Below are 57671 nucleotides of genomic sequence, written 5' to 3'. Positions count from 1 at the left end.
TCCGGTACGTTCATACTGGTCATTATCTCTAAATGTAATTGTATATACTTCTCAAATTTTTTTGCATTACCTTCAACTAAAATCCAATCGGACAAAATATTCAGTTCTCTTGCCGTTGCATTGTTTGATAAATATTTAACAATAAGTTCTTCTTCCTCTGATTCCGACATTAGATTCAATCTTTAAAGTAATGACATAGCAAATTTGCAATACCCTAACTTTTTATGTATTTTTTTTTCATATTTGCAATAATTGAGCATTCAAAATACTTATAATCAATTTTAATGATATGGACAATGAAGATTATACCTTTCTTTTAAAGCGTTTGAAGAAAGGTGATCAAAAGGCCTTTGTTTTCTTAATAGATAAATTTAACGGGCGTCTATTTGGGTATGCACTGAGTTTAACCCACGACCACGCGCAAGCTGAAGATATTCTTCAAAATGTATTTCTAAAGACTTGGGAAAAAAGAAAAAAATTAGGAATCCATTCCTCTCTACAGAACTTTTTATTTAAATCAGTTTATAACGAATTTATCAACCTTTACAAGAAAAATCGTTCCACTATGATTTTGGAACAAAAGTATTTTGAGAGTCTGGAAAAGGCTGTTCATATACATAATGACCAGTCCTTTGAGGTTATTATTGCCCAAATTACCAAAGAGATACAAAACCTGCCTCCAAAATGCCAGCAAATCTTTGTTTTGAGTAAAAAAGAAGGCCTAACCAATATTGAAATATCCGAATATTTAAATGTTTCGATAAAAACAGTAGAAGCACAAATCACAAAGGCTTTTGGCATTCTGAGGAAAAAGCTAAGCAACAGATTTGACCTTATAATGTTCCTAATCTTCCTATCGAAAACGAAAAGATTGGCCAAATAATCAACTATCTCCGTTATAATATTAGTTATGTTAATATAAAGGACAGGTATTTTTTTTTAGCACATAAGCCTTCACTAACTCTTTTTGCTGGATAATGAACAAAAATTATTGCATTAAATCCTTCCGCGAATCAAAATCATTATGCGCCCTAATTCGATTTTATTTAACGTCTATCTACCCGAATCTTATAAAATCGAATTAGTATCCATGCACAGTTAAGTTATGGTAAGTATTCTATGCATTTTCCAAATAAATTTTCATTATTTTTTTATTGGTCGATTATTTCCACCTTAATACACCCCATCCTTTTTGTGGTGGGCGATATTGAGGGGAAATAATTTTTAGGAGGTGTATTTCCAATAAGGTCAACGTATGGAGTGTTCCGATTTATGACGGCAAATACCCTGAAATTTTTCTTAATCCATTTTTTGTTTTACTCCTCTTAAGTGCCTAGCGGCACTACGAATTAGAAAACAAAAAATCCGATCACTTTCGTGATCGGATTTTCTTGGTCGGGGCGGCAGACCTAACTACCTACACCCAAAAAACTGTTTTACAGTTGTTTATAAAATTTCATTTCGTTTTGCACACCTATTTGTACACTACAAACCAAGTTAGAACTCTAAAGATATTATTTGCTGTTCTTTAGTACTATAAAAGTACAAATAAAATGACTCATGTACAGGATATGTACTTTTTTCTATTGTATGCTCAATTATGAATATTGTTTCCACTTTGAACTTTATTGACATATTGGAAAATTAGGCAGTTCTAATTATTGGAACCTCATATCTCTGGTTTAACAATTAGCACTAATAACCTATTTTGTATAAGTTGGCATATGGCTAGTTATGATTATTCCTATTCGGCAGTTCAAAATCAACATTACTGCGTAAGAAACACTCTAATCTGCAAAACCTCCGTAATATTGACCATCACTGGGGACCGTTTCCCGAAACCATCTATATATTGTTGTAAAGGAAGAAATTTAAAAATTCTCATATCACTGGTCATCTTTAAACTCTTATTGATATAATAACACCATAGTATGGGCTTAACTTGTTATTTCTCTATCATTCTAAAAAAAGGAATTCATTTATAAGTTTATCCAACCAACAGAAGATGAAGTTATTTTAAAATAACTTATTTTCAATTTCTTCCAACGACTGTCCCTTTGATTCTGGAACGGTGAAGTAAATAAACAGAAAGCATATAATGCAACTTACGGCAAAAACAAAAAACACCTGCTCCATAAGCACCGAAAGCATAAGAGGAAAGAATTGTGCTACCAAAAAGTTACCGCCCCATAAAAAAATTACCGAGATGGTCATAGCCCTTCCCCTCACACGATTTGGGAAAATTTCGGATACAACTACCCAATATATACCACCCATGCCTAAAGAGAAAAAGGATACATAACTTAATGTATAGAAAAGTAATAATGCCCCCCCCTCTTCTGCATATGGGAAAGCCAGGCCAAGTAAAACTAAGGAAATCCCCATTCCAAAAGAGGCAATCAACAATAATGGTCTTCTCCCTATCCTGTCAACCAAAAACAAAGAAACCAGGGTAAAGACCAACATCACAAAACCAATAACTATAGAGTGGCCATAGGCATCCCCTACTTCTATTCCGGCAGTTAGAAAAATTCTGGGAGCATAATACATAATGACATTTATACCCGTAATTGCCTGAAAAAGTGCAAGTATTATTGCCATAATTGTAATGCGCCGCTTTTTGGACCGAAACAATTCTCCTATTTTCCCTTCTTCTTCCTTTAAATTTTTCAGGATTGCGGAATAGGTTGATTCTACAAGCTCAGAATCTGTTATTTTCTGGAGAACCAACTTTGCATTTTCCAATTTTTGGTTTTTTGCCAGCCATCTTGGACTCTCTACTATAAAATATAGTAATACCAGGTATAAAACGGCAGGTACCGTTTCCGTCGCAAACATCCATCTCCACCCCAAATTATTCATCCAAACTTCATCACCTAAGACTATAATATAATGATTAGCTGAATATGCTAATATCATTCCTACTATAATAGCCACTTGATTTATGGAGACTAATTTGCCACGAATGTTGGGAGGTGCTATTTCTGCAATATATATTGGTGTTGCCATAGACGCGACACCAACGCCGATACCACCGATCAATCTAGCCGTTATTAGAAACTCAAGGTTTATTGGAAAGGCACAACCTATTGCCGAGATCGTAAATAGAAATCCAGAAAAGAACATTCCTTTTTTACGCCCAAACGTATCTATAATCCATCCGGCCCCGGCCACGCCGAGGATACATCCAATTAATGCGCAGGATACAATCCATCCCAAAGTCTTGTCATCCAGTTTGAAGTGTGATTGCAATGCTTCGGTAGTGCCGGAAATTACAGCGGTATCATATCCGAACAATATACCTCCAATGGCAGCAATACTAGTGATTATATAAACATAATTGGTTTTTGACATTTGGTTTGGTATCTATTATATGGTTTGTTAAATGAGTTCTTTGGGAAGTTTAATACCTAACTTAATGCTCCATTGTTTGATTTGATTACATAAAGCTAGCTCTAAAGGGATTCCATTTTTTTTTCTTTCTTTTTCATTTCTATAATGATCATCTCCCGGAACCTCAATAGATATGTTAGAATCTTTTGTAGGCTGTTTTCGTGCCTCCTTTGCCATAAGTGATACGACTTCCGGAAAATTGACGCCGCCAAAGAAACGAGAGGGATCAATTGCTAAGACCAGAGATCCCAAATGTCTTTTCTTTGATAGGTCTCCGTACATTTCTGATATATTTGGCCCCCATGGCATTCCATTAAGAGGACCACAAAGGAGATCAATCATAAATGCCAAAGCATATCCTTTATGCTCGGCCATAGGTTTTAGGCACTCAACCAAATTGGGGTCATCGGTAGGATTTCCCTCGATGGTGTAAGCAACATCGAATGGGATTTTTCCGTTTTCATACCTCGCGTTCATAACCTTATTCCATGCAATAGCACTAGTAGCCATATCAAGACATAATGGTAGGCCATCCTTATTGGGTACACTTATACATATAGGGTTTGTTCCAATAAATTTCTGAAATCCGCCATGGGGCGCAACAAAAGCATCGGAATGTGTAAAGACTATTCCTATTAGCCCGGATTCTGCGATCATTCTTCCATAGACTCCAATGGCACCACAATGTGAAGACTCCCTTACTCCCACGATTCCGACCCCATTTTTTTTGGCCAGCGAAATTGCTTCCTTGGTAGCTGCATCGACTACCACAATGCCCAGTCCATGATCACCATCCATATTGGATGAACAAGGTCCCGTATTTTCTATTTTCAACTGTGGAGTAGGATTTAATGAGCCTGCATTGATTCGGTTTAAATAATGTGGTAAACGTGCGATTCCATGTGAATCGATGCCCCATAGGCTCGTTTGTACCAAACAATTCGTAACGACTGCGGCATCTATATCCGATAGCCCCATTTTTATTAAACAAGCTCTTCCCCATTTAGAAAAAGATTCAGAATTTACATATTTCATACTTTTCATTTGAGATATTAATAAAATTTACCCAATAAAGGCCTACACCAACCTCCGTCAACATCTATAAGATTTATTGGTGGAGCAATCAATTCATATTTTGATGCAGAAATATTCCGCAAACAGATATTTTCTAAAATAACCATCTCATTTCCCAATAGTTCTATATGGGCTGGAAATGTTGGCTCAGAAGGTGGATCTATAGTAAGATAATCTAGCCCTACCAGAATAATTCCATTTGACGTACACCATTTAGCCGCTGACTCTTCAATATAGATGAAATTTGGATCCCAAGGTTCTGTCCAATAATCAGAATTACTATTCTTAGTTTTGAACAATAACCTTTTAGCATCTTTGGGTATATTACATAGATCCAGTGAGGAGGCATCTATACATTTATCTAGATGAGTCAAATCCAAAACATAGGCCGGACCCATCCAATAATTCAAGGGAATTTCATGTAATTTTTTGCCATCGGGGATAAAGTGCCATGGCGCATCAACATGTGAACCGTGGTGAAGACCCCCATTATAGAACCCAACATTGGCGGGATTCCCTTTCTCATGACTCCAAAACGGCCATGTTAATTGTGGGCTTGGATCCCCAGGAAAAACAGTAATCGAAGATGATGACGGAATACTAATATCTATATATACCCCCATGTTATTCTTGCCAATATTTAGCCCCAGGCAAAGACCCATTCATTAAATATCCTCCATCAACGGTAATATCTTGACCGGTCATATAACCGGATTCATTACTGGCTAAAAATAAGGCAGCATTGGCAACCCAGTCGGCATGGGCAATTTCGCGAAGAGGGATTCTTTCATATAGGGATTTCTTTACCGAGTCGGTGTACATTGGTGTTGTCAATTCGGTATATGTTGCACCGGGTCGTATAAAATTGGCCGTAATTTTATACGGTGCAACTTCTGAGGCTACCGTTCTTATAAAAGCTTCAATGCCACCTTTTGAAGCGGTGTAATGGCTACATGAAGGTTCACTTAATTGTGCATGGATACTAGACAACGCAATGATTCTTCCCCCATCATTTTCCCTAATCATTTCTTGCAACGCCTTCTGTGTGCACAAAAACACGCTTTTAAGGTTCGTTCTAATGATAGCATCCCAATCCTTTTCTAACATGTCCACTATTAAGGATTGGCGAATAATTCCAGCATTATTGACTAAAACATTAAGTCCTCCCATTTTTTTGATGGCCCCTTTAAAAGCAATATCCACTTGATGAGAATCCCCAACGTCGCATTGTACTGCATAAGCAGCACCTCCATCTTTTAGTATTTCTTCTGCGACTAAGGAAGCCTTCACATAATCAATATCTAAAATTGATATTATTGCACCTTCCTTTGCAAAACACTTTGCAATAGCTTTACCAATACCATTTGCAGCACCGGTTATAATTACCTTTTTATTTGCTAATCTCATAGATACTTTATTGGTTATTATAATTTATAATGTTATAAGTTTTTTTCAAGGATTGGACAAGGAACTGAAGGCAATTAAGGGACAACTTACTGTTGTCATGTACATAGGGTTTTGAAGATTACCTGACGGATGGAAACACTCATAGGGAGCTCCAAATCCGGATCCTTTTCTAAAATCATTCTCCCTTAGATCATCAATAAATTCCTTTGCCAGTTTTTGTGCCGTTACGATATCGGTTTTAGCTATTGCAACGCACACCCATCCCGTTGGGGTTCCCCAATAGGCCCCGTTCTGATAGGTATTCTTAGATGCCATGGAAAACTCCCATGCTGTAGAGTTGTCAAAATCATCGGTAGTAAGGATATGTCTAATATTTCCTTTATAGGACAAATGGCCGTTATTGTATTCTCTGGCTAAAAATCGACTTGTTTTCTCACTGACTCCCTTACTCAAAATGTTTAAATATATTGCCAGGGAGGTGGACCAAACGTCCGCCTGGCTACCCTTGCCATTGGAAGCCTTTAACATACCCCTGTCATCCATGAAAACTGGAGGTATGGCTTCTTTTATTTTATAGGCAATAATTCTATATTTATCCGCTTTTATTTTATTATTCATTTTTTCAAACAGCTCCGATAATTGCAGGGATGCCCTATATTTTAATATGGAGGGATAGCAAAGGTCACCAGTTATGGCCTGAGCATCCCTAAAACCAAAATCTACACCTCTGAAGTCATCAGTTGTTGTCACAATATGATTATCTAAACTAGAAGGGGGCACATTAAAGGCTATTTCCAATCGATCTATCAGACGAATACCATTTATTTCCTGTTCTAAAAAAGAAATTTCACTTGTTGACTCTACATAGTAATGAGCCATATGTACAAAGAAAAATTGATCTCCATATGGTGGGGTCTTTCCCCATTCAGCCGTTCCTTGTTCCTCATAGCTATAGGTGCCGGGAAAGTAAATGGGCAAACTGTTGTCCATACGGATATGATCTGCTATGGCCCCGAACGGAATCATAGCGCCGTTTTTTGTAATCCAAGTTTGATCTGCCTGCGTGGATGCGGTAAGTAACAGCATATGTTTTTGTTCGTCCCTATTCACGAATCCGGTTTCCAACGACATGGCATAATCCCGTATCCAAAAGGCGGGGTAGCTTCCCCCTCCCCCTGGCTTTATCAAAACCGCCCCGGTATTGTTATTTCCCCATTGGTCCGCAATTTGTTGTCCGGGGTAGATACGAGAGCTATCCATGATAACCTTGGTAAGCGTTTTCAAGAATTGAAAATCTTTATTACTTAAAATGTCCTTTTTTAAAGTATTCTGAGATTGTGCATGCACCACTGCCAACATACTAAACGATAAAAACATTAATACATTTTTCTTCATATTTATCCTATACGTTAAAATTAGATTATAAAATTCTACTAGGGAATTCCTCAACGACAAAATCAAAAGTTTACTCCGTAAGAAATAAAATATAACATGTTAATAGTATTTCTTTCTAATAAACACCACTGAAAAGAACACATTTACAAACTTGTAGATCAACCACATTAGGAGCAGGTTATAAATGACCTGCTCCTTTTGAATCTAGATTATATTTACAATAATGGGTCGAATGTCCCAGAAGGCCAACCCTTGGTCTGTTCCAAGTTGGGATTTTGATCTAAATGTCTTTTGGGTATGGCATAAAAATAATACTCAGGCAGAACATTAAATTCCTGGGTCCCTACTTCTATCTCTTCCACATTAAAGACATCCAAATAATCATCTACATTATCTAACCCAGATGGTCCCGTGGTTCCTTCTTTCTGACTTATCTTTAATCCATGCTTTTGTAGTCCATTAAGTACAACATCCCATTTTCGTAATCTTCTAAGTTGATCGAGTCTTTTATTTTCAAGAGCAAACTCAATTAGATTTTCATTTTCAAATGCTAATCGTATTTCTTCTTTCGTATTTGCAGTAATTCCATATCTATTGTCATTTCCCGGGAGGATACCTGCCCTTTCTCTGATCTTGTAAAGGACTTGTAAGGCCTCCTCTGCTTTATCTGTTTCATTGGCAGTTTCTCCATAGGTCATTAAAACTTCGGCAAATCTTATCTCTGGCCAATCCATCCCTGCTGTATAGACTCCATCCAAAACAACATCTCTATCCATTGCCTTTACCCTATAAAAACTTGTACTTGTTGGAAGCGGCCCATCCATTGCTCCTTGTGAAATTGTTTTATAAGTCCATAAGTTGGAATTTTGATCAAACATATCTTTTAAGTAAGGTGCCGCTCCATTATAGCCGATGGTAGAATGAAATCTTTTGGACCTATGGCGGTGTAACGTATCATGGGACATCACCGTGGAATCCCATTGGGTTCCATCAACCAAAGGGAACTTATCCACCAATTCGAGGGTAGGTTGATCATGCCCTGTACAATTAAAAGAGTACAATAAAGGACGTGGGCAACCAATATAATATGTACTCCCTGGAAAATTGAATCGATTTACCATAATTACTTCCTTATTTAATTCATCGTTCCAAATACCGGCAAAATCATCATACAAACCTTTTCCTTGACTTTCACAAAACTCTTTGGCTTCCTTCGCAGCCTGATAGGCATTCTCCCAACGTGACCCCATGTTTTCTGGGTTAAATTGGGGACTTGCGTAAAACAACAATACTCGTGCCTTAAAAGCAAGAGCAGTAGATTTATCAATTCTTCCTGCGTCTGCATCAGACCAGGATTCGGGCAACATATCAAATGAAGCATCAAGATCTTGAATGATTTGATCCATGCATTCAGATGTAGGACTTCTTTTAAGTTGAATGGCCTCCACATCTTCATAACCTTGAACATCTAATATCAATGGGACGCCGCCATATGCCTTAACCATTCGAAAATAGGCCCAAGCCCTCCAAAAATGTCCTTGCCCTTTCAATTGGCTCTTTTCTGATTCGGATAAGGTTCCAGATTCTATTTCTTGTAACATCAAATTAATTGATCTTATCACCTCGTATTGCCAATCATCGTAATCATTGATGCCTGCAGTTCCATAACCAAACGGGTTCGAAAATAAGCCTGCATAATTAAGCCCTGCAGCTTCATCTGTATAAATTCCAGAACTAACAGGCATACCAGGCATTAATGCTCCATAAAATCCGTTAACATAGGCTTCTGCCAAAGCAAAGTCATTCCAAACATCACTGGCATTAATTGCCGTAAGATTTTCCTTGTCCAATACGTCATCACAACTCATTGTAAATAAGCACGCAATGGCTATTAACATAGTATTATATTTCATTCTCATATTAAGATTTTTAAAAAGTTAGATTTATACCAATATTAAACTTCCTCATATTTGGATAACTGGCCTGTGATCCAATTTCAGGGTCATACCATTTAAAAGGGGACAGATAAAAAAGATTAGTGCCATTTACATAAATTGTTGCTTTTTCCATTTTAATATCCGATAACCAATTTGCAGGTAGATCGTAACCAATAGATAAATTCTTCAGACGTACAAATCCTCCATTTTCATACCAAAAGTCTGATGCCATAGTACTGGGCGGTTGACCCGGTCCTGTTATTATGGGATAATTAGCGTTTGGAGTTTCCGGTGTCCAAGTATCCCCCCAATGTGCATAAAGTCGAGCATCTAAAGGAAATCCTCGGTTCCAGTGATCCGTATATAGCTTTTGATAACCAAAGAGAGATTGAAAGAAAGTATTTAAAGTTATCCCTTTCCATCTGAAATTAAGATTTAGCCCTGCTGAAAATGGTGCCGTGGCCTGACTAAAATCTGAAATTATCTGTCTATCAAATCCATCTATCCTATTGTCTGGTACACCCTCAGGTCCAGAGACATCTTCGTAGTTCAAATGCCCTAAAGTAGGTGGTGCACCCATAATGGTATACCCAATAGGCAGTGCGTCAAGTTCTTCCTGGGTTCGGATAATTCCTGTCGAAACGTATGTGGCAGTATAGCCTAAAGGTTTTCCATTGGGATTGTCAACATCTTGCGCATCAGCAGCTACATCCGCTTGTTTTACGTTGGTTGTTGCGTAAGAAAAGTTTGCCTGAGCATCAAAATTGAGTGCTCCAATGTCTGTATTATAAGCTAGGCCAATTTCGAACCCTTGAGAATCCATTATTCCGTAATTTTCATCTGGTAAGGTTCCGCCGAAAGTCGTTGGTAAATTAAGTATCCTTCGTCCTAAAATGTCATAACTATGCCTTTTCCAATAATCAAAATTCAATTCTAAATTTTGTTTAGTTAGAATATCAACTCCAACATTAAGGGACCTCGACTTTTCCCATGTTAAATCGCTATTTACTATTCCGCCATATCCAATTACATTTTCATTTGAATTTCCGAGATAGTATTGTCCTGCACTATAATAGGCCTCCTGCCATTGCCAACCTCCCACAGAATCATTGCCCGTATAACCATATGAGGCTCTAACTTTCAGCAAAGGAATATGAGAAGAGTGATTACTGAAAAATGACTCTCTAGAAACTATCCAGGCTACCGATGCCGATGGGAAATACCCCCACCTTTTATCTGGGGCAAATAGCATGGAACCATCCGCTCGAAATGCGCCTGAAAAAATATATTTATCATCAAATTCATAATTTACACGGCCAAGATATGATTTACGGCCGTTATAACTTTCGCTTCCATTTCCGCTAGAATCCTCCGCGTTATTACTAGTGGCAAAAAACTGATCCTTGGTTAAAAGAGGGAAGTCGTACCGCGCGAGTCCGAAATTGGCATTTCCACCATCATATTCTTCATAAATGGCAATGGCATTTACACTATGTTTTTCAAACCTACGTACATAGGAAATTTGAGCATTTAATTGATACGAATTAGACTTAGTGAAGTTATTACTTAATGATTCCCGTGAAGGAACAGGAGAATAAGTTTCACCAATCAAATTTTCGGTGTAAACCTTACCTGTAGAACCCGTTCGCTCATATTTATATAGCTTGTGCTTTTTAAAATAAGTTTTGCTAAAATCACTGATATAATTTTTACTGTAAGTTGTCTTTATGGATAATCCCTCCAAAAATGGAACTTCATATGTAATATCCAGCAATGCATCAATTCCAATTTCCTCATTTTTTTTATAGCCCCCATCCCTAATTAAACCTGGTATACTCATTTGCCATTCGGGATCCACTAAATTTCCTTCTATTTCTATCGGTATATAAAAAAAGAAAGTGTCCAAAGTTCCATACCAATCACTAAAATCAGTTCTGTTCGAATTAAACCTGGTCCCTTTTCCTACGTTGGAACTTAGGTTTAAGCCAATGGTTAGGTTATCGGTAATCTTGGCATTCACTTTTGCCCGTAGATTGTACTTGTTATAGTCCACATTAGGTAAATAAGCTTCGTTCTCGAAATAGGTACCTCCAATGTAAAATTTTACTTTTTCATTTCCTCCGGAGGCACTTAATGAAGTATTTTTGGTTGTAGGATTCCGGTAGAGGTAATCTAAATAGTTAAAACTATACCCTTTTTCTGCGAACATCTCTATTTCATCTTCACCAAACCAGTTCGCCCCAGCTTGTTTTTGCCAAAAAATATTATTTAAAAGATAACTGTCATGATCACTTAGGTATTTCGCTCGTGACGTAGGTTCTTCTACACTATAATTCATTGAAACATTAATATTCGTCTTACCAACATGCCCGTTTTTGGTAGTAACAAGTACAACTCCATTAGATGACCGAGAACCATAAATTGCAGCTGATGCAGCGTCTTTTAAGACTGAAATATTTTCAATTTCATTTACATCCATTCTATCGAAACTTGACTTATCCCTTATTACTCCATCAATTACATATAATGGAGGACTAGAATTCCATGAAGATTGAGATCTTATCCTAATACTTGATGAACTACCAGGTACTCCGGTGGACTGACCAACATATACGCCGCTCATCCTACCCGCCAACAGATTGGAAAGGTTAGATTCCGGAATTTGTGTGAGGTTATTCAATTCTGCGGTTGCCACGGATCCAGATATGGTTTCTTTTTTCTGAGTTCCATAACCAATAACGACTACTTCATCCAAACCGCTCATGTTCTCGACTAAAATTGCATCAATACTATTTCTACCATTTACAGCTATCTCTACAGTAGTAAAACCGAGATAAGAAAAGGCTAGTACACTATTTTGTGAGGTTACGGATATAGAAAAATTACCTTCAAAATCCGATTGAGTCCCATTTAGTGTACCTTTTTCTAAAATATTTGCGCCCGGCAACGGGTTACCATCGCTATCCTTTATAGTACCAATGACTGATAGTTGTTCTTCAATGTTTTCTACGCTTGATAAATTTTCATTATTTAAGGAATTAGTATGTGCTTCCATTCCTATGAAAGTAAGAATTGTAAAAACAGACATCCATGTAGTCTTTAAATGTCTACAATGTTTTTTCTGCCTTTTAATCTGTAATATTAATCGCTTTTCCTTCATTTTATTTATATTATTGATTAGGTTGCTTAGTGAAATTAGACCTGCAAATAACTGGTTATGGCATTTTTATTAGCCAAAAAAAAGATGAATGTATTTTCAAAATTTGGTTTAAGGCATAGGCAATCATTTTTTATTATTAATTTTGTACTGTTACATTAAAAGCGCCGCAATTTTAAAGTGTATACACTTTTGTGGAGCGCAATATAACAATAATCTTATAAAGTGTATACACTTGTGTGAAAATTTATGGATAAAAAAACAATAAAGCGTTCTGGGGATACATCCGATTTATTACTCCAAAGACTTTTGGAGGAAATTGTTAGTGGAACACTTCCTGCCGGAAAACCTATTCGTGAAACGCAATTGGCTCTAAAATGGGAAGTCAGTCGCACGCCGGTCAGGGAAGCTGTAAGAAGTGCTGCTGCCATGGGATTGATTGAGCTTAGGCCCAATCAACGTCCTCTGGTCAAAAATTATTCCCAAAAGGATCTGATTAACCTGACCGAGGTTAGGATAGCCCTTGAGCTCTTGGCCTTCGATAATTCTATTGATATCTTAATCGGTTCTATAAAAGTCAAAAAATTATTAGAGAAATCAGTTACGGTGCAAAATTCGAATTTAAGAAAGACATTAACCAAAAAGGCGCTTGAAGTGGACACCAATCTTCATAGATTATGGATAGATTCTTGTGAGAACCAGTTCATAGTATTTACATTCGAATCGTTATGGCCCTTTATACGAATCCTTCAACGTGTAGCTGCAAACGACACTAATAGGGCATCATTAGCTTTATCGGAACACATCTCAATTTTAAAAGCTATTTATGAAGATGAAAAAGAATTAGCTCGTCAACTTCTGGAAAACCATTTAAGATCCTCAACACCTCTCTTACAACAATTATTGAAAAAAAATAATGATAAACAATTGCGAGTCTGAACACCTCGGTCCGTGGGATAATTAAATGTTTGGCCCACTTTTAATGCAAACAATTTTCTCAAGTCAATTTAGAATCAATTATCTTGAAAGAAAGCTCTATGAAAGTGAGTTAACTAAAATAAGGGGGTAAATCGAGTAAGCAAAGGGGAATCCCCCTTAAACCTCTCACAACACCATACGTGACAGTCTCCCAAAATACGGTTTTTTTTGAACCAAGATCGTAATTATGGCTTTAACACGGGATATTGCCAATGGTAAAATGCATTGGTATATTTAGAGAATTAGCGAAATAGTAGGTAGTAAAAGGGTAAATGGCTGGCCAGGATCCACTAATTTAAAACATGAATTTTCATAATATCCGTTAAAAATCTGTTGAAATCATTAACCTTTTAACACCCGATTCAGGGAGGCCAATTCGGGGGTAGGCTGATTTTCCTTAAAATCAGGACATAATGAATTCTGGGACATCAATGTTACCAGGGTTATAGATGATGGAGATCCCGATAATAATAATAATAATAATAATAATAATAATAATAATGATGGTATTTTGACCCCATTGCCCACAGTATTTTAAGGAATTGGTTTGGTTAATCAAACAAGTGTTATTGATGAACACTCGACACCAGATAATAACAAACCCAACGGTACTTAGACTTTCAAGAAGCTTCATAACTGCCAACAATTACTTTTCAGCTAATAAAGACTGCAACCTACCCTGGTTGTATCGCAGCAATTTCAATTACGGCTAAAAATGTAACTTTCTATCAATGGCAAATGTTCAATGAGACCAGTTGGGTCGAATTGACAGATACAGGTGTTCACAGTAATACTTCAACGAATACTTTATCGACTCCCAATGCGGCCTTTGCCGCTAACGGTAACAATACAGGGTCATTATGACAAACATAGACTATGTATGTCGTAGACAGAATTGTCAAAACACAAAATCTCATTTACACTTGTTTATGAAATATTATTTCATTGTATACTCTTTAAGCCAATTAAGGGCACTAAAGATATCATTAGTAGTTCTTTTGAATTATAAACGTACAAATAATACCCATTAAAATTAAAATTTTCCTTGGCCTTAAAACCATACATAGAATTGTCAGCTATTATTAAAAACACCATTCATGATACTCATGTCCCAAAAATTATCTATCGGGCGATAGTACTTTTTTATAATGATTTGATACATGAACAAATCATTAAAATGGGTATAGACTTTTGTTCTCCCGAATGCCACTTAGGAATCCCTTGGAAAAGGTTATTTAGAACAATTCATCAAGCATTAAAGAGAGGAGTTATTACGGCACCTCTCCTTGATATTAGACTTGTCTCTAAGAAAATATCAAAGACCTGCCTGATATCCGCAGATCAAAGTGCTTATATTTCCTGAAATTAGAATAGTCTCGTAAATATATAATAACTTGGAACCGAGGTTCCCTTCTGTTTGAATACCCCCTAGTAACAATAAAGGTAATTAATCGTTTATTAAAGGTAGGGTTTAATCCGTAACAGTTGTTATATTAAAAACCTTAAAAAATTAAGTTATGAATGCGAATGACCCAAATTTATTGTTGAGTGCAAAAAACACCTTCCGTTTTATTGGTATCGGAGTTATCGGCCTACTTGGTCTGACAGGATGTACCAAGGATGACCCCATGGGCAAAAATGGACAATTGGCCATCAGTGCCAAAAGTAATTATGTAAGCCCTACAGGCAAAACGGCCACTACGGATAAGGCCTCCACAAATTCCGTAGTGTTAAGTGATTTCTTATTGAACCTAAAGGAGTTCGAGCTAGAACTGGACATTGACGACCAAGAAGATGACAACGAACAATGGGATGATGACGGTTATTTCGATTTTGAGGATGAAATTGAATTGGAAGGCCCTTTTGAACTTGATTTGTTGGCAGGCGAAATATCCTTTCTTACCGCATCTGTACCTATGGGCAAGTATGAGGAAATTGAGTTCAAATTTGACAAAAGTACCGATGAGACCAGTGAACTTTTTGAAAAGTCTATCTTGATAAAAGGTACAATAAACAATATTCCATTTGTCTTTTGGCATAATTTCGAGGATGAACTCGAACTTGATTTTGAGGATCCTCAATTCGATATAACCGTTTCAAGTGGTACTGAAAACCTATCTATAGAATTTGACCTAAGCCTGTTGTTCAACAGTGTGAATGGCGTCAACCTATCTCAGGCCGTGGATGGCAACAATAATGGTACAATAGAAATAAGTCCGGTGGACACCGATGGCAATAATGAAATTGCCCAAGAGCTAAGGGATAGGTTTAAGGATTTTATTGATTTATTGGATGATTAAAACGTTTTGGCGTAATTAATTATTTATGGCCAGTACCAATGCCCCAATAATCCTAATGGATATTTTGGACGTGGTTTTGGCCATATTTTTTTTAATAACATTATTATTTTTGGGTCATTATAGATTCCAACCAAATCTTTGTTAAGAGCCCAAACTTGAGACAGTAATCATAATTAAGATTAACCTAAGAGCTTTGAATAGCGTATAATTCGCCCCTAGCAGTTTGATCACAGTTAACAATTATTGAGAGTATTCCCCCGATATTAAGTTACCAATTAAAAGTGCTTTATATCATAAAACATTCTCTATGAAAAGTGTGTTTACAAAACTAAGGGGAATAGCAAGAGGGTAACACGCTAAAGCGGTGTTACTGTATATATTGTACTGACAATCAAGTATTTAATCCGAAAAAGTCTATGTTGATAATAGATTTTTACGGCAAAAGCTTCCGAAAGCCCCATTTTTAGGCAAATTTTTACGGCAAATAGAGAATTCAAGATGTGTCTTTGTTGCCACAAAGACGATCTTGCTTTGCGCCCGATGGTTGCAAAGAACTTATGATCTTTAATAAAAAAGAAAACCATAACCGGTTCCTTTTTAAATGAAAACGGATATGGTTATAAAATTCTATACTCTCTGTAAAAAAGGAAATCTATTTTTTGTTCAATAGCTTCTCTAAATAGAGATTCTTTTCTTTTTCAGCAGCTAACAATTTTTTATATAGTTCCTCAATCTTTTCAGATTGCTCTATAATTTTATCAATAGGATTGAATGTTGGATTGTATAAAACGCCATTCAAAACAGAATTATCATGAAAGGAATTTGAAATTATATTAAGTACAGATTCTTCCGAAAAATTTTTGATCGCTTCCGCAGTAACGCCCAAGGCTTTGGCAACCTTTTCCAGTTTTTCTTCCTCTATAGTTTCACTTTGCTCTAATAAAGAAACGCTTTGTTGGCTAATGCCCAACTCCATGGCCAAGGCTTCCTGCTTCATGCCGCGTAATTCCCTGATACGACCAATCTTTCTGCCGATATGGTTTGGTTTTGTTGCTGTGCTCATATATCAAATATAATAACTTATCCTATATGTTGTGTAGGTAAAGATAGTGGAAAATCCTCAAACATCATTGGTAAAATACCCAATCCACTTGGTAACATACCAATGGTTTTGGTTCGGTACCGCAAAACAGCATTGTTACTTTATGGCAAAGAATCAAGGTTAGTTCAAAAAATGAAAAGCACGGAAATAAAAGATTTGATAAACGGTCAGGAACCTATAGCCATAGTGAGATATTTTGAGTGGACCGTTATATCAAAAAACTATTGCCATCCCAGATATCTATTGCTTAAGCTGAACACTATATGCAAAGATATAGAAGAAGTGCATATCCCCGGAAACATGGTATCCTTTCTGGTATCAAAACTGGATAGCTTCCAAGAAGTATTTCGCAGGGATGACGGAACGGTATGGGAGCGAATGTCCTTTAGGGACAAAGTAAAAGAACATGTTCCCAGACCAAAGATCAATCATTTTATTAGAGAATCATAATCGCCAAAAAATCAAACCTATGAAGAACAATATTCACCTTCTAAAAAATTTTGAACTGTTAAAAAATGGTGACACATCCGCCTTTGCACAAATTCATGCTACATACTGCAGAAATATATTCTGGGTGGGCAAGCGATTTATAGATGATGAATTTGTAATAGAATCCTTGGTTCAAGATGCCTTTTTAAAGCTATGGATCCATAGGGACCATATAGAAAGCCCAAAGCATATCTTCTACTTTTTAAGGTTTGTCATGAAAAGAGAATGTATTTCATACTACAGCAAGCCAAAAAACAAGTTCTTTAGGAAAGTTAATTCCATAGAAGGCTACGATAATTACCAGGACTATATGTTGGGCTATGATCCGCTTAATGACAATGAACATTTACGAAATCAAGAGTCACAACAAAAAGCCTTCGACCAAATCAAAGTTGTACTGCCTTTATTAACCGCAGAAAGGAGACATCTGATCAACCTCTGTTTAAAATATGGCTTCCAATATAAAGCCATTGCCGAGGTAATGGGAACAAGCATTAGCAAGACCAGTCAAGATGTAAAAAAGGCTATTCAGGATATTAGAAAGATTATCCATTTTGGGAGCAGTCGTGTAAATGACCAAAAGTGTTCGGGAAATGAAGTAAAAGTCCCAAGAGTATTGACCGAGGAACAGGAAAGAGTATTGGAGTTGCGGTGCAACAAGAAGTATTCCTTTGCTTTTATTGCCGAAGTCCTGAACCTACCCCAAAAAGAAGTTCATAAAGAGTTTATAGCGGCATACAAGCTATCGAATGTCCGTCAGGAAGTAAAATTAGAATTGGCTTAATATGGGAAAATCAACTATTAAACTCACTAGAAGAATCCAGTTACTGATAGATCTGCCTACCAAAGAAGAGCGTAAGGAGAAACTGGACAAACTCTACCAGTATCAAAATCGGTGCTTTAGAGCGGCGAACATTATTGTCTCCCACATGTACGTACAGGAAATGATCAAAGACTTCTTTTATCTTTCCGAAGGGATCAAGTACAAACTGGCCGATGAAAGAAATGACGAAGACGGCATCCTGCAACGTTCCCGGATCAATACCACTTACCGAATGATATCCGATCGCTTTAAAGGAGAAATCCCTACCGATATTTTATCGAGCCTGAACAATAACCTTTTATCCACTTTTAATAAAAACAAATCGGAATATTGGCAGGGGCAGTGCTCCCTGCGGAATTTTAAAAGAGAAATGGCATTTCCGTTCCCTCCCAAAAGCATGAGCCGGATATCCTATAATCCGGATAAAAAAGCATTTTGTTTTCGCTTATTCTCCATTCCCTTTAAAACCTATTTGGGAAAGGATTTCACTGACAAACATAAACTCTTGGAGCGTCTGGTCAAAGGGGACATCAAGCTTTGCACTTCAAACATTAAACTCAAAGATGGAAAAACCTATTGGCTTGCAGTATTTGAAATTGAAAAAGAAAGGAACGGTCTAGATCCGGCGTTAATAGCGGAGGCTTCCCTGTCCCTGGAATACCCTATAATTGTAAAAGTCGGCAAAACAAAACTTACCATTGGTTCCAGGGAAGAGTTTTTGTACAGGAGGTTGGCGATACAGGCAGCATACAAACGAGCGCAAATTGGCGCGACCTATTCCAGATCGGGCAAAGGGCGTAAAAAAAAACTAAAAGCAGTGGACAGGCTTCGAAAATTGGAAAGTGATTATGTGCTCCATCGTATACACGTATACAGCCGAAAGTTAATTGATTTCTGCATTAAACATCGGGCAGGAACGCTCATTTTATTAAATCAGGATGATAAGATGAATATTGCTAAAAAGGAAGAATTTGTATTGAGAAACTGGAGCTATTACGAGCTCATGACCAAAATAAAATACAAGGCAGAAAAAGCGGGAATTGAACTAATTGTTGGTTGATAAATTTATTTGAGGGTGCTTGTACACTCGTAAGGTGAGGTCTATGACACTCACTAAATGTGAACAACATATACAACGGCGTGGGTTTTCTTATTTAAAAATCCCATTGAAGTACTAATTTTCCGTTCAAACCTAATCTGAACCCATATTTTTTTTGGGCTTAAAAAAGAATTTCCTTTCGATTCGTTCTTCATAAGGCGACGGGAGTGTATTGAAAGGAAATGGTTATTACGACATAATTTAAGCCAAAAACAGTCTCTCGTGAACAGAATTCCTATACCCCAATCTGGCAAGAAAATTAAAGTCTTGTAACCTTTTAAAATTATAGTACTAGAATTTTTTTCATGGCTTTTACCGTAAAAAACATTCTGCATTAAAGGATTCATAAAAGTTTTGCTGAATATTTAAGTGGAAATGAAGGGTAAGTATTCTGAACTTATTTTGTTTAAATTATAACAGTATTCTGTTTGTTTTCCTGTTGACGCGAGTACCAATTCTATCCTCCTACTTTGCAACCATCGAAGTCCTAAATTCCCAACCTTAAAAATCACAATATTTATGATTTCAATTGTGAGGTCATAAATTCATCATGTTTCTTAAATGATTGGTGTCCTTCCCTGTACAAGAAGATTTCCACAAAGAAGGCATAGTTTTGAATTAAGTGGATCAAGTTTAACAAATGTACATAAGCGACAAAAAAAATACTAAATTAGCCTATAATGGATATATAAGCACTAGTTACTATACAATTACGTTAGCAAAAATATGAAAGACAAAAAAATCGGAATACTACTTTTAGGGTTTGCTCTTGTTTTTGCATGTAGACGGAAAACGGAATCAAAAAATATTGAACTTGCGAAATCGGATTTCAAAATTGCTCAGGATTACAATGATTTTGCTTCAAAAATGCAAAACAATGACACACTACATCTAGGAGTTAATCTATCGATGTGTGGTTGGGAAGAATATGATGAAGTTGAATTTACCAAACGGGAGGATAGAGTTTATCTACAAATTAAGAAAAAAAGAATAGCCAGCGATACGACAATATACTTTCCAAAAGTACTATACGAATTGAAAAACGATACGTTGAGTATTGAAAAAATGATGGAGGGCTTTGACATAAATTATACGGAAAAGATTAGTAGCCCTTTCTTCGTAATATGCAACCCGAAAGAAAAAGACACCATCCTACTAAGAACAACTGGACTTAGTAATCGCGGTAGAAATATTCAAAAATACCATAACTTGATGCTTGAACTATACCCTAAAGAAATGGACTCGTATTATGTTGCGCTTTTTGGAGTAACTTATAAAGAATTTAATAAAGGAATAGTATCCGAGGAGTAAAATACTTTCAACAAAACCTCCTATAAACAATACGGGCTTCGGTCTTAACTGAAAGGTTTGTGTATTTTTATGAAGTCCGCAAAATCTTTTGGATATTGCTTTGGCCAAAAAAGAAAAAACAAAACCAAAAGATTTTGCTAGGTGAGTGACGGAGAGTAATTGCATATTTGCCCCTGTACTGCTCATACGAGCTAAACCGTTATCTAAAAGCTTAAAAAAACATATGGAAATCGATAAAGTAATAGAACAATTCAAACAACTCGACTTATCCAAATATCCTCATAGCGAAATAAAATACTTATTTAGCAAGGTTGGTCCAGTAGGTGCTGTAATTGTGACATTTCATAAAGGAAAATCGATTATGCGTGCGAGACCGAACGCAGAAAATGAACGGTTTGAAAAAAAAGCAGATTTGTCTTTTAAACCACAGGAATTTAATAAAACTTATCAAAGGGCAAGCACACCAAACCAGACTATGTTCTATGCAACTTCAGTTCCTGATAAATTAGAAGAAGGAGAATTGAATAATATGCGAATAATTGGAATAACTGAGACGATACCAATGCTAAGGGACAAAACCAAAAGTGGATTTCAAAAAGTATCTTTTGGTCGTTGGGTTGTTCAAGAAGATATTAATTTAATGGCTATTGTTCATCATGAATCTTATTATAATGAAAGTAATTACACTAGAGAATTAGTAAATGCATTTAAAGGCTTTATTGCCCAATATCCTCAAGAGGTAATAGACAAATCTCTCAAGTTTCAGGATTATTTAGCAAGCGAATTTGCAAAAGAAGATATTCAAAGTGATTATGACTACATCATTTCAGCAATTTTCACAGAGGAGATAACTAGCAAAGGACTGGACGGAATACTTTATCCAAGTGTAAGAACAGCAGGAAAAGGATTTAATATAGCGATTACACCGCAAGCAACTGAAAAACTTGCGTTGTATGTAGCTGGAGAATGTTCTATATATAAATCAAAAGACCAAGTAATTATAGGAAATGATGCTATAGTTGAACTTGATGGAAAACAAACTGAGTTTAAGTTAGTAGATAAAGAAAATCACGAAAAACTACTTCTTGAGCAAATTGGAGTTAAATCAATTGAAGAACTAAAAGGGAGTTGATATGATTAAAGTTTACTTTGACTGGAATGTATTATCTCAAATAAAAAATGGAGCACATTCTGAGTTAAAAGATATAATACTAAATAATCAAGATTTATTCATACCTTTTTCTAGCTCCCATATAACGGATATATCTTCAAGTTTTAGCGAAAATCAAAAACAAAAAGAATTAATTGACTCGGACTTAGAGTTCATTTCAGAACTAACAGAAAACTATTGTTTATATAATAATGGAAAGGGCATTGTTTGTGAACAGTACCCACCTAAAGATTTATTTGAACAGACAATTGAAAGTAAAGATTCATTTAAAGATTTAAGTATTGAAGGTTTAATGAAAACCTTCGAAGGAGATGAAGCAACGAGTAAGCTAGTTGAACCATTATTTGACTTACTTAAAAATCTACCATTAGATGATTCACTCAAACAAGCTTTCGAAAACCCCGAAAGTGCCGGAATTATGGAAAACATGTTTCCTGGACTAAAGGACAATCCTACAATGGGAGGTTTTTTCGAGAGTTTCTCTCAAATGAATGTAAATCTCAATGAAAATGATGGTTACAAAGAATTAAGGCAGACTATTCAAAATTGTATGGGTATTAACAAAGATAAGATTTTTGATAACGAAAACCCTTTTGATTTAATCGCCAAGAGTTATGATAAGCTTGGCATTACTACAGACCAATTCATAAATAATGGGGAGCATGCTCCGAAATGGTTTAATGATATCTCAAATGAATATCTAAAATTGGATATGCATGGTTATCAAGAAGATAAAGTTAATATTAAAAAAGGCAGAAAAGAAACCTTTAAGAATACGACAGAAGATGCATTTCACGCAGCATATGCCTCAACATGCAATATCTATGTTATCAATGATAAAAGGTCTTACAAGAAAACCCTTAAGGTTTTTGAGAAATTAAGCATAAATACAAGGGTTCAAAGACCAGAGGAATTTCTAGATTACCATAAAAATTATTTAAGTAATACTGACCCACAAATTGATTTGAACATTTTTCAAAACCTTTTAAAATCTGATGATTTTTATGAATCCGAAATTGATTCAGGAAATTATAGAACATATTACTTTCCATACTTTCTATTTGGTTTTTTTAATAAGTTAGTTAGGTTCTATCCTAATGACGAGTCTGAAGAACAGTCTGTATTTTTAAGTCAAGACAAGCCAACTAATTGGTTTATAATAGATAAAGAAGTAAGAGAATTAGTAAATCGGTTATTAAAAACTTTCGGTCCTGACCTCAATTGTGATGGTCTTTTTAAAATGAGTGAATTCGATGATGGAAGATGGCATGGTAGAAGGTGGAAAATGGGCGAAATTACTCTAAGATTAATCGCAGTTAATAATTACGTTCAATTATACTGGGATTTAGAAGCGGAAAAGCCAGCAGATAACAAAACCTCCTACGAAAAGCCTTAGTCCAGTTCCTAAAAGATCACCAATTTTTTACAAGAGTACAATGCGCCCTAATTCGATTTTACCTAACGCTTATCCGCCCGAACACTATAAAATCGAATCAGGATCCATGCGCAGTTAAGTTATGGTAAGATTTGGGGTCGATTATACTTGCCTCCAGTTCCCCATTTTTTTCTTTCTTTTCAATTGCACCATAATTCTCCCTTTCCTGGAACCTTAACAACAGATTCTCGATATCCTCACTTATCTTGGACTCCACTACCCTAGCATATATCTGTGTGGTGGATAATTTGGTATGGCCCAAAAGTTTTGAGACCGTTTCAATGGGTACTCCATTGGACAACATGACGGTCGTGGCAAAGGTATGTCGGGCCACATGGAAGGTTATATTCTTATGGACCCCGCATGCCCTTGATATTTCCTTGAGATAGGTATTAACCTTCTGGTTGGAACAAATGGGAAGCAATCCATTATGGGTAGGGTAATCCCTGTACTTTTCCAAAATCTCCCAAGCTTGGGGAAGAATAGGAATTTTGACCAGCTCGTCCGTTTTTTCCCGTTTGGTATAGATCCAATTCCGATCGTCTATTCCCTTGGTGATCTTGTCCCAAGTAAGTTCCTTTACATCCACATAGGATAGTCCGGTATAACACGAAAAGATAAAACAGTCCTTTACATGTTGCAATCTGTCCTGTTTGAACTCCGTTTCCTTTATAAGCCTTAATTCCCTTTGGGTCAGGAACACCCGGTCGAATTTGTTGAACTTCAATTGGAACCTATCAAAGGGGTTTTTATTTACCCATTCCAATTTCACGGCAAGGTTCACCATCTTCTTGAACCGTTCCAAATGTTTCATCACCCCATTATTGTTAAGGCACAGCTGTTTCTTTTTGTCCGTGCACTTCCTTAAATAATGTTCCAGGTCCAGTATAAAACGATAGTTGAGCTGCTTCAGGTGGATATCCTCCTGTTTGTACTTGCTCTTTAAAAACCGTTTTAGGTATTTTTCCGTGGTATAGTAGTTCTTCATGGTGCCAGGCTTCAGGACATGGACCATGTTCCCGTTGTGGTATTCGATAAGGTCCATCAAGGTCCTGCTTACCTTGTCTTCACCCAGAAAACGCATTTTTATGGCGTTGGAGGACACGATCTTGTCCTCTTGGACAAGTTGGCCGTGGCATTGAAGAAGTTTGGCCTGCACCTGGTCCAGATAGGCATTTAGGTTCCGGATCTCTTCCGACCTGCCCTTGCCCCTGCCCTTGACACAGTCCCATTGCCCTGCATCGATCTTTCGCTTTAAACTGATCTCCGCGCGTTTGCCCAAAATGGTGATACGCACATAAATGGATAGGAGGTTTTTTACGCTCCTGGATTTTCTTGTAAAAAAGATTACCGTAAAGGTCTGGTTTGTTTTCATTTGAAACGCTTTAGTTAGACAATGATCACTAAGGAAAAAAGTCAAATACTACCCTAAAGTTCTTTCAAGTTACTACAATTCCAGTGAACCGTTGCACACCGATTTGCACACCGAATTAGGTGTGCACAAATGATATCATTTGATATCAAAGAAAATGTATGAAAACAAAAAACACTGAAAATCAATTGATTAACAGTGTTTTTGCTACTACCTATTTCTAGGTTCGTCGGGGTGGCAGGATTCGAACCTGCGACCTCCGCGTCCCAAACGCGGCGCGATAACCGGGCTACGCTACACCCCGAAATGGTCATCTATAAAACGTTTTGCTCCTCTTTTCTTTATACCTCGCTCCAAAATTAAGGCTTCCGAGCGAGATAATACTTCCAATTGCAAAACTAATTTCCAAGGGGTCCCACTCTTGGTGGAAGGAACAATCCCGAGGTTATGTCTTTTCAATCTCTTGTCAATATCCGTAGTCTGACCTACGTAATACTTTGAACGTTTCTCGCTATATAAAATATAAACGAACTGATACTTTCCTAAAAAATAACTTTAAATAAAAAAATATAGCTGTTTTTTCGGACTGCAAATATAGCATAATCCTTCGAAATAAAAAGTTATGGCACATAAAAAAGGGCACTAATAATTTTAGTGCCCTTTTCATGGAAAAATACAGGTAATAATTTTGTTATCTATACAGGGTGAAATGTCCCATAAACTGTTGTTTATCTTCGTCATTGGCGTTCACCTCATACCAATAATCCCCAGAAGGTACGGCCTTACCATCGTAGTTACCGTCCCAGCCGGATACTTGGTCCAAAATCGCCACTACCCTACCATATCGGTCATAGATCTTAACTTCTATATTAGGGAAGTAATCCCTGTTGCCAGGATACCATTCATCATTCATGTTATCCCCATTTGGAGTAAAGAAATTGGGGATTACCAACATACCCGTAAATTTAAACGGAATGGTAATGGTAGCCTCGCAACCCATGCGATCCACTACCCTGACCGTAACATTGGCATCTTGGTTGGATAAAAATACATTCACTGCGCCATAAGAATCCCCTTGGAAGAAATATTCGTAATCACCAAAGCCTCCCGTAGCCGTTGCTGTAACCTCGTTTGGACCAGTTTTTATAGCAGTCAAGGTCAATGGTTCATATGCATCCACAGTAAAGTCCACCGAGGTGGCACATCCATTTTCATGATAAATATATACAGTATGATCGCCTGCCGCCAAATCTCCAAAAACAGTTTGGGTATTGGCCAAGGTCATATCATCCACATCAAGTGAAAATAGAAGTCTTGACATTAAGCTCGAATCGGTCATTTGAATCCTAACCGTACTGTTTGGGAAAATTCCTTCACATCCATATTCAACAATTGGCTCGGCACTTAGATCAACTCCTATCATGATCGGGACAATCGCGTTTGCCTCACAACCCATGGAATCACGTATGAACACTACATAAGTTTCACCACCCATTAAGTTATCGAAAAACAAGGCATCGTTTCTAACAAAAACTTCGTCCCCTACGGAATTAGGTCCAATAATCTTGGTTTCATAATATTCCACACCGCTTAGGGTATCTACAAAGGGTGTTCCTCCCATCATGGTCAGCTGTGCAGAACCGTCGGAAGCCATAATACAGGTTTCCGGGGTGGTATCCACGTTGGCCACTACCAATTCTTCGGGCTCCGTAATGGTGACTTCCTGTAAAATATTACATCCCAGCTCGTCCTGTACTATTATCTCGTAGGTACCAGGTGGTAAATCCGTAAAAGTGAAAGAATTTGGATTCAATGGATCTTCACCTTCAAAAAATTCACTTAAGGTATCTGAAATAGAGAATCTAATTTTTCCTGTACCGCCGCTGGCTTCAATTATAACCTGACCATTTACATCCCCATAACAACTAACAGGTACCATTTCCAAACGATCCAATATCAATGGGTCTTTCGGAGTTATCAAAATTTCCCCGGAAATAGCGGTACAGCCCAGACTAGTGGCATAAACATAATACGATCCCGGTGGCAAATCCCTAAATATACCAGAACTTTGAGCCCCCCTCACTATATCAGCAGCAACAGGGATTCTGGGAACACCAGGAGTTCCACTATCCAGAATATTGTTTACCAATGTATAAATATAATTTCCAACCCCTCCAAAGGCTTCAGATCGCACAATTCCAGTTGGTTGTCCGGCACATTTAATATTGGCATCTACCAGATCAAGGGCTATAACCAATGGTAAAGCTGGGTCAAGATTAATTTCATTCGACTTCTGTTCTGGACAACCATTGCCATTTTGCACATCAAATTGGTAAGGTCCCGGATTAAGATTTACATTGGGTATAATAATCTCAACCGTAATTACACCAATTCCTCCAAATGAAACGAATGGATCCGTGGTACCAGACCTGCGATAGAAATATTCCATTCCAGCAATTGGATTAGCAATAGTCAATTCCATACGTCCCTCATCCCCACAACCAGGTGCCAAAGTCTCCACTAGATCGGCATCCACCGGAAGTGGATCTTGGATAAAAACTGGTAATGTCGTAAAACTACATCCCCAGCCGTCATAGACAACTATGGTATAATTTCCTGTAGGCAGGTTAGGGAAAACAGGGGATTCCTGTAAACCACTTGTGTTTAAAATATTGCCAGAGGTATCCAACCTATTCAATTGGAACAGATACTCTTCACCATCCCCATTTATATCCTCTCCACCACTTACATTATAAGCTTCAATTATTCCATCATTTGATCCAGGACAGAGCAATGGCTGTACAATTCTTATATCGGCAGCAATGGGCACAGGTGGACTAATGATGAAATCTTCCATCACCACACAGCCTCCAGAGTCACGGATACCAACACGATAGGTGCCACTTATTAAATCACTGAATACATTATTGGTAGAAAAGGAAGTAACGATAAGGTATACCCCCGGAGCTGTCTCCAATTCCAATTGATACTCGTAGCCTCCCCAGCCACCATCACCTGAAACCGTTATTTCACCCCTACCAGGGATAAAACAGGTTACATCTGCGGTTTGAGCTGGTGTAGGATCCAAAGGTCTATCCGGCCCGTGTACCGTGGTTGTATTACTAACGGTATCACAAAATGGACTATCGACTGCCTCTACACGTACCAATAAGTTACCAGCAGGCACTCCTGCAATTATTTCAGGGGTATTAATTGGATTGGCCGTATCAAAACTACCGGTAACTCCTGTGCTCGTCTCCACACCTGAAGCATCACGGGAAAATACTTCATAATTATAAACACCTGTATAATTATTAAGCGCAATACTTATTTCCCCATCAGTTCCGTTAAAACAAGTCACTGGTTTCACCTCATTAACAACAGCCTCTATTAGGTTGTAATCAGGTACATTATACGTAGGAGTAACAAACAAACAGCCGCCATTGGCAATATCCCTCACAGCAAAAATATAGTCTCCAGGAGTATCCAAGTCCCAAATAAGCCTATCCGACCCACCGGTTAAACGTTCTGGCTGGGATCCTAACGGCAATATTTCAACTCCGTAGTTTCCAGGGCCTTGATCTATAATAATCTCAACGGTACTAGCCATTACACCAGATCCCGAAGCATCGCAGGTAATAGGGGTAAGTTCGTTAAAACTAAAGGTTAGTCCGGAGGGAGGAGCCAAATTTACCGTATCGGTAATTTCGCAACCATTATTATCCCTTATAGTAACAATTATGGTTTGAGGCCCACCATCATCAATAATCTCAAAGGTATTGCTACTCTGGAAATTGGTCCCATCGAATACAGCTGTTCCATCATTGATGCTATAGGTATATGGTCCTGTTCCTGTTAGGGTACCCGTACCATCTCCATTGTCATCCGCATATGCGGTTATTATTGTGGTATTAAAGGTATTGCTGGACGGATTACAGGTAAAGGGAGGAGCTGTTGCCGCCCCCATTAATGCTGTAGGTTCTATAATATTCGCAGGCACTAGTGCTGATTCACACCCTCTGCTGGACACTACCTCAACCTCATAGTTATCAGGAGTTAAATTATCGAAAATAGCATCGGCCTGACTCGTTACCAAAACACCGCCACTATCGTACAAATTATAAACAAAAGGACCGTCCGTAGCGGATGCCGCTACCAAATCCACCGAAATACTGCCGTCAGCACTTCCGAAACACGAAATATCTTCGGTTAGCACGGAATCTATTATTGGTTGATCCACCGTAATAATTTCCACAACCGCGGTATCCTCACATAATGGAGTAGTATTGGAACTCCTATCCGTTACGGTAATAGTGTAATTCCCTGGCACAAGTCCTGTAAAAACAGGATTATTAGCTTGAAAAGTAGTTGGATTTATACCATCGTCCAAGACATAATCAAAATCCCCACTACCTCCCGAAGTCACTACCGTAATGGTACCATCGGCATTATTACAAGAGGGTTCCACTGTTGCACTGGCGGTTATGGAAAAGAAATCAAACACCTCAAAAGTATTGGTAGCAGTACATCCGTTACCATCCCTTACCGTCATGGTATAAGTACCTGGATTGGGAACCGTGAAAAAAGGACTGTCCTGAAATCCACTACCCATATCGTATTGAAAAGTAGTCTCCGGGGCCGGCCCACTGTTTACCGGGCTCGTAACCTCCACATTATAGGAGGCCACCACAAAACATTGATTGGTAACATCAATGGTAGGTGCCGCAACTCCTGGATCCTCCAAAATGGTCACCGTAGTGAAAGAACTACAACCACTGGCATCCTGTACATATACATCATAATCTCCCGCAGGCAACTCATAGTCAGTAGTCCCTGAATAAACCCCAACCGGTGTTGTGGTGGGTACCACAGAATATTGGTATGGCCCAGTTCCCCCAACTCCCCGTATCACCAAATATCCGTTTGGATCATTACAATTGGCATTGGTATTACTATCAACGTTAATTGAGGGTATATCTTGGGCAATAATTGCCTGCGCACTAGTAGTACAGCCCGATGCTACATCTTCTACCAGCACACGATAGTTGCCAGGAGGCAAGTTTGTTATCTGACCTGTGTAAGGAGTACCCGCAACATAAGCTGGCACTACAATAGTTGTGGCGGGAGCCACAATAGCACCAGTTGTAACATTGATTACTATAATTTCCAATTGAGTACCGGTATATTCTTCAACTTCATAATTGAATATTCCGTTTCCTGAAACGTCACAGGAGGCTGAAGTCGCAGAAGCTGTTGCGATAAAAGTAAGCAATGGACCACTTACAGGCGGAATTTCCTGCTGATAGGTACAAAGCGTTACCCTATCATAAACTTCAACTGTATAAGCTACTCCGTAGATAATTCCATTTGTTGCATAACTAAAGGTATGGGAAGTAGCTCCAGATGCCATACTAAAAAAGCCTGACGGGTCGCCCAACACTCTTATATCATACTCTCCCGAACCACCAGCAATATTAACGGTATAGGTAAAGCCATCCCCAGCAGGATCACAACTTGCTGGCAATGGTGGTGGAACCGGGGTTATTGTTAGCCCTGTATGCCCCAAGGTAACGGCATCCCTATCTTCACAACCGGATGCATCCCTTGTAATTACGGTATATTCCCCTTCTGGTAAATTGGTAAAACTATGGGTGTCACTTGCCGTATTTACAACTGGACCGACCACGTTTCCGTTTACATCCAATAAAGTATAGGTATAAGGAGCTACACCATTGATATTGCCCGTAACATCGATGCTTCCCGTAACTACTCCCGCGGCACAGGTAGCATCATTGGGTACCACTGTGGCATCCACTCCCGGATCTGGAGGTCCTACCGTAAAATCAACATCTATATAACACCCTCTACTGTCCCTAACATAATAAGTGTAGTTTCCTGGCGCAAGGTTCCCATATACGGCCTGATTGGTATAGGTGGAACCATCTGTACTATATTCATATGGTGCAACCCCCACAGTAGTATCCGGTAAAAGCCGTACTACCCCTGTATTGGGATCATCACAACGTGGCTCCGTAACATCAGCCGATGCTGCTATTACATCAGTAGGGCTTATGGTAACCACATTGGTTTCCACCACACATCCATTGCCGTCAGTAATCTGGAACTGGTAAGTACCTGGGCTTGGGGTTGTATATACAAAACTACTTCCTGCAATAGGAGTAGTGAGGCCATATCCCCCTCCATTAATGTTCACCGCATAATTGGCATAGGGTGGATTACCATTACCAATATTTACCCTAATATCCGCATCACCTGCACCGGGTACAAGGCTACAGGTAAGTTCCTTTTGTATACTTACAGTAGAGGTGGTCTGCGGCCTAATATTTCTAACAACATCATCCATACAGTTATTTCCATCCCTAACCTGAACGGTATGGTTGCCAGGGGTAAGACCACCAAAACTTGCACTGGCACCACCGGCCACCCAAGGCCCATTATCTATTCGGTACTCGTAATTCCCATCTCCACCACTTGCATTGACCACCATGGTTGTGGCATTGGAACTATCAAAACAAAAATCCGAAGCTCCAGTATCCTCCACCAAAGTAGGTGCCGTTAGCTGAGTAAAAGTATAACTTGCGGAAGCAGTACAACCACCTCCATCTTCAACAGTTATTGTGTATGGTCCGGAATCATCGGTTAAACCAGTAAAATTAGGATTGCTCCTTGGACCAACACTAGTACCGTTTGGTCTTGTAAGGGTATACTGAAATCCGCCCCATCCTCCGGAAGCATTTCCATTAACCGCACCCCTATTGTTGTTCTGGCAACTCATATCTGTCCATATAGGAGATATAGCCAAAGGGGTTGTTGGTTCAGCAATAGTCAGGGTTGCCGTATCAACGCAATTGGTATCTTCATCCGTAACCGTTATGGTATAGGAACCAGCACTTAGTCCACCTACAGAAACTATACTGGAAGTCTGCCCGGTTACAACAGGATTTGCATCTATTTGATACCTATAAGTACCGTTAAATCCGTCCACTATAAAGCGGCCGGCCCCATCGCTATCCCCAAAACAGGTTACATTGGTCAACAACTGACTAGCAACCCCAATAGAACTAATATCGGTTATGGCAAAACTTTCTGTATAATTACAACCGGCAGAATCGGTTACCCTAAAGGTATAACTACCAAGACCTAAGCCGGTGAAGGTATTGGATCCACCATTATTTACACTGGTTGGGGCTATAATTTCATAGGTACTTATGGCCGCACCTCCTGTTACCGCTAAGGAAACGGATGCTGTACCAGTGGCACAATCTATACTGGATACCGTAAAATCGATATCTGTAGGTTTATTCAACGGACTAAAAACAATGGCAGGTAAGGTAGAAACACAACCATTGGCATCCCGTATCTGAGGGGAATAAGTACCTGCGGAAATTCCATTAAAGACCGTATTGTTGAGGATGAAGCCAGATCCAATACTATATTCATATGGTCCTACACCTCCACTAACTCCCGAAAAGGTAATCTGCCCCCCACTTTCATTTAAACAAGTTGGGGTTTGGGTAGCATTGGCATTTCCTAAAATCGTAGAAGGAGTACCGATGGTTCTACTAACCGCTGGAGTGGTACATGAAAAAGTATCTTGTTGATACCTTATTACTACGTTATAATTCCCAGGTGCCAAATTGGAAAAAACATTACTGTTCTGGAAGGTACCTCCATTATTAATACTGTACTCTAGATTATAACCATTACTATTGGTGACATTTACGGTAATGCTTCCGTTGTTGGACCCCCCGCAATTGGCATCCACAGAACTGATATTGTAGACTGGGGGTGGAATATTCTCCACATCTACCGCCGCATTTTTGGTACATCCATTGGCATCCCTTACCACTATATTATAGGTACCGGGACTACTCACCGTATGTGTGGTGGAATTTGCGAAACTCCCCCCGAAGGCACCTCCATTTACGTTATATTGATATGGTCCAGTACCCCCGCTTGCATCAATGGTGATATCTACGGATGTGGCACCACAACCAAAACTATCGGTCGCAAATGCAGTAGCATCTACAGGAACAAGTCCTGCACCTATGGTAATTGGATTACCATTAATAGTACTAATGGTTTGGGTACAACTGCTGCCTGCCTGAACAGATACCGAATAGGTACCGGCCCCAAGATTATTAAAGGTATGTGTGTTGGACCCATTAGGACCAAAGGTGTTCATAGTAACACCGTTTCTAATTAACCTATAGCTGTAAAATCCGGGTACTCCCGAAATGTTGATACTTATGCTACCCTTATCACCACTACAGATGATATCTACCATGGAAACCGCCACACTCATGTCCACTGCACTAATGGTTACGGTTTGGGATGGGAAAACACAGGCACTTGGGGAAGCATTCTTTAACCTCGTATACACCTGATAATCACCAGGAGTAAATATATCGAAATATGGATTGTCCTGATAAGGACCTGCTGCAGAATTAAGACTGTATTCGTAGCCAGCAGGTACATTGGTAACCTCTACCCTGCCCGGATTACCACAAATAATATTCTGGGTACTAAGTTGGGGGTTCAATGGGTTTGAAGAAACCCTAAAGTAATAAAAGGCCCCTGACCCCACCCTAACGCGATATTCCCCCGCAACGGAGGGATCACTGGCATCAAGGAAATAAGTTGCACTTGTTACTGCTGGCCCATAACAACTATTATCCTTTACGGGACAGGTGTCGGTTCCTACAAAAACACAGCTAGACGAAAGCTTCTGCCAAGTAATGGTGCCAGATCCGCTTACTGAAATAGTTCTATCATCTCCGGTTCCACATAGGAAAAATTTGGCCAGGGTACTACCATCGTTGGTACAGGTCACCTGTTCATTGGCACCGTTGATGATGGTTGCAAACATCATTGGACTGGAAGTAACATCAATTGCAACCTCTTCGTTGGTATTAATTATGGAACTCGCCAGAAAGTCATTCTCCTGGGCTTGTTCAAGAGCAATCTCTGCCGCATTTATATTTTCGACCGCAGATGAAACATCCGCTATAAGCTCATAAACTATTGAGTTTGCCTTCGAGGCACTAAACACAATGCTTAGCGCTAGCAGAAGTAGGGCATAATAAATATACCGTGGTTTTTTCGGGAGCATAGGTTAAGTAGGTTTTACAAAATATAATTGGACTTGGGGAGGTCTAAGTATATTTTTGGTGTAATAGTTTTGCTTATATTTTATATTTATCTTTAGCGTTCTAAGCTACATTAATAATTATTTAACGTTGAATTATGAAAAATAGTATCTCAATTATATTCATCGCCATAATGTCTTTGAATTTATCTTGCGCACAACAAACTGAAAATGAGGTTAATAACATAGAAAACCCACCATTCACCGCAGAGCTAATAATCGATGAACTACAAATACCTTGGGGATTTACCTTTCTTCCCGATGGCAGTATGCTCATCACGGAAAAGACAGGTCAATTGATCCATTATAAGGATGGCAAAAAAATAGAAGTAAGTAATTCACCAACAGTTTACAACAGAGGTCAAGGCGGTCTTTTAGATATTGTCCTGCATCCGGATTACGCCAATAATGGATGGATCTATATATCCTATGCATCCGAAGAAGGTGATGATAAGGGTGGAAACACAGCTATTATCAGAGCAAAGTTGAATAACAACAGCCTTACGGACACCCAATTATTATACAAGGCCACTCCCAACACCACCAAAGGTCAGCATTTTGGCTCAAGAATCGCCTTTGATGATAACGGTTATCTATTCTTTTCCATTGGAGAACGTGGAGACCGGGACGTTAATCCCCAGGATATTACCAGGGATGGCGGCAAAATATATCGTTTAAACGCGGACGGAAGTATTCCCTCAGACAATCCTTTTGTAAACACCGAAGGGGCAAAAACTGCTATATATAGTTATGGACATAGAAATCCGCAAGGCTTGGTTAAAAACCCAATGACCGGTGAAATCTGGGATAACGAACATGGACCACAGGGCGGGGATGAAATAAACATTATTGAAAAAGGAAAGAATTATGGTTGGCCGGTAATTACCTACGGTATCAATTACAGCGGTACCCCCATTACGGACAAGACCGAAATGGAAGGTATGGAACAACCAATACATTACTGGGTTCCTTCCATTGCTCCAAGTGGAATGGCATTTGTAACTTCGGACAAATACCCGGAATGGAAGGGTAATTTATTAATAGGCTCTTTGAAATTTCAATATTTGGAAAGACTGGAACTAAAGGGCAACAAGGTTGTTTATAGGGAGAAATTAATTCCAGACTTGGGACGTGTGCGAGACGTAAGACAAGCCCCGGACGGTTTTATTTATGTGGCAGTGGAAGGCAAGGGAATCTATAAACTGGTACCCAAGAAATAAAACTCCTTAAAATACGTATCACCATCTTAAAAAATAATATATGAAGCTCCTGCTTTTAACCTATATATCATCCATTGTATTATTGACCTTATTTTTGTTCCAGGACAAGGAATTGGAAGAAAGTATCAATAGAGGTGCTGATATTTATTCGGACTTCTGCATAAACTGCCACATGGCGAATGGGGAGGGCGTTGAAAAAACGTTCCCTCCATTGGCCAATTCAGATTTTTTATTGAACAAAAGAGAGGAAAGCATAAGGGGCGTAAAATATGGCCAACAGGGCTATATTTTGGTCAACGGGGTGGCCTATAACAACATTATGCCCCCTATGGGATTGGAAGATGAGGAAATTGCAGATGTAATGAACTATATCCTAAACTCCTGGGGCAATAAAAGCGACTCCATAGTAACCCCGGAAGAGGTTTCTATGAATGTCAATAAATAGTTTAGCCCTTAGTGGCATCTATGGCATTCTTTACAGAACCGTATTTCTTTAATAATTTTTCGGCCTCGGTATAATCAATTTTTAACTCCTCCACTAAATATCGGGTTCCGCGATCTACCAACTTTTCGTTGGTAAGCTGCATATTTACCATTTTATTGCCCTTCACCCTACCAATCCTGATCATTAAGGCCGTGGAAATCATATTGAGCACCAGTTTTTGTGATGTTCCACTTTTCATTCGTGTACTTCCCGTAAGAAATTCCGGCCCCACATTTACTGCAATAGGAATCTCCACGGCTTGGGTCAAGGGAGAACCCGGATTATTGGTAATACATGCCGTCAACAATCCATGCGCCGCCGCCTCCTTTACCCCGCCAATAACATATGGTGTAGTGCCCGATGCCGCTATCCCAACCACAGTATCGTTCTTTGTTATTTCAAAAGCTTCCAAATCCTTCCAAGCCTGAACGGTATCATCCTCGGCATTTTCAACAGCCTTTCTAATCGCTGTATCCCCACCTGCGATCAATCCAATGACATGATCGTGGGACAACCCAAAAGTGGGAGGAATTTCCGAGGCATCCAAAATACCCAATCGGCCGCTGGTTCCCGCGCCTATATAAAATAGCCTGCCCCCTTTGTCGAATCTTTCTTTCAGGGCATCCACCAATTTGGTCACTTCCGGGATAACCAAGGCTACTGCATCGGCAATCAACTGGTCCTCCTTATTCATATTAGTAAGGATTGTTGCGGTATCCATCAATTCCAGGTCATTATATCTTGATGGCAATTCGGTTATCTTTTTATAATCTTGCATATTTTATGGTTGGTATTTAATTTAAATAGAATTTTATATGGATTAGGTTAAGAGATTCCACTAAATAGGATTCGTTATGTCAGCTATTTCAAAAATCAAGCTTTTACTTCTATTATTCTTATGGAAATATTTTATTAATTGAACCAATATCTGTTTTACAAATCAAAGTATACTACTGGAATAATGGCAAACTTAGGAAATTTTAGTTTTTCACATTGTCCTAATCCAGCAGCGGTTATTAAAAAAGTAGAGTCAATTTAAAAAATTACACTGTAGTAACATATAAATAGCGCTATAGCAAGTTTATTTTAACTTCCCTAAAATCCTTTAATTTATCATCCTCTGGTTCCAGTTCGGTAATTAAAACATCTATAGTGTCCAAATCACATATTTTAAACCGCTGTGTGGAATATAATTTCTCGGAAATTGACGGGGCCACAATTTTTTTGGAAGCATTTATCATCGCTTTTTTTATTTGTACAATATCCCAATCAAAGTCGGTTACTCCATTTTTCACATCGATGGAGTTGATGCCTAAAAAGCAGATATCCACCTTTATGTCATTTAACATGTTTATGGCACAACCCCCAATGGCAATTTGGGAGTCCTTGGATAATTTTCCACCTACCAATATCACTTCTACATCCGATTTGGCCATTAATTGAACAGCAACCGGCAAACTAGGTGTAAAACAGGTAATTTTTAAATTGGGTGGAATCATCCGGGCAATTTCCATATTGGTGGTTCCTCCACTTAATAGTATAACCTGTCCACTCTTTATCAAGGTTATTGCCTTTCTGGCAATCTGGGACTTATTCTCAAGAGCGTAGATCTCCTGATTTTCCACATGGTAATTGTTGAACCCTAAAGAAATGGCACCGCCATGCACCTTCTTTAATTTTTTGGCAGCACTGAGCTCCTTGATATCACGGCGTATGGTGTCTACCGAAACACTCAAAAGTTCGGCAACATCCGTATACAAGACCCTATTATGGATTCTAACCTCGTTTAAGATTACTTGTTGTCTCTCGGCTTTCAACATAAAATCATCATATTAACAGAATATGGTCAATATTAGCAAAAAACGGCAAACAATCCGCATTCAGCTAATTATTATAATAATTAATGCAATATATTGCAAATTATTGCAAATGTTGCAGTTTTTTGCATATTTTTGAAAACATCAATTATTCAATTTCTAATTTAATTTACTAAAAATTAACTCTAAAAGCCGATGAAAAAATTTCAAACAATTAGGGGAAAGTTACCAAGCCATTTATTCTTATGGCTACTGCTGGTAATGAGTACAAACGTATTTGGGCAACAGTCCCCAATTACAATCAGCGGAAACATTACTGAAAGTGGTTCCGGAATTCCCGTAGCTGGGGCTTCTGTATTTATTGCAAATACCTCTTTTGGTGCTGTTTCGGATTTCGATGGAAACTACAGCTTTAAAGCTGCCCTGGAAAACGGGGAATACGTCCTTACCGCAAGCTATCTTGGATTTAGCACTCAAAAAATATCCTTCACTGCTTCGGGCGGAGATATCACACAGGATATTGTTCTTGCGGAAGACCTTCTAAGCCTGGACGAAGTGGTGGTCACCGGTACAGGGACAGGAGCCAATAAAAGATCCTTAGGAAACGCCATATCCTCTGTAAAATCGGAAGATTTGACCAATAACGGTGCTACCCAGGTAGACCAGGCCATTGCCGGGAAAGTTTCTGGCGCCTTAGTATCACAAAATTCTGGAGATCCTGCAGGTGGTATCAGCATAAGACTTAGAGGTCCTAGCACTATTGCCGGTAGTTCTGACCCACTTTATATTGTAGATGGGATCATTATTAGCAACTCTAGTAACGAACTGATAGATTTGGGTGGTAACTCCCAGAACAGGCTGGCCGACCTAAACCCCAACGATATTGAAAAAATAGAAATAATAAAAGGTGCAGCGGCAGCGGCAATCTACGGATCCAGGGCCAGTAACGGGGTTGTTCAAATTTTCACAAAAAAGGGAAAGAGTGGAGAACCCAAGTTTACCTTTATGACGAATACCAAGCTTAACGAGCTTAGAAAAAAAATCGATTACAATACAGTTCCCCTAGCTTGGGAAGTAGCCACTGACAGAAACAATTTGGCTACCGTTGCAGCAGAGCGATATGATTTACAGGATGTTATATTCGACACCGGTTTCGGCTTGGAGAATTACTTTTCGGTAAATGGAGGAAATGAGAAGACTTCCTATTTCCTTTCGGCCTCACATTTGGATAATGAAGGTATTGTAAAGAATACCGACTTTAAACGTTATGGATTTAAAGCCAATATTACCCAAAAGGCATTTGATTGGTTGGATATTACAGGAGGCTTCAACTACGTGAGAAGTATAAGTAACGACGTTCCCAATGGAGGGATCAATTCTGCTTATGGATCCATTACAGGGTTCTTGTTCAGCGATAATTCTATAGATCCCACCCCTGATGCTTCAGGAGTTTACCCAGTAACCTCTCCTTTAGTAGCTAGGACCAACCCTTTAGAGGCTGTAGACCGATTTGATTTTGGACAAAAAACCAATCGTTTCATCACCAGCATTGCCTTGGATGGAAAATTTAACGAACACCTTTCGGCAAAATATACCTTGGGAATGGATTATTACAACCAATCCGCATTTGCTTTTATCCCTATTAATAACACCTCTACACTTCCTGACGGATTTGCCAGAAGATCTGATTTAAACAGTTTTCAATACAATAGCGATCTTAATATAACCTATAGGACCGATATTTCAGATAGTGTAAACTCCATTACAACAGCAGGAGGTTCTTGGCAATACGAAGAGAGGGATAGGGTTGGAATAAGTGCAACCGGACTTCCTCCCGTAGTGCAAACTGCCACAGGAGGTAGTTTATTGGAGCAAGGCGAGACTAGATCCCAAATATCATATTGGGGAGCCTTTCTACAACAGTCCTTTTCCTTTATGGACAAATTTTATATAAATGGAGCAGTAAGAATGGACGGAGCTTCAACCTTTGGCAAGGATGAACGCAATCAACTTTATTTCAAGGCCAGTGCCTCCTATGTTCTATCCGATGAGGATTTTTGGAAAGATGCCTTTTCAGACACTTTTAACTCCTTCAAATTAAGGACCTCATGGGGACAGGCCGGTAACCTTACAGCATTGGGTGCCTTTGATAGATTTTCTGTATATTCTCCTTCTGCCATTGGTGGTGCGGTAAGCCTTATACCATCTACCGCTCAAGGAAATGAAAACCTAAAACCAGAAAGACAGGATGAAATTGAATTAGGTTTTGACGCCGGTTTTATCAACAACAGGTTAGGCTTGGAATTCTCATACTACCATCAAAAGGTAACAGATCTATTGCTACCAAGGGTATTGGCCCCATCAACCGGTTTCAGCTCTAGATTCGAAAACGTAGGAAACCTGGAGAATAAAGGGATTGAAATACTGCTTAGGGCCGCACCTATAAAAAATGAAAACTTTTCATGGGACGTAACCGCCTCTTTCTCCAAAAACAAGAATGAGGTTACCAATGTCGCCGGAGGTGGCCGACTAACCCTAGATGGAAGTTTCTCTACCAACTATGTTATAGAAGGTGAATCGTTAGGTGTCTTTTACAGAGAATTTTATGCTAGAAACGAAGATGGCAGCATCGCCTTGGACGCAGATGGATATCCATACAGGGGAACTACAGAGGATGGTGAATCATCCAAAGTATTGGGAGACCCAAATCCAGATTGGTTCGGATCCTTGATCAACGAAGTTTCCTATAAGAATTTCTCTTTAAGAGTACAATTTGATGCGGTTCAGGGTTACGAAGTATTCAACTGGAACCGTAGGCTATTGGACAATGTTTTATTTGGCGGTGGATATAATGTAGGTCAAGAATTGTTGGGGAACCTTCCCAAGGGTTACGGAGGAGCACAGGCGAATATATTTGAAGAGTTTGTGGAAGATGGATCTTTCGTTAAATTAAGGGAAGTAAGCCTTAGCTATAACTTTGCACCTAAATGGGATTTTATAGACAACGTAGCATTGAGTTTGGTAGGTAGAAACCTGGTTTCATGGGACAATTATTCCGGATGGGATCCTGAAGTAAGTGCCGCTGGGCAAAGCAATGGGGTAAGAGGATTTGATTTTGCTACAGTTCCAATCCCAAAAACCTATCAATTTGGAATAAATGTTAGTTTCTAAACTTAAAAATAACAACGATGAAAAAATATCTAAATTTTAATATAAAGGCTATTGCACTATTGATGACCGTCTTGGCGGTATCATCTTGCGAAACCGATTTTGACAATCCTAATGCCGCTACGGACGCCCAGGTTTTTTCTTCCAGGGAAGGCATATTGGCAGCAACCATAGGTATGCAACAATTGTATTCCACTACCGGTCTGAGGTGGATCGTAGAAACACCAGCGGTTACCACGAGAGAGGCTGGTATTACCACTACCTTTCAGAATATGATAGATCTTGAGGACGGTGGGGACATTCCAAACTCTACCTCCAATATAGTCGGACTCTGGTCTACTATGCTTCGGGTAATGTCGATTTCAGAAGATATTGCAAAAAATGCGCCTGACCTGAACATCAATGACGGAACCAAAAGTGGACTGGTTGCCTACGCCAATTTATTCAAGGCAATGGCCATAGGAAGTATGGCACAGAACTACGAACAAGTAATTGTTGCAATCAGCCAAGATGGGGATGCAGCCTTCGTATCCAGAACAGAGGCATACAATACCGCAGTTGCCCTGCTCAATGAGGCTCAAAACTTAATTTCGGCAAACCCAATATCGGACGAGTTCAGTTCAGAGATTTTGAGAGGAAACATAGATTTGGAAAACACCCTACAAGCAATGTCGGCCAGATACAATTTATTTGCCGGGAATTATGATGCTGCAATTTCAGCGGCGGGCTCGGTAGACCAATCTTCTACTTCCGTCTTCACCTATGATTCTCAGAATTTAAATCCAGTCTGGAGCAGGGTTTTTCAAAATGGGGTTCCCAATTTCAAACCTAGGGACAATTTTGGCTTGCCAGCTTCATTTTCAATAGACCCCGCAGATGGTCGTATTGATTTCTATTTGGTTCCTTTGGACGAACTGAACATAAATCAGTTACCAATAGAGGACCTTGCCGGATTCTTTGATGAGGAAAGCGGCACGGAATCCATTCCTGTTTATCTACCGGACGAAATGAACCTGATTATTGCCGAGGCCAATCTTAGAAAAACTTCAGTTGATATTACAGCTGCAGTAACGGCCATAAACAACGTTAGAACGGATAATGATGATGCCTTTGGCCTAAATGCCAATATTTCGGCTTATTCCGGTGACACCTCAGTTGACGCTTTGTTGGACGAGGTATACCTTAACCGCAGGTTGGAGCTGTTCTTAACAGGAACCAGTTTGGAGGACAGTAGAAGGTTTGAACGACCTGAGCCCAGCACAAGTGCCAAGGTATTTACAGATGAAAGAAATAGAAACTTTTATCCTTATCCAAACACTGAAAGGGACAACAACAGCAATACTCCCGCCGACCCATCAATTTAAAGGAAATATTGTTTTAGATTACAAAAGGCCTACATTTATGTTTAAATGCTAGGCCTTTTATTTCAACACTCAATTTTGCATATGTTCAAAAGAATTGCCGTTTTATTCGCATTGGCACTTACCTCCTGCTCGGTATTCAAGCCCGCCATACCAACACCGAAACATGAATTTAGAGGAGTCTGGATAGCCACCGTAGTCAATATAGACTGGCCTAAAAGCGGCCTCGATGATATTGAAAAACAGAAACAGGACTATCTGAAAATCCTTGATTTTTATAATGATTTAAATTTTAATGCCGTAATTGTACAGATTAGGGCCGCTGGGGATGCCTTTTATCCATCCCAGTACGCACCCTGGTCAAGATTTTTGACCGGTAATGAGGGCGTTGCCCCAGAACCCTATTACGACCCATTACAGTGGATGATACAGGAAGCTCACGCCAGAGGAATGGAGTTTCACGCATGGCTTAACCCCTACCGGGCCACGTTTGACGAAAAACTGGAAATCTTAAGTAAGGACCATGATTACAACCTACATCCAGATTGGATGCTGAAATACGGAAAAAAATACTATTACAATCCAGGATTACCGGAAGTACAACAGCATTTAACAAACATAATGGGAGAAGTAGTTGCCAATTACGATGTAGATGCCGTTCACTTTGACGATTATTTTTACCCCTATAAAATAACGGATGAAACTTTTGAGGATACGGAAACCTATTCCAAATACGCCCAACCACAACAATCCTTGGAAGATTGGAGAAGAAGCAACATAGACAGTCTTGTAAAAAAAGTACATAAAACCATAAAAAACAAAAAGCCTTGGGTACAGTTCGGCATCAGTCCGTTCGGAGTGTGGAAAAACAACTCCACCGACCCACGTGGATCGGACACCAAAGCTGGTCAGACCACCTATGAGGACCTGTACGCCGATCCGTTGCTATGGATGAAAATGGGTTGGATAGACTATTTGGTACCCCAGGTATATTGGAGCATGGATCTACCCGTGGCATCCCATAAAAAAATAGTGGACTGGTGGTCCAAGAACAGTGATAACACCAACCTATATATTGGCAACGGACCATACAAAATAAGAAACAATAGTGACAAAGCATGGGACAAGAAAAAAGAACTTCCCAACCAATTAAGATTTGCCAGGGAAAATAAAAATGTAATCGGCAATGTGTTTTTCAGTGCCAAATCCCTGATGTCCGACAAGGAAGATGTGCTCAAAATATTGAAGAAAAAATACTACAACAATATTGCTTTGCCCCCTTCCTCGCCCCTTCAAAAAAATGCATTTCACACTGAAATTATTGAAACAGAGTTTGAAGAAAAAGATGGACTTATACATTTCAATATACCATCCAAGGAAAGACAAAATTTAAGATACGCTTTGATATATGTAGCCAAAAAAGAATCAAAATTAAGTCTGGAAAACACGGATAGATTAGTGGCAAAAATACCACTTTCGGACTCTGGTAATTTTAGTTTTGACAGTTCGGGATTCAAAGGAAAAAAACTTTTGGCCTTAACTTTTATAAATAATTTTGGACAGGAAAGTAAACCCAAAATCATCAGAATAAATTAAAGTCAAAGAAGATTTAATATCTTCATGAACAACAAAATAAAATCAATTTTAGAAAATAAAAATCCAACAAAATGATTCAAAAAGACAAGTGGGCATGGGCATGGGTTCCTGTTTTATACTTCACACAAGGCATTCCATACGTACTTGTAGTTACAGTTTCGGTAATAATGTATAAAAAACTGGGTATCAGCAACTCAGATATCGGTTTATACACCAGCTGGCTGTACCTTCCATGGGTATTAAAACCCCTTTGGAGTCCGTTTGTGGACCTCAATGGCACCAAACGAAAATGGTTTTTGAGCATGCAGCTAATAATTTCCCTTGCCATCTTGGGAGTGGGATTAACCGTTCCGACATCCATATTTTTTACTACTACTTTGGCCTGTTTTTGGATGGCGGCTTTTGCTTCCGCAACCAACGATATTGCATCGGACGGATATTACATGTTGGGCCTAACGGAAAAAAAACAGGCCTTCTTTGTAGGTATGCGCAGTACCTTTTATCGCCTGGCCATGATCACCGGTCAGGGACTCATTGTTATCCTCGCAGGATTTCTGGAAAACTATTATGGAGACAACACAAAGGCATGGTCCGTTACCATGATCGCCGCTGCCATTTTAATGTTGGCATTGACCATTGCCAACTTTTTTGTCACTCCAAAATATGAAACATCCGAAGCCATTGTCCAAGTAAAACCTGAGGGATTTTTGGATGTATTTATTTCCTTTTTTAAGAAGCCCAATATTGGAATTGCCTTGGCCTTTATTTTAAGTTATCGACTCGGAGAATCCCAGTTGGTAAAAATGGCCGCACCCTTTTTGTTGGACAAAACCTCAGCGGGCGGATTGGAATATTCCACCGAGGCCGTAGGGACCATTTACGGAACAGTGGGAGTAATTATGTTATCCTTGGGAGGAATACTTGGTGGTATCCTTATTTCCAAGGATGGATTAAAAAAATGGATGCTGCCCATGGTACTGTCCCTAAATCTACCCAATGCCATGTACGCCTTTTTGGCCTTGACAAAAACCACTAGCATAGTCGCTGTTGTGGCAACAGTGGTTTTGGAACAGTTTGGTTATGGCTTTGGATTTGCCGCCTTTCTAATCTTCCTGATCTATATTGCCGAGGGAATTTCAAAAACCTCGCACTATGCCATCGCCACCGGATTTATGGCTTTGGGAATGATGCTACCGGGTATGGCAAGTGGCTATATACAGGAATGGCTTGGATATGGAGGTTTTTTTGTTTGGGTGGTCATTGCCGCCCTACCTGCACTCTTCCTTTTAAAATTTATTAAATATCCCGCCGATTACGGTAAAAAAACCAATACCGATGATGTTTAAAATTACACCCTATAACACAGCTGCAACCCAGCTTGCCCTGAGCGAGAAAGTTGGTCAATTGTTTATGCCTGCCGCCTTCATCAATGATAGTGAAGAAGAGATTCAGGAATTGGAAAGCCTTATTTCCAAACAACATGTAGGCGGCCTTTGTTTCTTTCACAGCAGGGCTAGCGCTGCGACCAATTTTGAAGGAAAAAAGAAAATTGTTTATAATGAACAAAGCTTAACCACTCTCAAGAACCTTATCCTTCGATACCAAAATGCAGCAAAATATCCACTGCTAATAAGTATTGATGCAGAATGGGGATTGGCCATGCGCATAGAAAATACACCCCAATATCCTTATGCCATAACGCTAGGGGCCATTCAAGATAATGACGAATTAATTTTTAAGGTAGGACAACAAATAGCTATGGATTGCAGAAAGGCTGGAATTCATTGGAATTTGGCACCTGTAGTGGACATTAACAACAACCCCAACAATCCCGTAATTGGCTACAGATCCTTTGGGGAGGATAAATTGAATGTCACCCAAAAAGCCATGGCCTTTATCAAAGGTACCCAAAGTGTTGGTGTTTTAAGCTGCATCAAACATTTTCCCGGCCACGGCGATACGGCTACGGATTCCCATCTTGGATTACCGATAATTAATAAATCCAAGGAGGCCCTTATGGCAAACGAACTTTATCCCTTTAGGGAAACCATTAAAAATGGAGTGGATAGCGTTATGGTGGGACATTTATCCATACCCTCTTTGGACAATGGCGAGGGTACTCCAGCAACGATTTCCAGCACCATCATTAAAGGTCTCCTGCGACAAGAACTTAATTTTAATGGCGTGGTTATATCCGATGCCTTGAACATGCATAGCGTAAGCAAAATGTTTCCCAAAAAAGGGGAACTGGAATGGCGTGCCTTTGATGCCGGCAACGATATCCTTTGTTTTGCAGAGAACACAGAAGAAGGAATTCTACAAATAATGGATAATGCAGATCCTAGTGAAATAGAAGAACGTTTTAAACGGGTGTGGAAATTAAAGGAACAAGCCTTTGCTTCCTATACCTTATCAAACACGGAGCAAGGGGAAACCTCCAATTTAAACAAACAATTGGCTAAGGAAAGTCTTACCTTGTTGACGGGTACCGATAAAATTCTTAGCGACTTTAAAGGAGAAGGCTTTACTTGTCTCTCCTTAGGGGAAGCCATTAATAAAACCTTTGCGGAAGCTGCCTCCAAGATTGCCGCTAAAGGACCAAAAAATGAGGATAATATCTTAATAGCCCTTTATCCGCCAAAAGTTAAACCGCAAAATAATTTTGATCTCAAAACTGAGGAGCTAAAACAGCTGCAGCACTTACTAAGAACAAAGAAGGTTGTTCTATATGTGTTTGGAAACCCATATGTACTAAACCTAATTAATTATAAGGATGCCAAAGCAGTGGTTGTGGGATATCAAAATTTTAAAGAGTTTCAAGATAATGCCTTGACCCATTTCTCAGGCGAAATTATAGCAAAAGGGATATTGCCAGTTACAATTAATTTAAGAGAAATTTAAAAAAACATGGAGAACAACATTATCAAATCCTGGAATAAAAATGCCCTTGAGTGGATCAAGGTAATTGACAATGCCGATTTTGAATCCAGGAAATTCACCAATAAAGCCATATTGGAATTAATCGGCAATTCTCCTGCCATCAAAATTTTGGATGTGGGCTGCGGGGAGGGCTGGCTCGCTAGAAGCCTTGGCGCCATGGGTAAAGCCGTTGTGGGCCTGGATGCCATTCCTGAATTATTGGAAAACGCCGAAAAAAAAGGCCCAGGCACTTATTATCAAATGTCCTACGAAGACATCATTTTAGGAAACCCCATCCCGGAAGCACCCTATGATGCGGCTGTTTTTAACTTTTGCCTTTATCAGAGGGAAGGGTTAAGCCAACTCCTAAAACAAGTGAAAAAATCGCTATCCGAAAATGGATATATCGCTATACAGACCCTTCACCCCTTTTTCTTATTGCAAAATAATCTGGAGTATAAGAGCCAATGGATCAACGATTCATGGAAAGGACTGCCAGGTAATTTCACGGACGGTCATTCCTGGTATGCCCGTACCTTTGAATCATGGTTGTCCGTAATTAAGAAAGCCGGACTTCAATTGCACCAATTACAGGAAGTAACCAATGATGACAACAAACCTTTGTCGGTGATTTTTATACTGTCCGAGTAGATCCAGGACATCCATATAAACCACAATAACAACAATAATTAAAAATGAAAACATATAAAGTCATCGGGCTAATGTCCGGAACCTCCTTGGACGGATTGGACCTGGCTTATTGCCATATATGGGAAACCCCCACCGGTTGGGATTTCGAGATTAAACAGACGCATAGTATTTCCTATAGCGAAGAAATGCAAGCAAAACTTAAAAACTCCATTTACCTTCCCGCAGACCAATTGCTACAATTCCACAATTCCTATGGCAGTTGGCTAGGGTTACAGGCCAAGGATTTTATAAAAACCCATGCATTGGAAGTGGATTTTATTGCCAGTCATGGCCACACCACCCATCACCAACCCCAAAACGGACTCACCTTTCAAATAGGTTCTGGCCAACATTTGGCCAATGAGAGCGCCACAAAAGTAATATGCGATTTCCGGACCAACGACGTGGCCTTGGGCGGACAAGGTGCTCCCTTGGTACCTATAGGGGATCAACTCTTTTTTAGTCGGTACGACTATTGTTTAAATCTGGGTGGAATTAGCAACATATCTTTCGAACAAAATGGCGTAAGATTGGCCTATGACATAGGATTGGCCAATATGATCCTCAACCATATTACCAAAAAAATCAACCTGGATTATGACAAAGGAGGTGCTTTGGCAAAGACCGGAAAGATAAACAAAGAAATGTTGGATCAACTCAACGATCTGGAATTCTATAAATTACCCTTTCCAAAGTCTATTGGATTTGAATGGTTTGTAGAGAAAGTGGTCCCGATTGTTGACGGTACCAAGGACAGTATTGAAAATTTACTGCATACCGCGGTTCATCACATATGCGATCAGATAGCCCTTCAGGTAAAGGCTCAAAAGAACAAAACAAACAAGAGCTTATTTGTTACCGGGGGTGGCGCCCTAAACACCTTCTTAATGGATTGTTTACAGGAAAAACTTGGAGCGGATACTAAAGTGGTTGCACCCTCAAAAACCTTGATCGAATATAAAGAGGCCTTGGTATTTGCGCTTATGGGAGTCTTAAGGGAGGAACAGAAAATTAATTGCCTTAGTTCCGTGACGGGAGCCAAAAGAGACTCATTTGGAGGTGTTATTTATTTACCGGCTTAAAACATATCGTTTGGTATATTAAATCAAAACCTTATCTTGGTTACCTAATTATTACCTCTTTACAAAACCAAAGACATAATGAGCGAGAAACAAAAAAAGGCAACCGCCTATTGGAAGGAAAATGTGCGTTATCTATTTATTCTTTTAGCCATTTGGTTTGCCGTTTCATTCGGGGCCGGGATATTATTTAAGGATGCCTTGAACACTATAAAAATCGGTGGTTTTAAATTGGGCTTTTGGTTTGCGCAGCAAGGATCGATCTACGTTTTTGTGATTTTAATATTTGTTTACGTACGCCTTATGAACAAGTTGGACAAAAAATATGGCTACAACGAATAGCCACATTGAAATTTCCAACACCGGTTATAAATACCGAAATACTTTTGGGCTTACCACCCAATTGGCCAAAAACACAATCCAAAATATCAACCAAAAAACTTAAAATATGAGTGTTCAAGTCTGGACGTACCTTCTTGTAGGAATCACCTTTACCCTGTACATAGGAATAGCTATTTGGTCCAGGGCAGGATCAACAAAAGAATTTTATGTTGCCGGTGGTGGCGTTTCCCCCCTGGCGAACGGAATGGCCACTGCGGCCGACTGGATGTCCGCTGCCTCCTTTATCTCCATGGCCGGAATTATTGCCTTTGCAGGTTATGACGGTTCAGTATACCTAATGGGCTGGACGGGCGGCTATGTGCTCTTGGCCCTGCTACTTGCCCCGTATTTAAGAAAATTCGGAAAATTTACGGTACCCGATTTTATAGGGGACCGCTATTATTCCAATACCGCCCGTATGGTGGCCGTGTTCTGCGCCTTGATTGTTTCCTTTACCTACGTGGCGGGACAAATGCGGGGTGTTGGGGTAGTCTTCTCCAGATTCTTACAGGTAGATATCAATACAGGGGTCATCATTGGTATGGTCATAGTACTTTTTTATGCTGTCCTGGGAGGCATGAAAGGAATTACCTATACCCAGGTAGCACAATACTGTGTACTTATATTCGCCTTCATGGTCCCTGCCATTTTTATTTCCTTTCAAATGACAGGCAACCCCGTACCCCAACTGGGAATGGGATCTACCCTTAACGATGGTTCCGGAACCTTTTTAATGGATCGGTTAAACGGATTGTCCACCGAATTGGGCTTTGCCGAATATACCGATGGCACTAAATCGGTCATAGATGTCTTCGCCATTACCCTGGCATTAATGGTGGGTACAGCAGGCTTGCCCCATGTTATTGTACGGTTCTTTACCGTTAAAAGAGTTAAGGATGCCCGTAAATCTGCTGGGCTGGCCTTGTTGCTGATCGCCATCTTATACACTACCGCCCCGGCCGTTTCCGTTTTTGCTAAAATTAATTTAATAGATACTGTGAGTAATGAGGAATACAGCCTTATGCCCGCCTGGTTTAAAAACTGGGAGGAAACCGGATTATTGTCATTTGATGACAAGAACAAGGATGGCATAATTCAATATGTAGCCGATAAGGATAAAAATGAGTTAACGGTAGATAACGATATCATGGTACTGGCAAACCCTGAAATTGCCAACCTTCCGGCATGGGTAATTGCCCTAGTAGCCGCTGGAGGTTTGGCTGCTGCCCTTAGTACAGCAGCTGGATTGTTATTGGTCATCTCGGCATCTGTATCGCATGACCTGATCAAGAAGGTTTTTAAGCCCAATATCTCTGAAAAAGGTGAGCTGTGGGCAGCAAGAGGTGCAGCAACTGTTGCTGTGGTTATTGCAGGGTATTTTGGAATTAACCCTCCTGGATTTGTAGCAGCAGTGGTTGCCCTTGCCTTTGGACTGGCGGCAGCCTCGTTCTTTCCTGCCATTGTCCTGGGCATTTTTTACAAAAAAATGAACAAGGAAGGCGCCATTGGGGGCATGGTCGTAGGGATTAGTCTAATGCTGTTCTATATGGCCAAATTTAAGTTGGGCTGGTTGGGCGAAATTCCAGATAAGTCGGAATGGTGGTTCGGAATATCACCGGAAGGCTTTGGGACCGTGGCCATGATCGTAAACTTTATAGTTGCCCTGGTCATCAATAGATTTACTCCGGAACCGCCGGAAAACGTCCAGGAAATAGTGGAGAACATTAGGATTCCCAGTGGTGCAGGAGAGGCTGTAGACCACTAAACCAGACAGTTGACTCCAGAGGTTAAGGGTTTAAAAAAACGTAAATTAAACACAAAGAATTGCCCACTTTGTGCAAGGAACGGAACAAACCTCTTATTTTCCTGTTAAGGTTTTAATACATTCTCATAAAATTGACATTTCAGTATCAAATTCATATCAGGAAACCTTCCTTTTATGGATGATTTATATAAATTTATAGAAATTTTAGAAACACGATGAGCAATTATCACATTAAGCATTTAGAAGAGTACTACCAAGTTTATCGAAAATCGGTTCGCGAACCAGAAAATTTCTGGGGAGAAGTGGCCGAAGAACATTTTTTATGGAGAAAAAAATGGGACAATGTTTTAAGTTGGGATTTTAAAAAGCCGGAGGTAAAATGGTTCGAAGGGGCACAACTTAACATCACAGAAAATTGTATAGATAGGCATCTACTGACCAGGGGAGAAAAAACGGCCATTATTTTTGAGCCCAACAATCCGGAAGAAGAAGCCCAGCATATTACGTATCATCAATTGCACGAACGCGTCTGCCAATTGGCCAATGTATTAAAGGACCAAGGTGTTAAAAAGGGAGATCGGGTTTGTATTTACCTTCCCATGATTCCGGAATTGTCCATTGCCCTCTTGGCATGTGCCCGGATAGGAGCAATACATTCTGTGGTGTTCGCAGGTTTTTCATCAACGGCCTTGTCCACACGAATCAATGATAGTGACTGTAAATTGGTAATTACATCGGATGGATCCTATAGAGGTTCAAAATCCATTGATCTTAAGGGCATTGTAGACGAAGGACTTGAGGATTGCCCAGGGGTTAAAACGGTTCTGGTGGTAAAACGCACCAATGCGCAGGTAAATATGAAGGAAGGTCGCGATAAATGGCTGCAACCTTTGTTGGAGAACGCATATATGGATTGTGTACCAGAAATCATGAATGCCGAGGATCCTTTGTTTATATTGTACACCTCTGGTTCCACTGGAAAACCTAAAGGCATGGTACATACTACAGCCGGATATTTGGTATATACTGCCTACACCTTCAAGAATGTTTTTCAATATACCGAAAACGATGTTTACTGGTGTACCGCGGATATAGGGTGGATTACCGGACATAGTTATATTGTCTACGGTCCCTTGGCCAATGGCGCCACTACTCTAATGTTCGAAGGAGTACCCAGCTATCCGGATTTCGGAAGGTTTTGGGAAATCGTGGAAAAACACAAAGTAAACCAGTTTTATACCGCACCTACAGCTATCCGTGCCCTTGCAAAACAGAATATTGCCTTTGCAGAAAACCACGACCTGACTTCTTTAAAAGTTTTGGGCTCCGTTGGGGAACCCATCAACGAAGAAGCTTGGCATTGGTACAATGATGTTATTGGAAAAAAGAATAGTCCCATTGTGGATACTTGGTGGCAAACAGAAACTGGAGGCATCATGATAACGCCCATTCCTTATGTAACCCCCACCAAACCCACCTATGCTACCCTGCCATTTATTGGAATACAACCTGCATTAATGGACGAGCAGGGCAAGGAACTCAAAGGCAACCAAGTAGAAGGTAGACTATGTATAAAATTCCCATGGCCAGGAATGGCAAGGACCATTTGGGGTAATCATGACAGGTATAAGGATACCTATTTCTCGGCCTTTCCCAACAAATACTTTTCTGGGGACGGTGCCCTAAGGGACGAGGTAGGATATTATAGAATTACCGGTCGTGTAGATGACGTAATCATCGTATCTGGCCACAACTTGGGTACGGCCCCAATAGAGGATGCCATAAACGAGCACCCAGCAGTGGCAGAATCGGCCATAGTAGGCTTTCCGCACGATATTAAGGGCAATGCACTTTACGGCTATGTAATCCTTAAGGAGACCGGGGAATCGCGTAACCACGATAATTTAAGGAACGAAATTAACCAGATCATCACAGAGCATATTGGCCCTATAGCCAAACTGGACAAGATACAGTTTACCTCTGGCCTGCCAAAGACCCGTTCCGGCAAGATCATGAGACGTATCCTGCGCAAGATTGCCAGCAGGGATATGAACAATTTGGGAGATACCAGTACACTGCTAAATCCTGAAGTAGTAGAAGAAATTAAGGACAACGTACTATAATTAATTTGGTGGGGCATTGCCACTTTATGGAAAAACATAAAGTGGCCGTGCTTTCCGCTAAATCTTTTTTATGCCCAAAACTTTATAGCCGTTTTTAATACTTACCCATCGGCCTAAAAAAGGATGCCGCTGCAATCACTAATGCAGGCTATTCCTAAAGACCCCTAGCCCCTATTTAGATCGTCTTATTGTATACTCTTATCCCAAAATGGTTCTTCAAGAAAATGTAAAAAGGCCATGGGCTAATACCTATTGGGAATTAAAGTACAGTTCATGGATCATAGAATCCACCGCGCAAAAAGCTCCACGAATATCGGAATTGGGAAGCGTTTACTTTCCATAGTGCAACAACCTAATAATTTTCAGCTGAAGATCAATTTATTTCCCCTAATCGTATTATGGTTACTCATAACACGAAATAGTTTAATCGTACTATAAACTTCCTTTACTATCCAATTCCTGAACAATAGTCGTTAGCTGATCGTGGGTAATTGGCTTCACAATATAATCGGTGATTTCGCTTATTTTCTTTGCCCTATCAATATCCACAGGGTCTACCGATGAGGAGACCATATATATCGTTATTTTCTTTCCCAGCTTTGGCTTTATCTTTACATATTCCTCCATGAATTGAAATCCGTCCATGATCGGCATATCTATATCCAAAAAAATCACATCCGGAAGTTCCTTATCATTGTGTAGATTATCCAACATAAAATCCAAAGCCTCTTCACCATCCGAAAAGACCATAATCTTATCGGTCAAATTAAGTGATTTCATGGTCTTTACCATGGTAAATTGATATATATCATCATCATCAACAATACAAACATTTAAAGAACTACTCATTTACTATCTAATTAAAATTAATACTAAATGTGGTGCCCACATTTACTTCACTTTCAGCTGAAATAGAACCGCCATGCGCTTCTATTTGCGTTTTGGTCATGAACAAACCAATTCCCCTGGCATCGGGATGCCTGTGAAATACCTTGTTCAAACCAAATAATTTATGGCCATGCCTTTTTAAATTTATTCCTTGCCCGTTGTCAGTGACTTTCAAGAATTTTTTACCGTTTTCAATTCCAGAGGTTACATATATTTCAGGTACTCTATCCGCGCTCCTGTATTTTAGGGCATTTCCAACCAAGTTAAGAAAAATACTTTCTAAATAAATTTTATTGTATGCAATATAAGGCAATTTTGAGAAATCGCTTTTAATTACGGCTCCAGTACCCATAATTTCACCTGCAAGTATTTCCTGTGTTTTAACCATCACCGAATTAAATTCAATTTCCTCTAGCCTATCCTCATTATTATTTTTCCTAATGTTTAAAGCCTCTACCAAGGTATTGAGCGTTAGCGTAAGATGATCGATAACGGATTCAAATTTTTGGAACAGATCCTCACGCTCCTCCTCACTTTGGGCAAGTTTATAAAACCCTAAAAGTGAATTCAAGTTGCTCACCGGAGCTCTTAAATTGTGCGAGGTTATCTGGGTAAAATCTGCCAGCTTGGTGTTTTGGGCAACTAATTTTTTTGCAAAGACCTCTAATTCTTCCTTGGCCTTCAATATTTTTCCCTCTGCTATTTTATGGGAGGTAATATCCCTTATGGCCGCCGATACCAATACTCCTTCTTCCGTTGTAAGGGGGCTTAGACTTATTTGTATAGGGATTAATTTTCCTTTTTTATTAATTCCAAATAATTCTTTTCCCTCCCCCATATCCCGGGTTTTTGGGTTGGCAAAGAAATCTGACCGATGACCAGGATGTTTGGCGCTATAAGCCTCAGGAATTAGGATTTCCACGGATTTATCTGTCAATTCCTTGGCACTGTACCCGAATAATTTTTCCGCCTGTTTGTTGATCATATTAATTTTTCCAGCTTCATTGACGATCACCATGGCATCTGGAGCCGACTCTAACAGTCCCCGAAATTTTATTTCCTGCAGCCGCTGTTCCGTTACATCCTGGCAGGTGCCCACCAACTCAATTACCTCTCCTGCGTCATTGGTCATAATTTCTGCCAATAGCTGAATATTCTTTACCGTTCCATCCCTTAACTTAATCCGATGTAATAAATCCGGGAATTTTTTTTCCTCCAAAGAATATTGCACATGATTTGTCACCAATTCCTTATCCTCTGGATGCACAAATGAAAAATAGGTATCGTAAGTCAAACGAGTCTCTATATCAACATTAAAAATCTTATATAAATTGGAAGACCATATTACCTCATTGGTAGTCGTATTCCATTGCCAGTTCCCGATCATGGACAGACGCTCAGCAAAATTAAGGACTTGATTTTTTCGCAATAGCTCGATCTCCGCATTTTTTATGGCAGTAATATCAGAGGCTACCGTTAAAGATCCGGTTATTTCTCCATGCGTATCTTTAATGGCCGATATAGTAACCTGAACCGTAATTTTAGAACCATCTTTCTTTATATAGGTCCATTCCCTTACATCAAATTCGTTATTTTCCGCCAACCCCTTTAAGGGATACTTACCATATTTTTGGGACAAATCCTGCCTAAACCTTTCCACCTCCTCCATATTTGCAAATACACTAGGTATCTGTGTACCAATAATTTCAGAAGCCGAATAACCCAATAAATACTCAGCCCCATGGTTGAAATGATTTATAACCCCTTTGTCGTCCGTCGTGATAATGGCAACCGACTTGGAATTGAATATGGCATTTAATTCGGCATTGGCATTACTCAACGCCTGTTCCGCTAATTTTCCTTCATTAATATCCTGGAAAATCCCAGAAAGGCCTACACATTTTCCATCTATAAATTCCCCACTTCCAATGGCGCGGGTCCAAAGGGAAGTCCCCTTTGCAGTTACAAGCTCAACCTCAACATCATAGGGTTGCCCGGTTAGCATAGCCTCGTTAACCACGCGCTGGATGGTTTCACGACTTTCCCCTTCTTTATAGAAATTAATAGCGGTTTCCAATTGAGGTCGATAATTTTCAGGCACCTCATGTATTTCACATACCATCTTGCTCCAATAAACTTCATTGGTTGAAAGATTAACCTCCCAAGTGCCAATTCGGGCCACTTCATTGGTCTTATCCAATATTTGAATCATACGTGCCCGTTCTTTTTCGCTTTCCTTCTGAGGTGTTATATCTCCAGTATGCATAAGCAAACCTCCTATCTCACCCTCTGAAATATACCAAGGCCGCACATCCCAATAGATCCATTGTATTGTTCCATCTGCACGTTTAAACGGTGCCTCGTCACAAATATCAATGGCGCCATTAAGGCATTTTTGATGGTTAGCTTTCCAATCTTCCCCTATTTCAGGGAATAGGTCATAATGCGACTGGCCAATTATTTCCTTGCCTTCCATTTTATAATCCGTGACCCAACGTTGGGACACTGCTATATATCGCATGTTCTTGTCCAACATCGCAATGGCAGTGGGTGCCTGTTCAATAAAGATTTTATTATACTGTTCTCTTCTTTCAGTATCCTTTTTAGACATATTCAACTCCCTGAGATTTAAGGAAAATTCCTAAAATTAATATTTAATGGTCCTCGCATTTAAACTCATATATCGGCACCAACGATGACATCCCTTAACAATTAAAAGGCCAAAATAGTTGGGTATGAGTATAAATTTCACACACTTGGTTCAAAATTCATATCCATTTGTTAAAATTAGTATATTTTTCCTACATAAGTGGAAGGCAACAAAACTTACCTATCCATTGTAGATTTTTAGAAGAGTATCTGAAAAACAAAAGGTTCCCTAAGTCCAATTCAGCAAATAGTACAAAACATGCTGCAAATACCATTAAAAGGTAACTTACAATCAATTTACGAATTGATGGAGCACTATATATGGATCCTTAAATTGAAACACCTTCTTAACCCTAAAATGTACTAACACTAAATTCATTATATTAGCCTTCCCCTCTTTTTTTTATAGCCTTAAACATATCTCCCTTTAAACCAATCCACCAATGAAGGAAACCAATGAACATCTAAAACGGGAGGTCGGTGTTTGGGGCCTAAGTGCCAACTTAGTCAATATTATGATCGGCGCCGGTATCTTTGCCCTTCCTGCCATTGTTGCTGCCGGATTAGGTACTTCCAGTATTTACGCATATTTATTCTGTGGCCTGCTAATTACCCTGGTAATGCTCTGCTTTGCTGAAATAGGCAGTAAAGTAACTACTTCGGGAGGAGCCTACACATATATTGAATCTTCTTTTGGACCCTATTTTGGTTTTCTAACAGTAATTCTTTTTGTGCTTTCCGCCTTATCGGCAGACGGGGCTGTTGCCAATGCATTGGTAGATGTATTGGGTTCTATTTTTCCTTTTTTTAAAACCGATTATGTTAGGACGTTGGTTTTCTTTATCCTGTTTGCCGGACTGGGCTATATTAACGTTAAAGGAATTAAGGAAGGAATGGTTTTGATAAAAACAATTACTCTCACCAAACTTATTCCACTTCTATTACTGATATTCTTTTCATGGGGACATGTTTCATTTAACAACCTTATAATCGATTCCACCCCAACAATTTCAGAAGTTGGCGCTATATCCCTTATTCTATTTTTCGCATTTCAGGGTGCCGAGACCGGATTATCTATAAGTGGCGAGGTTAAAAAACCAAATAGGACAATTCCAAGGGCAATATTTATAAGTATCATTGGTGTTTTAATTCTTTATATCCTTATTCAAACAGTATCACAGGGCGTGCTAGGGGCTTCCTTGTCCACTTATACCGAAAACCCCTTAAGCATGGTAGCCCAACAGGTTTTTGGTCCCATTGGTTTTACTATAATCACGATAGGTGCCGCGATTTCCATCCTAGGAAATTTAAGTAGTGAAATATTGAGTATGCCACGTGTACTTTTTAGGGCCTCTAAAGATAATGTACTTCCCCTTAGACCACTCTCAAAAATCCACGACAGATTCTCCACTCCCTACATCGCAATAATTACATATGCCACAATTGGGTTTCTATTGGCTTCCCTAGGGGGATTTGAACAATTGGCCGTTATTTCAAGTGCATCAATACTACTGGTTTATCTTGGGGTATCCCTTTCTGTGATAAGTTCAAGAAGAAAATCGGGCAAAACTACCAAACACCAATTTAGGATACCTGGAGGTTACCTGGTGCCTATACTCTCGGTAATTATTATTGTTTGGTTACTATCCAACCTTGAACGCAAAGAGGTTATTGGGTTTGGGGTTTATATTGCCATACTGACTTTGATATATTTCCTTAAGGACAAATTTTGGAAGAGAAAGTAGAAGTGTCAACAATCCTAAAAATTAATAATCAAAAATTTAGTTTTAAAGAACAATGGGATTAAGCCAATTTAGCTTTGTCCAATTTAGTAGAGAAAGACAATTCTTTTTTAACCCTAGAATTTTTGAACATGTACAAACGAGCTACTTTGTTTTCGTTTTTAACAGAAACTTCAT

38 protein-coding genes and 1 tRNA gene (1 of these 39 running past the window's edge) are annotated in these 57671 nt (G+C 39.3%); 22 read left to right on the top strand and 17 right to left on the bottom strand.

The genetic code is table 11. The annotated features are described in order from the left end of the window. A protein-coding gene (locus MWU82_RS20835; protein ID WP_247097785.1) for a FecR domain-containing protein crosses the window boundary here: on the bottom strand, positions 1-170 show its 5' portion. Its footprint begins 979 nt before the window's first position; 170 of the gene's 1149 nt are visible here — the first part of the coding sequence; its start codon is at positions 168-170; its stop codon lies off the left edge, out of view. A 119-nt stretch (positions 171-289) separates the two neighbouring features. On the opposite strand from MWU82_RS20835, the gene MWU82_RS20830 reads away from it, so the two are divergent. Further along, a complete protein-coding gene (locus MWU82_RS20830) occupies positions 290-883 on the top strand; it encodes a sigma-70 family RNA polymerase sigma factor (protein WP_247097784.1) in 594 nt (197 codons plus the stop codon). Between the two features lie 1133 nt (positions 884-2016). Here MWU82_RS20830 and MWU82_RS20825 read toward each other — a convergent pair. The 7 genes from MWU82_RS20825 to MWU82_RS20795 all read right to left on the bottom strand — a co-directional run bounded on the left by MWU82_RS20825 (position 2017) and on the right by MWU82_RS20795 (position 12261). Beyond that, the gene (locus tag MWU82_RS20825; protein WP_247097783.1) at positions 2017-3354 is read right to left on the bottom strand and encodes a sugar porter family MFS transporter; all 1338 of its coding nucleotides are present in this window, start codon (positions 3352-3354) and stop codon (positions 2017-2019) included. A 27-nt stretch (positions 3355-3381) separates the two neighbouring features. Next, a complete protein-coding gene (locus tag MWU82_RS20820; protein ID WP_247097782.1) occupies positions 3382-4428 on the bottom strand; it encodes an Ldh family oxidoreductase in 1047 nt (348 codons plus the stop codon). 17 nt (positions 4429-4445) lie between these two features. Then, positions 4446-5090, bottom strand: coding sequence for a cyclase family protein (locus tag MWU82_RS20815; protein ID WP_247097781.1), 645 nt, complete (start codon positions 5088-5090; stop codon positions 4446-4448). Position 5091: 1 nt separating this feature from the next. Then, positions 5092-5874, bottom strand: coding sequence for an SDR family oxidoreductase (locus MWU82_RS20810; RefSeq protein WP_247097780.1), 783 nt, complete (start codon positions 5872-5874; stop codon positions 5092-5094). A 45-nt stretch (positions 5875-5919) separates the two neighbouring features. After that, a complete protein-coding gene (locus MWU82_RS20805; RefSeq protein ID WP_247097779.1) occupies positions 5920-7269 on the bottom strand; it encodes a hypothetical protein in 1350 nt (449 codons plus the stop codon). A gap of 215 nt (positions 7270-7484) precedes the next feature. After that, positions 7485-9188 (bottom strand): RagB/SusD family nutrient uptake outer membrane protein, encoded by a 1704-nt coding sequence (locus MWU82_RS20800; RefSeq protein ID WP_247097778.1) that lies wholly within the window; start codon positions 9186-9188, stop codon positions 7485-7487. Positions 9189-9198: 10 nt separating this feature from the next. Beyond that, entirely contained in the window at positions 9199-12261 is a 3063-nt protein-coding gene (locus MWU82_RS20795) for a SusC/RagA family TonB-linked outer membrane protein (RefSeq protein ID WP_247097777.1), read from the bottom strand. A 351-nt stretch (positions 12262-12612) separates the two neighbouring features. Here MWU82_RS20795 and MWU82_RS20790 point away from each other — a divergent pair, with 351 nt between their 5' ends. Both MWU82_RS20790 and MWU82_RS20785 read left to right on the top strand, forming a co-directional pair. Next, complete coding sequence (locus MWU82_RS20790; protein WP_247097776.1) at positions 12613-13302, top strand: GntR family transcriptional regulator; 690 nt, start codon at positions 12613-12615, stop codon at positions 13300-13302. 1556 nt (positions 13303-14858) lie between these two features. After that, positions 14859-15641: a hypothetical protein gene (locus MWU82_RS20785; protein ID WP_247097775.1), complete on the top strand. Its 783-nt coding sequence runs from the start codon at positions 14859-14861 to the stop codon at positions 15639-15641. 652 nt (positions 15642-16293) lie between these two features. Here the strand turns inward: MWU82_RS20785 and MWU82_RS20780 are convergent. Next, positions 16294-16704: a helix-turn-helix transcriptional regulator gene (locus MWU82_RS20780; protein WP_247097774.1), complete on the bottom strand. Its 411-nt coding sequence runs from the start codon at positions 16702-16704 to the stop codon at positions 16294-16296. 171 nt (positions 16705-16875) lie between these two features. Between MWU82_RS20780 and MWU82_RS20775 the strand changes: the two genes are divergently transcribed. The 6 genes from MWU82_RS20775 (at position 16876) to MWU82_RS20750 (ending at position 23032) form a co-directional block, all read left to right on the top strand. Then, the gene (locus tag MWU82_RS20775; protein ID WP_247097773.1) at positions 16876-17193 is read left to right on the top strand and encodes a hypothetical protein; all 318 of its coding nucleotides are present in this window, start codon (positions 16876-16878) and stop codon (positions 17191-17193) included. Positions 17194-17212: 19 nt separating this feature from the next. After that, positions 17213-18016: a sigma-70 family RNA polymerase sigma factor gene (locus MWU82_RS20770; protein ID WP_247097772.1), complete on the top strand. Its 804-nt coding sequence runs from the start codon at positions 17213-17215 to the stop codon at positions 18014-18016. 1 nt (position 18017) lies between these two features. Then, entirely contained in the window at positions 18018-19115 is a 1098-nt protein-coding gene (locus MWU82_RS20765; RefSeq protein WP_247097771.1) for a hypothetical protein, read from the top strand. Positions 19116-19880: 765 nt separating this feature from the next. Beyond that, positions 19881-20465, top strand: coding sequence for a hypothetical protein (locus MWU82_RS20760; RefSeq protein WP_247097770.1), 585 nt, complete (start codon positions 19881-19883; stop codon positions 20463-20465). Between the two features lie 223 nt (positions 20466-20688). Further along, positions 20689-21597 (top strand): RES family NAD+ phosphorylase, encoded by a 909-nt coding sequence (locus MWU82_RS20755; RefSeq protein WP_247097769.1) that lies wholly within the window; start codon positions 20689-20691, stop codon positions 21595-21597. A gap of 1 nt (position 21598) precedes the next feature. Then, positions 21599-23032 (top strand): hypothetical protein, encoded by a 1434-nt coding sequence (locus tag MWU82_RS20750; RefSeq protein WP_247097768.1) that lies wholly within the window; start codon positions 21599-21601, stop codon positions 23030-23032. Positions 23033-23129: 97 nt separating this feature from the next. On the opposite strand, the gene MWU82_RS20745 is transcribed toward MWU82_RS20750, so the two are convergent. The 4 genes from MWU82_RS20745 to MWU82_RS20730 all read right to left on the bottom strand — a co-directional run bounded on the left by MWU82_RS20745 (position 23130) and on the right by MWU82_RS20730 (position 33576). Further along, a complete protein-coding gene (locus MWU82_RS20745; RefSeq protein ID WP_247097767.1) occupies positions 23130-24446 on the bottom strand; it encodes a site-specific integrase in 1317 nt (438 codons plus the stop codon). Positions 24447-24672: 226 nt separating this feature from the next. Beyond that, positions 24673-24747, bottom strand: a tRNA-Pro gene (locus MWU82_RS20740). Further along, entirely contained in the window at positions 24738-24965 is a 228-nt protein-coding gene (locus tag MWU82_RS20735; RefSeq protein WP_348647005.1) for a GIY-YIG nuclease family protein, read from the bottom strand. The genes MWU82_RS20740 and MWU82_RS20735 overlap by 10 nt, the downstream gene beginning before the upstream one ends. 169 nt (positions 24966-25134) lie before the next feature. Next, positions 25135-33576 (bottom strand): T9SS type B sorting domain-containing protein, encoded by an 8442-nt coding sequence (locus MWU82_RS20730; RefSeq protein ID WP_247097766.1) that lies wholly within the window; start codon positions 33574-33576, stop codon positions 25135-25137. A 134-nt stretch (positions 33577-33710) separates the two neighbouring features. On the opposite strand from MWU82_RS20730, the gene MWU82_RS20725 reads away from it, so the two are divergent. Together MWU82_RS20725 and MWU82_RS20720 are read left to right on the top strand one after the other, a co-directional pair. After that, positions 33711-34832, top strand: a complete 1122-nt coding sequence (locus tag MWU82_RS20725) for a PQQ-dependent sugar dehydrogenase (protein WP_247097765.1) — start codon at positions 33711-33713, stop codon at positions 34830-34832. A gap of 40 nt (positions 34833-34872) precedes the next feature. Next, positions 34873-35277, top strand: a complete 405-nt coding sequence (locus tag MWU82_RS20720; RefSeq protein ID WP_215947081.1) for a cytochrome c — start codon at positions 34873-34875, stop codon at positions 35275-35277. A 1-nt stretch (position 35278) separates the two neighbouring features. On the opposite strand, the gene MWU82_RS20715 is transcribed toward MWU82_RS20720, so the two are convergent. Both MWU82_RS20715 and MWU82_RS20710 read right to left on the bottom strand, forming a co-directional pair. Next, positions 35279-36094 carry an N-acetylmuramic acid 6-phosphate etherase gene (locus tag MWU82_RS20715; RefSeq protein WP_215947080.1) on the bottom strand — a complete coding sequence of 272 codons (816 nt, stop codon included), beginning with the start codon at positions 36092-36094 and terminating at the stop codon, positions 35279-35281. 292 nt (positions 36095-36386) lie between these two features. Further along, positions 36387-37136, bottom strand: a complete 750-nt coding sequence (locus MWU82_RS20710) for a DeoR/GlpR family DNA-binding transcription regulator (protein ID WP_247097764.1) — start codon at positions 37134-37136, stop codon at positions 36387-36389. Between the two features lie 258 nt (positions 37137-37394). Here MWU82_RS20710 and MWU82_RS20705 point away from each other — a divergent pair, with 258 nt between their 5' ends. From MWU82_RS20705 to acs, 10 genes are all read left to right on the top strand, one after another. Continuing rightward, positions 37395-40304: a SusC/RagA family TonB-linked outer membrane protein gene (locus MWU82_RS20705; protein WP_247097763.1), complete on the top strand. Its 2910-nt coding sequence runs from the start codon at positions 37395-37397 to the stop codon at positions 40302-40304. 17 nt (positions 40305-40321) lie between these two features. Beyond that, positions 40322-41665 carry a hypothetical protein gene (locus MWU82_RS20700; protein WP_215947077.1) on the top strand — a complete coding sequence of 448 codons (1344 nt, stop codon included), beginning with the start codon at positions 40322-40324 and terminating at the stop codon, positions 41663-41665. A gap of 81 nt (positions 41666-41746) precedes the next feature. Further along, positions 41747-43258, top strand: coding sequence for a family 10 glycosylhydrolase (locus MWU82_RS20695; RefSeq protein ID WP_247097762.1), 1512 nt, complete (start codon positions 41747-41749; stop codon positions 43256-43258). Positions 43259-43329: 71 nt separating this feature from the next. Next, the gene (locus MWU82_RS20690) at positions 43330-44604 is read left to right on the top strand and encodes an MFS transporter (RefSeq protein ID WP_215947075.1); all 1275 of its coding nucleotides are present in this window, start codon (positions 43330-43332) and stop codon (positions 44602-44604) included. Further along, positions 44594-46159, top strand: a complete 1566-nt coding sequence (locus MWU82_RS20685; RefSeq protein ID WP_247097761.1) for a glycoside hydrolase family 3 protein — start codon at positions 44594-44596, stop codon at positions 46157-46159. The genes MWU82_RS20690 and MWU82_RS20685 overlap by 11 nt, the downstream gene beginning before the upstream one ends. Before the next feature lie 6 nt (positions 46160-46165). After that, on the top strand, positions 46166-46828 hold the full coding sequence (locus tag MWU82_RS20680) for a class I SAM-dependent methyltransferase (RefSeq protein ID WP_247097760.1): 663 nt from the start codon (positions 46166-46168) through the stop codon (positions 46826-46828). Between the two features lie 44 nt (positions 46829-46872). Then, positions 46873-47949, top strand: a complete 1077-nt coding sequence (locus MWU82_RS20675) for an anhydro-N-acetylmuramic acid kinase (RefSeq protein WP_247097759.1) — start codon at positions 46873-46875, stop codon at positions 47947-47949. Between the two features lie 78 nt (positions 47950-48027). After that, a complete protein-coding gene (locus tag MWU82_RS20670) occupies positions 48028-48288 on the top strand; it encodes a DUF4212 domain-containing protein (protein WP_215947072.1) in 261 nt (86 codons plus the stop codon). A 106-nt stretch (positions 48289-48394) separates the two neighbouring features. Beyond that, positions 48395-50092, top strand: a complete 1698-nt coding sequence (locus MWU82_RS20665; RefSeq protein ID WP_247097758.1) for a sodium:solute symporter family protein — start codon at positions 48395-48397, stop codon at positions 50090-50092. A gap of 215 nt (positions 50093-50307) precedes the next feature. After that, the gene (acs, locus tag MWU82_RS20660) at positions 50308-52215 is read left to right on the top strand and encodes an acetate--CoA ligase (protein ID WP_247097757.1); all 1908 of its coding nucleotides are present in this window, start codon (positions 50308-50310) and stop codon (positions 52213-52215) included. A gap of 432 nt (positions 52216-52647) precedes the next feature. Here acs and MWU82_RS20655 read toward each other — a convergent pair whose 3' ends face one another. Both MWU82_RS20655 and MWU82_RS20650 read right to left on the bottom strand, forming a co-directional pair. After that, positions 52648-53064, bottom strand: coding sequence for a response regulator (locus tag MWU82_RS20655; protein ID WP_281502456.1), 417 nt, complete (start codon positions 53062-53064; stop codon positions 52648-52650). A gap of 7 nt (positions 53065-53071) precedes the next feature. Further along, positions 53072-55714 carry a PAS domain S-box protein gene (locus MWU82_RS20650; protein WP_247097756.1) on the bottom strand — a complete coding sequence of 881 codons (2643 nt, stop codon included), beginning with the start codon at positions 55712-55714 and terminating at the stop codon, positions 53072-53074. Positions 55715-56195: 481 nt separating this feature from the next. On the opposite strand from MWU82_RS20650, the gene MWU82_RS20645 reads away from it, so the two are divergent. Further along, the gene (locus MWU82_RS20645) at positions 56196-57497 is read left to right on the top strand and encodes an APC family permease (RefSeq protein ID WP_247097755.1); all 1302 of its coding nucleotides are present in this window, start codon (positions 56196-56198) and stop codon (positions 57495-57497) included. Positions 57498-57671: the final 174 nt, after the last annotated feature.

Source organism: Arenibacter sp. S6351L, assembly GCF_023016025.1.
Classification (GTDB): Bacteria; Bacteroidota; Bacteroidia; order Flavobacteriales; family Flavobacteriaceae; genus Arenibacter; species Arenibacter algicola_B.
Note: the sequence above shows the minus strand (reverse complement) of the source record. Positions and strands in the feature narration are given on the sequence as shown.

Bases quoted from the DNA above. Each gene is read 5' to 3' on its own strand.
- MWU82_RS20780 (WP_247097774.1), bottom strand. From the start codon at position 16,704: ATGAGCACAGCAACAAAACCAAACCATATCGGCAGAAAGATTGGTCGT.
- MWU82_RS20670 (WP_215947072.1), top strand. From the start codon at position 48,028: ATGAGCGAGAAACAAAAAAAGGCAACCGCCTATTGGAAGGAAAATGTG.
- MWU82_RS20805 (WP_247097779.1), bottom strand. From the start codon at position 7,269: ATGAAGAAAAATGTATTAATGTTTTTATCGTTTAGTATGTTGGCAGTG.
- MWU82_RS20645 (WP_247097755.1), top strand. From the start codon at position 56,196: ATGAAGGAAACCAATGAACATCTAAAACGGGAGGTCGGTGTTTGGGGC.
- MWU82_RS20745 (WP_247097767.1), bottom strand. From the start codon at position 24,446: ATGAAAACAAACCAGACCTTTACGGTAATCTTTTTTACAAGAAAATCC.
- MWU82_RS20655 (WP_281502456.1), bottom strand. From the start codon at position 53,064: ATGAGTAGTTCTTTAAATGTTTGTATTGTTGATGATGATGATATATAT.
- MWU82_RS20705 (WP_247097763.1), top strand. From the start codon at position 37,395: ATGAGTACAAACGTATTTGGGCAACAGTCCCCAATTACAATCAGCGGA.
- MWU82_RS20650 (WP_247097756.1), bottom strand. From the start codon at position 55,714: ATGTCTAAAAAGGATACTGAAAGAAGAGAACAGTATAATAAAATCTTT.
- MWU82_RS20695 (WP_247097762.1), top strand. From the start codon at position 41,747: ATGTTCAAAAGAATTGCCGTTTTATTCGCATTGGCACTTACCTCCTGC.
- MWU82_RS20810 (WP_247097780.1), bottom strand. From the start codon at position 5,874: ATGAGATTAGCAAATAAAAAGGTAATTATAACCGGTGCTGCAAATGGT.
- MWU82_RS20785 (WP_247097775.1), top strand. From the start codon at position 14,859: ATGAATGCGAATGACCCAAATTTATTGTTGAGTGCAAAAAACACCTTC.
- MWU82_RS20680 (WP_247097760.1), top strand. From the start codon at position 46,166: ATGGAGAACAACATTATCAAATCCTGGAATAAAAATGCCCTTGAGTGG.
- MWU82_RS20730 (WP_247097766.1), bottom strand. From the start codon at position 33,576: ATGCTCCCGAAAAAACCACGGTATATTTATTATGCCCTACTTCTGCTA.
- MWU82_RS20825 (WP_247097783.1), bottom strand. From the start codon at position 3,354: ATGTCAAAAACCAATTATGTTTATATAATCACTAGTATTGCTGCCATT.
- MWU82_RS20750 (WP_247097768.1), top strand. From the start codon at position 21,599: ATGATTAAAGTTTACTTTGACTGGAATGTATTATCTCAAATAAAAAAT.
- MWU82_RS20725 (WP_247097765.1), top strand. From the start codon at position 33,711: ATGAAAAATAGTATCTCAATTATATTCATCGCCATAATGTCTTTGAAT.
- MWU82_RS20700 (WP_215947077.1), top strand. From the start codon at position 40,322: ATGAAAAAATATCTAAATTTTAATATAAAGGCTATTGCACTATTGATG.
- acs (WP_247097757.1), top strand. From the start codon at position 50,308: ATGAGCAATTATCACATTAAGCATTTAGAAGAGTACTACCAAGTTTAT.
- MWU82_RS20760 (WP_247097770.1), top strand. From the start codon at position 19,881: ATGAAAGACAAAAAAATCGGAATACTACTTTTAGGGTTTGCTCTTGTT.
- MWU82_RS20720 (WP_215947081.1), top strand. From the start codon at position 34,873: ATGAAGCTCCTGCTTTTAACCTATATATCATCCATTGTATTATTGACC.
- MWU82_RS20790 (WP_247097776.1), top strand. From the start codon at position 12,613: ATGGATAAAAAAACAATAAAGCGTTCTGGGGATACATCCGATTTATTA.
- MWU82_RS20765 (WP_247097771.1), top strand. From the start codon at position 18,018: ATGGGAAAATCAACTATTAAACTCACTAGAAGAATCCAGTTACTGATA.
- MWU82_RS20710 (WP_247097764.1), bottom strand. From the start codon at position 37,136: ATGTTGAAAGCCGAGAGACAACAAGTAATCTTAAACGAGGTTAGAATC.
- MWU82_RS20800 (WP_247097778.1), bottom strand. From the start codon at position 9,188: ATGAGAATGAAATATAATACTATGTTAATAGCCATTGCGTGCTTATTT.
- MWU82_RS20755 (WP_247097769.1), top strand. From the start codon at position 20,689: ATGGAAATCGATAAAGTAATAGAACAATTCAAACAACTCGACTTATCC.
- MWU82_RS20820 (WP_247097782.1), bottom strand. From the start codon at position 4,428: ATGAAATATGTAAATTCTGAATCTTTTTCTAAATGGGGAAGAGCTTGT.
- MWU82_RS20675 (WP_247097759.1), top strand. From the start codon at position 46,873: ATGAAAACATATAAAGTCATCGGGCTAATGTCCGGAACCTCCTTGGAC.
- MWU82_RS20770 (WP_247097772.1), top strand. From the start codon at position 17,213: ATGAAGAACAATATTCACCTTCTAAAAAATTTTGAACTGTTAAAAAAT.
- MWU82_RS20775 (WP_247097773.1), top strand. From the start codon at position 16,876: ATGAAAAGCACGGAAATAAAAGATTTGATAAACGGTCAGGAACCTATA.
- MWU82_RS20690 (WP_215947075.1), top strand. From the start codon at position 43,330: ATGATTCAAAAAGACAAGTGGGCATGGGCATGGGTTCCTGTTTTATAC.
- MWU82_RS20815 (WP_247097781.1), bottom strand. From the start codon at position 5,090: ATGGGGGTATATATAGATATTAGTATTCCGTCATCATCTTCGATTACT.
- MWU82_RS20665 (WP_247097758.1), top strand. From the start codon at position 48,395: ATGAGTGTTCAAGTCTGGACGTACCTTCTTGTAGGAATCACCTTTACC.
- MWU82_RS20685 (WP_247097761.1), top strand. From the start codon at position 44,594: ATGATGTTTAAAATTACACCCTATAACACAGCTGCAACCCAGCTTGCC.
- MWU82_RS20830 (WP_247097784.1), top strand. From the start codon at position 290: ATGGACAATGAAGATTATACCTTTCTTTTAAAGCGTTTGAAGAAAGGT.
- MWU82_RS20715 (WP_215947080.1), bottom strand. From the start codon at position 36,094: ATGCAAGATTATAAAAAGATAACCGAATTGCCATCAAGATATAATGAC.
- MWU82_RS20795 (WP_247097777.1), bottom strand. From the start codon at position 12,261: ATGGAAGCACATACTAATTCCTTAAATAATGAAAATTTATCAAGCGTA.